52 protein-coding genes and 1 pseudogene (1 of these 53 running past the window's edge) are annotated in these 56456 nt (G+C 71.8%); 29 read left to right on the forward strand and 24 right to left on the reverse strand.

Annotated elements, in window-relative coordinates; translation table 11 throughout:
• Positions 1-1130: 1130 nt before the first annotated feature.
• Together ACIBI5_RS45700 and ACIBI5_RS45705 are read right to left on the reverse strand one after the other, a co-directional pair.
• Positions 1131-1811 (reverse strand): cache domain-containing protein, encoded by a 681-nt coding sequence (locus ACIBI5_RS45700; protein ID WP_397256750.1) that lies wholly within the window; start codon positions 1809-1811, stop codon positions 1131-1133.
• Entirely contained in the window at positions 1792-2559 is a 768-nt protein-coding gene (locus ACIBI5_RS45705) for a FadR/GntR family transcriptional regulator (protein WP_397256752.1), read from the reverse strand. The genes ACIBI5_RS45700 and ACIBI5_RS45705 overlap by 20 nt, the downstream gene beginning before the upstream one ends.
• Before the next feature lie 74 nt (positions 2560-2633).
• Here ACIBI5_RS45705 and ACIBI5_RS45710 point away from each other — a divergent pair, with 74 nt between their 5' ends.
• The 5 genes from ACIBI5_RS45710 to ACIBI5_RS45730 are packed head-to-tail and all read left to right on the forward strand — an operon-like array spanning position 2634 to position 8117.
• Positions 2634-3833 carry a (Fe-S)-binding protein gene (locus ACIBI5_RS45710; protein ID WP_397256754.1) on the forward strand — a complete coding sequence of 400 codons (1200 nt, stop codon included), beginning with the start codon at positions 2634-2636 and terminating at the stop codon, positions 3831-3833.
• 34 nt (positions 3834-3867) lie between these two features.
• Positions 3868-5370, forward strand: a complete 1503-nt coding sequence (locus ACIBI5_RS45715; RefSeq protein ID WP_397256756.1) for an FAD-binding oxidoreductase — start codon at positions 3868-3870, stop codon at positions 5368-5370.
• Positions 5367-5621, forward strand: coding sequence for a hypothetical protein (locus ACIBI5_RS45720; RefSeq protein WP_397256758.1), 255 nt, complete (start codon positions 5367-5369; stop codon positions 5619-5621). Before ACIBI5_RS45715 ends, ACIBI5_RS45720 begins: the two co-directional genes overlap by 4 nt.
• A complete protein-coding gene (locus tag ACIBI5_RS45725; RefSeq protein ID WP_397256760.1) occupies positions 5605-7068 on the forward strand; it encodes an APC family permease in 1464 nt (487 codons plus the stop codon). Before ACIBI5_RS45720 ends, ACIBI5_RS45725 begins: the two co-directional genes overlap by 17 nt.
• Positions 7065-8117: an LLM class flavin-dependent oxidoreductase gene (locus tag ACIBI5_RS45730; RefSeq protein ID WP_397256762.1), complete on the forward strand. Its 1053-nt coding sequence runs from the start codon at positions 7065-7067 to the stop codon at positions 8115-8117. The genes ACIBI5_RS45725 and ACIBI5_RS45730 overlap by 4 nt, the downstream gene beginning before the upstream one ends.
• A gap of 52 nt (positions 8118-8169) precedes the next feature.
• Here ACIBI5_RS45730 and ACIBI5_RS45735 read toward each other — a convergent pair whose 3' ends face one another.
• Positions 8170-8757 (reverse strand): TetR/AcrR family transcriptional regulator, encoded by a 588-nt coding sequence (locus ACIBI5_RS45735; protein WP_397256764.1) that lies wholly within the window; start codon positions 8755-8757, stop codon positions 8170-8172.
• 71 nt (positions 8758-8828) lie between these two features.
• Between ACIBI5_RS45735 and ACIBI5_RS45740 the strand changes: the two genes are divergently transcribed.
• A complete protein-coding gene (locus ACIBI5_RS45740; protein ID WP_397256766.1) occupies positions 8829-9701 on the forward strand; it encodes an NAD(P)H-binding protein in 873 nt (290 codons plus the stop codon).
• Here the strand turns inward: ACIBI5_RS45740 and ACIBI5_RS45745 are convergent.
• Positions 9670-10191, reverse strand: coding sequence for a GNAT family N-acetyltransferase (locus tag ACIBI5_RS45745; RefSeq protein ID WP_397256768.1), 522 nt, complete (start codon positions 10189-10191; stop codon positions 9670-9672). The two genes, ACIBI5_RS45740 and ACIBI5_RS45745, sit on opposite strands and share 32 nt — an antisense overlap.
• A gap of 45 nt (positions 10192-10236) precedes the next feature.
• On the opposite strand from ACIBI5_RS45745, the gene fxlM reads away from it, so the two are divergent.
• Together fxlM and ACIBI5_RS45755 are read left to right on the forward strand one after the other, a co-directional pair.
• Positions 10237-11406 (forward strand): methyltransferase, FxLD system, encoded by a 1170-nt coding sequence (gene fxlM / locus ACIBI5_RS45750; RefSeq protein WP_397256770.1) that lies wholly within the window; start codon positions 10237-10239, stop codon positions 11404-11406.
• Positions 11407-11511: 105 nt separating this feature from the next.
• A complete protein-coding gene (locus ACIBI5_RS45755; RefSeq protein WP_184963581.1) occupies positions 11512-11799 on the forward strand; it encodes an iron-sulfur cluster biosynthesis family protein in 288 nt (95 codons plus the stop codon).
• Between the two features lie 40 nt (positions 11800-11839).
• On the opposite strand, the gene ACIBI5_RS45760 is transcribed toward ACIBI5_RS45755, so the two are convergent.
• Positions 11840-12817, reverse strand: coding sequence for an acetylxylan esterase (locus tag ACIBI5_RS45760; RefSeq protein WP_397256772.1), 978 nt, complete (start codon positions 12815-12817; stop codon positions 11840-11842).
• Positions 12818-12925: 108 nt separating this feature from the next.
• On the opposite strand from ACIBI5_RS45760, the gene ACIBI5_RS45765 reads away from it, so the two are divergent.
• The 7 genes from ACIBI5_RS45765 to ACIBI5_RS45795 all read left to right on the forward strand — a co-directional run bounded on the left by ACIBI5_RS45765 (position 12926) and on the right by ACIBI5_RS45795 (position 18922).
• Complete coding sequence (locus ACIBI5_RS45765) at positions 12926-14152, forward strand: alpha/beta fold hydrolase (protein WP_397256774.1); 1227 nt, start codon at positions 12926-12928, stop codon at positions 14150-14152.
• 33 nt (positions 14153-14185) lie between these two features.
• Positions 14186-14776 carry a DsbA family protein gene (locus tag ACIBI5_RS45770; RefSeq protein WP_397256776.1) on the forward strand — a complete coding sequence of 197 codons (591 nt, stop codon included), beginning with the start codon at positions 14186-14188 and terminating at the stop codon, positions 14774-14776.
• Between the two features lie 226 nt (positions 14777-15002).
• Positions 15003-15365, forward strand: coding sequence for an ArsR/SmtB family transcription factor (locus tag ACIBI5_RS45775; protein WP_397256778.1), 363 nt, complete (start codon positions 15003-15005; stop codon positions 15363-15365).
• Complete coding sequence (locus ACIBI5_RS45780; RefSeq protein ID WP_397256780.1) at positions 15362-15976, forward strand: SRPBCC family protein; 615 nt, start codon at positions 15362-15364, stop codon at positions 15974-15976. The genes ACIBI5_RS45775 and ACIBI5_RS45780 overlap by 4 nt, the downstream gene beginning before the upstream one ends.
• A 114-nt stretch (positions 15977-16090) precedes the next feature.
• Positions 16091-17200 (forward strand): alkaline phosphatase PhoX, encoded by a 1110-nt coding sequence (locus ACIBI5_RS45785; RefSeq protein ID WP_397256782.1) that lies wholly within the window; start codon positions 16091-16093, stop codon positions 17198-17200.
• Positions 17201-17210: 10 nt separating this feature from the next.
• A complete protein-coding gene (locus ACIBI5_RS45790) occupies positions 17211-18056 on the forward strand; it encodes an SGNH/GDSL hydrolase family protein (RefSeq protein WP_397256784.1) in 846 nt (281 codons plus the stop codon).
• A complete protein-coding gene (locus ACIBI5_RS45795) occupies positions 18053-18922 on the forward strand; it encodes a bile acid:sodium symporter family protein (protein ID WP_397256786.1) in 870 nt (289 codons plus the stop codon). The genes ACIBI5_RS45790 and ACIBI5_RS45795 overlap by 4 nt, the downstream gene beginning before the upstream one ends.
• Here ACIBI5_RS45795 and ACIBI5_RS45800 read toward each other — a convergent pair.
• Both ACIBI5_RS45800 and ACIBI5_RS45805 read right to left on the reverse strand, forming a co-directional pair.
• Entirely contained in the window at positions 18882-20090 is a 1209-nt protein-coding gene (locus ACIBI5_RS45800) for a PucR family transcriptional regulator (protein ID WP_397256787.1), read from the reverse strand. The two genes, ACIBI5_RS45795 and ACIBI5_RS45800, sit on opposite strands and share 41 nt — an antisense overlap.
• A 60-nt stretch (positions 20091-20150) precedes the next feature.
• On the reverse strand, positions 20151-24038 hold the full coding sequence (locus ACIBI5_RS45805) for a hypothetical protein (protein WP_397256789.1): 3888 nt from the start codon (positions 24036-24038) through the stop codon (positions 20151-20153).
• A gap of 186 nt (positions 24039-24224) precedes the next feature.
• Between ACIBI5_RS45805 and ACIBI5_RS45810 the strand changes: the two genes are divergently transcribed.
• A complete protein-coding gene (locus ACIBI5_RS45810; RefSeq protein WP_397256791.1) occupies positions 24225-27263 on the forward strand; it encodes a chondroitinase family polysaccharide lyase in 3039 nt (1012 codons plus the stop codon).
• A 19-nt stretch (positions 27264-27282) separates the two neighbouring features.
• Here ACIBI5_RS45810 and ACIBI5_RS45815 read toward each other — a convergent pair whose 3' ends face one another.
• On the reverse strand, positions 27283-28047 hold the full coding sequence (locus tag ACIBI5_RS45815) for an SDR family NAD(P)-dependent oxidoreductase (RefSeq protein ID WP_397256793.1): 765 nt from the start codon (positions 28045-28047) through the stop codon (positions 27283-27285).
• A 51-nt stretch (positions 28048-28098) separates the two neighbouring features.
• Positions 28099-28560, reverse strand: a complete 462-nt coding sequence (locus ACIBI5_RS45820; protein ID WP_397256795.1) for a ricin-type beta-trefoil lectin domain protein — start codon at positions 28558-28560, stop codon at positions 28099-28101.
• 102 nt (positions 28561-28662) lie between these two features.
• Here ACIBI5_RS45820 and ACIBI5_RS45825 point away from each other — a divergent pair, with 102 nt between their 5' ends.
• Positions 28663-29076 (forward strand): peptidase inhibitor family I36 protein, encoded by a 414-nt coding sequence (locus tag ACIBI5_RS45825; RefSeq protein ID WP_397256797.1) that lies wholly within the window; start codon positions 28663-28665, stop codon positions 29074-29076.
• 59 nt (positions 29077-29135) lie between these two features.
• Here the strand turns inward: ACIBI5_RS45825 and ACIBI5_RS45830 are convergent, their stop codons facing one another.
• The 8 genes from ACIBI5_RS45830 to ACIBI5_RS45865 form a co-directional block, all read right to left on the reverse strand.
• Positions 29136-30560, reverse strand: a complete 1425-nt coding sequence (locus ACIBI5_RS45830; RefSeq protein WP_397256799.1) for an aldehyde dehydrogenase family protein — start codon at positions 30558-30560, stop codon at positions 29136-29138.
• On the reverse strand, positions 30557-31570 hold the full coding sequence (locus ACIBI5_RS45835; protein ID WP_397256801.1) for a P1 family peptidase: 1014 nt from the start codon (positions 31568-31570) through the stop codon (positions 30557-30559). Before ACIBI5_RS45835 ends, ACIBI5_RS45830 begins: the two co-directional genes overlap by 4 nt.
• Positions 31571-31682: 112 nt before the next feature.
• A complete protein-coding gene (locus ACIBI5_RS45840) occupies positions 31683-32861 on the reverse strand; it encodes a M20 family metallopeptidase (protein WP_397256803.1) in 1179 nt (392 codons plus the stop codon).
• The gene (locus ACIBI5_RS45845; protein ID WP_397256805.1) at positions 32858-33652 is read right to left on the reverse strand and encodes an ATP-binding cassette domain-containing protein; all 795 of its coding nucleotides are present in this window, start codon (positions 33650-33652) and stop codon (positions 32858-32860) included. Before ACIBI5_RS45845 ends, ACIBI5_RS45840 begins: the two co-directional genes overlap by 4 nt.
• Complete coding sequence (locus tag ACIBI5_RS45850) at positions 33621-34553, reverse strand: ABC transporter ATP-binding protein (protein ID WP_397256807.1); 933 nt, start codon at positions 34551-34553, stop codon at positions 33621-33623. Before ACIBI5_RS45850 ends, ACIBI5_RS45845 begins: the two co-directional genes overlap by 32 nt.
• The gene (locus tag ACIBI5_RS45855) at positions 34550-35368 is read right to left on the reverse strand and encodes an ABC transporter permease (protein WP_397256809.1); all 819 of its coding nucleotides are present in this window, start codon (positions 35366-35368) and stop codon (positions 34550-34552) included. The genes ACIBI5_RS45850 and ACIBI5_RS45855 overlap by 4 nt, the downstream gene beginning before the upstream one ends.
• A gap of 8 nt (positions 35369-35376) precedes the next feature.
• On the reverse strand, positions 35377-36324 hold the full coding sequence (locus tag ACIBI5_RS45860) for an ABC transporter permease (RefSeq protein ID WP_397256811.1): 948 nt from the start codon (positions 36322-36324) through the stop codon (positions 35377-35379).
• Complete coding sequence (locus tag ACIBI5_RS45865; RefSeq protein WP_397256813.1) at positions 36321-37808, reverse strand: ABC transporter substrate-binding protein; 1488 nt, start codon at positions 37806-37808, stop codon at positions 36321-36323. The genes ACIBI5_RS45860 and ACIBI5_RS45865 overlap by 4 nt, the downstream gene beginning before the upstream one ends.
• A gap of 114 nt (positions 37809-37922) precedes the next feature.
• Between ACIBI5_RS45865 and ACIBI5_RS45870 the strand changes: the two genes are divergently transcribed.
• Both ACIBI5_RS45870 and ACIBI5_RS45875 read left to right on the forward strand, forming a co-directional pair.
• Positions 37923-38651, forward strand: coding sequence for a FadR/GntR family transcriptional regulator (locus tag ACIBI5_RS45870; protein ID WP_397256815.1), 729 nt, complete (start codon positions 37923-37925; stop codon positions 38649-38651).
• Positions 38652-38683: 32 nt separating this feature from the next.
• A complete protein-coding gene (locus tag ACIBI5_RS45875; protein ID WP_184963621.1) occupies positions 38684-39637 on the forward strand; it encodes an adenylate/guanylate cyclase domain-containing protein in 954 nt (317 codons plus the stop codon).
• On the opposite strand, the gene ACIBI5_RS45880 is transcribed toward ACIBI5_RS45875, so the two are convergent.
• The gene (locus ACIBI5_RS45880; protein ID WP_397256817.1) at positions 39621-40118 is read right to left on the reverse strand and encodes an SAM-dependent methyltransferase; all 498 of its coding nucleotides are present in this window, start codon (positions 40116-40118) and stop codon (positions 39621-39623) included. The two genes, ACIBI5_RS45875 and ACIBI5_RS45880, sit on opposite strands and share 17 nt — an antisense overlap.
• A gap of 84 nt (positions 40119-40202) precedes the next feature.
• Between ACIBI5_RS45880 and ACIBI5_RS45885 the strand changes: the two genes are divergently transcribed.
• From ACIBI5_RS45885 to ACIBI5_RS45895, 3 genes are read left to right on the forward strand one after another with little or no spacing between them, the layout of a single operon-like run.
• Positions 40203-40691, forward strand: coding sequence for a SigE family RNA polymerase sigma factor (locus ACIBI5_RS45885; protein ID WP_397256819.1), 489 nt, complete (start codon positions 40203-40205; stop codon positions 40689-40691).
• Positions 40688-41680, forward strand: coding sequence for a hypothetical protein (locus ACIBI5_RS45890; RefSeq protein WP_397256821.1), 993 nt, complete (start codon positions 40688-40690; stop codon positions 41678-41680). The genes ACIBI5_RS45885 and ACIBI5_RS45890 overlap by 4 nt, the downstream gene beginning before the upstream one ends.
• 34 nt (positions 41681-41714) lie before the next feature.
• Complete coding sequence (locus tag ACIBI5_RS45895; protein WP_397256823.1) at positions 41715-42683, forward strand: LLM class flavin-dependent oxidoreductase; 969 nt, start codon at positions 41715-41717, stop codon at positions 42681-42683.
• A 46-nt stretch (positions 42684-42729) separates the two neighbouring features.
• Here ACIBI5_RS45895 and ACIBI5_RS45900 read toward each other — a convergent pair whose 3' ends face one another.
• Entirely contained in the window at positions 42730-42963 is a 234-nt protein-coding gene (locus tag ACIBI5_RS45900) for a hypothetical protein (RefSeq protein ID WP_184963631.1), read from the reverse strand.
• A 348-nt stretch (positions 42964-43311) separates the two neighbouring features.
• Here ACIBI5_RS45900 and ACIBI5_RS45905 point away from each other — a divergent pair, with 348 nt between their 5' ends.
• From ACIBI5_RS45905 to ACIBI5_RS45925, 5 genes are all read left to right on the forward strand, one after another.
• A complete protein-coding gene (locus ACIBI5_RS45905; RefSeq protein ID WP_397256825.1) occupies positions 43312-44385 on the forward strand; it encodes a hypothetical protein in 1074 nt (357 codons plus the stop codon).
• On the forward strand, positions 44382-46070 hold the full coding sequence (locus ACIBI5_RS45910; protein ID WP_397256827.1) for a GNAT family N-acetyltransferase: 1689 nt from the start codon (positions 44382-44384) through the stop codon (positions 46068-46070). The genes ACIBI5_RS45905 and ACIBI5_RS45910 overlap by 4 nt, the downstream gene beginning before the upstream one ends.
• 27 nt (positions 46071-46097) lie before the next feature.
• Complete coding sequence (locus ACIBI5_RS45915; RefSeq protein ID WP_397256829.1) at positions 46098-47189, forward strand: hypothetical protein; 1092 nt, start codon at positions 46098-46100, stop codon at positions 47187-47189.
• 107 nt (positions 47190-47296) lie between these two features.
• Positions 47297-48478: a S8 family peptidase gene (locus ACIBI5_RS45920; protein WP_397256831.1), complete on the forward strand. Its 1182-nt coding sequence runs from the start codon at positions 47297-47299 to the stop codon at positions 48476-48478.
• Between the two features lie 20 nt (positions 48479-48498).
• The gene (locus ACIBI5_RS45925; RefSeq protein ID WP_397256833.1) at positions 48499-49887 is read left to right on the forward strand and encodes a tetratricopeptide repeat protein; all 1389 of its coding nucleotides are present in this window, start codon (positions 48499-48501) and stop codon (positions 49885-49887) included.
• A gap of 2 nt (positions 49888-49889) precedes the next feature.
• On the opposite strand, the gene ACIBI5_RS45930 is transcribed toward ACIBI5_RS45925, so the two are convergent.
• The 4 genes and pseudogenes from ACIBI5_RS45930 to ACIBI5_RS45945 all read right to left on the reverse strand — a co-directional run.
• Positions 49890-51230: an alpha-L-fucosidase gene (locus ACIBI5_RS45930; protein ID WP_397256835.1), complete on the reverse strand. Its 1341-nt coding sequence runs from the start codon at positions 51228-51230 to the stop codon at positions 49890-49892.
• A gap of 11 nt (positions 51231-51241) precedes the next feature.
• Entirely contained in the window at positions 51242-52075 is an 834-nt protein-coding gene (locus ACIBI5_RS45935) for a carbohydrate ABC transporter permease (protein WP_397256837.1), read from the reverse strand.
• A complete protein-coding gene (locus tag ACIBI5_RS45940) occupies positions 52065-52901 on the reverse strand; it encodes a carbohydrate ABC transporter permease (RefSeq protein WP_379617868.1) in 837 nt (278 codons plus the stop codon). Before ACIBI5_RS45940 ends, ACIBI5_RS45935 begins: the two co-directional genes overlap by 11 nt.
• 290 nt (positions 52902-53191) lie before the next feature.
• Positions 53192-54244 (reverse strand): annotated as a pseudogene (locus tag ACIBI5_RS45945) (ABC transporter substrate-binding protein); the annotation flags it as partial.
• On the opposite strand from ACIBI5_RS45945, the gene ACIBI5_RS45950 reads away from it, so the two are divergent.
• The gene (locus tag ACIBI5_RS45950; protein WP_397256839.1) at positions 54244-55359 is read left to right on the forward strand and encodes an ROK family protein; all 1116 of its coding nucleotides are present in this window, start codon (positions 54244-54246) and stop codon (positions 55357-55359) included. The pseudogene ACIBI5_RS45945 and the gene ACIBI5_RS45950 overlap by 1 nt on opposite strands.
• 44 nt (positions 55360-55403) lie before the next feature.
• On the opposite strand, the gene ACIBI5_RS45955 is transcribed toward ACIBI5_RS45950, so the two are convergent.
• Positions 55404-55808: a hypothetical protein gene (locus ACIBI5_RS45955; RefSeq protein WP_397256841.1), complete on the reverse strand. Its 405-nt coding sequence runs from the start codon at positions 55806-55808 to the stop codon at positions 55404-55406.
• 337 nt (positions 55809-56145) lie between these two features.
• On the opposite strand from ACIBI5_RS45955, the gene ACIBI5_RS45960 reads away from it, so the two are divergent.
• Positions 56146-56456: the 5' end (the start) of a hypothetical protein gene (locus ACIBI5_RS45960; RefSeq protein WP_397257045.1), read on the forward strand. The gene runs 3301 nt beyond the window's last position; the window shows 311 of its 3612 coding nt (coding positions 1-311); its start codon is at positions 56146-56148; its stop codon lies off the right edge, out of view.

Here is a 56456-nt window from a genome sequence, read left to right on the forward strand (position 1 = left end):
CCACCGGGCTTCGACCCCGTCCTCTACCGGCTGCGCCACGCTGTGGAATGTGGCATCAACCAGCTTAAGCACAACCGTGGCATGGCTACCCGCTATGACAAACTCGCCGTCCGCTTCGAGGCCACCGTCACCATCGCCGCCATCAACCAATGGCTCCGCGACTTATGAAACACGCCTTAGTTGTCTGATGCAACAGGGAGCGCTTCTGGCAGCGCAACAGCGCCGTACGGCAAGTGCCATCGTGCCGTGTACGCGTGGCATCCCAGAACCACACCTTCAGCACTGGGGAAGCATCGCGCAAGCCGCGCGCCGTAGGCGCGCACAGCCATGGCGCCCGAGCGAAGCGAGGACCGCTGACCAGGGTGGGCTTCAGCTGCCCAACCACCCAGACGGGCAACGGGTGGGACCTCAAAAGGACGCCCGACCGGAGGGAGGACCTTCAGGGGTCGAGCTTCAGCTCGACTGAAAGAACGCCTGGAACCTCTACGCGCGAAGCGCGCCCAGGTGGAAGACCTTGCCTGTGGAAGTTGCGCCCTAGCCGCCGGTCCTGAGCACGAACCGCCCGGCCCGTCGCCCGGCGGACGCGCGTCTGCCCATGCCTACCGCCTCGGTGACCCTTCGCCAGGTGATCCGCCGCGCCCTGGCTTCGAAGGCGGTGCCGGGCGTCCGGGGTCTGATGGCGGAATTGTGGATATATGCCGCGTTTCACGATTCTCGCGGGAATTGAGCGCATTCACCACGCCCATCAGAAAGCCACTTTATTGGGGTGGATTAATCCTCACCCGAGAGGCATTCAAACCCGCCTAGATGGCATTACCATCTCCCTTGAGTGTGCTCTTATCCTGAAGGGAGGTGGAAAATGGGACGTCACGGTCGCCCGTCGAGATATAAGGACATTCTCGCCATCGGCCGGATCACCTGGTCTACGGCCCGAGCGGTCGTCTGGATCGTCTGGGTGATCCATTCCCTCTAGCGGTGGTCGGGCCTCCTGTCGGCCGAGCGGTGCACACGTCTGCAGGCAGGAGGCCCTTCCAACGGCAATGGTACGCAGCGGCGGTAAAACCCGAAAACCGCTAACGTTTATTTTTTTATGTACCGGAGCGATAATCTCCCTCCAGGTGTAATCTCTGCTACCCCGCGTGCGTGATCGTCTCCAGGGACATCAGCCGCCAGGGCAGGCTGGGCAGAGGGTCGCCGCCGGTCACCGGCAGCAGCGACCCGGACGGGCGGCGCGGGGAGTTGGCGGCCACGACACGGCCTTCCGCGTTGACCAGGGCCACCTCGGCCGAGCAGGCGCTCAGCACGCCGAGCAGCAGTTCCTCGAAGCGGGCCGCTCGCACGTCGGCGCCGACCACACCGAGGAAGCGCCGCTCGACCTCGACGGGCGTGGTGAGCGTGAGCATGTAGGTGTCGGTGCCGCCGTAGTCGACGTACGGGCCGACGACGTGGCGGCGGCGGGTGCGCTCGGGCACCGCGAACCACTCGGCGGCGGTGTAGTCGTAGAAGTCGAGGCTGTCGGGGTTGAGATCGACGTCGAGGAAGGTCGGGTCGGGCGCCTGCCACCACTCCAGCCAGCGCGGCCGGTCGGCCAGCACTCCGGGGGCCAGGATGAGCCCGGCTCCGGCCAGCACGTCCGGTGAACGGCGCAGGCAGCCGAAGATCTGCGGCCGGATCGCGACCAGGTCGGAGGTGGACAGTTCCGGCCGGTAGCAGGCGACGGCGGCCGTCCTGATCTCCTCCAGGGAGCTGAAGATGTCTTCGATGATCGTGTGAACCCGGTCGGCCACCCGGTCAACGCGTGGATCCTCCATCGTCACCTCCCGCTGTCGCGACGAGCCGCCAATGGAACTCCATCAGACGCTGGACGCCCTTGTCGATGTGCGCTTCGGTGAGGCGTCTGGCGCTCTCGGCGTCGCGGGCGGCGACGGCGTCGATGACCGCGGTGTGGCTGTGCACGACCTCGGCGGGGTCGACGGCCTCGCCGTACGGGAGCCAGAGCAGTTCGCCCGCCTCGGCCTGGATGTCGATCTCGGCGCGGGTGAGCCGGACGGACTGGGCGGCGGCGGCGAGTTCGATGTGGAAGCGGCCGTCGGCGCGGCGGCGCTCGCCCATCGTGGTGGCCTTCTCCAGCTTGACGACGACCTGGCGCAGGCGCTGGACGTTCTCCCCTGAGGCGCGCAGCGCGGCCAGGCGGGCGGCGGTTCCGGCGATGGCGGCGCGGTAGTCGCCGATCTCGCGGAGTTCGGAGCTGCTCAGCTCGCGCAGGCGCTGGCGCAGGCGGGCGGCGGACGGATCGGCGGGGCCGCGGACGAACGTGCCGCCGCCCCTGCCCCGCCGCGTCTCGACCAGGCCGCGCTCGCGCAGGGCGGCCAGGGCGGCGCGCAGGGTGACGGTGGAGACGTTGAGCGCTCCGGCCAGCTCCAGCTCCGAGGGGAGCTGGTCGCCGTCGGCGACGAGGCCGAGGGCGATGGCCTCGGCCAGGCGGCGCACGACGACCTCCACGCGGCCCGATCCGTCGTCGAGCGGGGCGAAGACGGCCGACACCGGCAGCTGGGTCACGAGCACCAGCATATTGCCTTTTGAAATATGAACTCATAGTTTTAAGCGCAACCCCGAATCGTTGGGAGGCCCCCGTGCCCGACGCCGACAAGAGGTTCCCCGACAAGAGGTTTGCGGAAGAGTGGCGTGACGCCGCCTACAACTGCTTCTCCTCCGGCCACAAGTTCTGCCGCGAGGTCTGCCCGGTCATGCAGGTCACGCGGAACGAGTCCTGGAGCCCCACCGCCTTCCACGCCAACGTGGTCGCGATGGAGAAGGGCGAGCTGGAGATCTCCGACGTGGCGGCGGACTACGTCAACTGCACCGGCTGCGGAGCCTGCGAGCTGCGCTGCCCCAACTCCCTGTTCACCGGCGACTTCTACCGCTTCCGCACCCGGACCGTCGACCTGGTCAAGGCGGCGCGGGCGCTGGCCGTCTCGCAGGACGTCCACCAGGACGCCTGGCGACGCTGGAACACCGAGACCGACGAGCGCTCCCACGAGCCCGTCACCGAGGCCGCCGGGCAGGAGCGCGTGCGCGACTGGGCCGAGGGCCTGGAGCTGGCCATCGGCGGGGAGACGATCCTGTTCGTCGACTGCGAGGCCGCCTTCCACCGGACGAGCGTGCCGCGCGCCGTGGCCCGCATGCTCAACCTGGCCGGATACAAGTTCGGGCTGATGAACGAGCAGTGGTGCTGCGGCGGACCGGCCGCCGAGATGGGCTACGAGGAGCAGGCCAGACGCTTCGCCCGCCACAACCTCGACGACTGGCGGGCCTCGGGCGTGCGGCGGGTGCTGGTGCTCGACCCGCACGACTACATCACCTTCACCGAGGACTACCCCACGTACTTCGGCGACGACTACGACATCGAGATCGTGCTGGTCGTGGAACTGCTCGCGGAGCTGGTCCGGGAGGGACGGCTCACGCCACACGTCCCCGTCGAACGCAGCGTCACCTACCACGACCCCTGCCGCCTCAACAAGCGCAAGGGCGTCTGGCGGGAGCCGCGTGAGCTGCTACGGGCGATCCCCGGGCTGAGCTTCACCGACGTGGACCGGGTCACCCAATGGTCGTACTGCTCGGGCGCGGGCGGCGGGCTGCCGATCGAGAAGCCGGAGCTGACCGCGCGGATCAGCGCGAGCCGCATCGACAAGGCCGCCGAGCTGGGGGTGGACACGCTGGTGAGCGCCTGCCCGTGGTCGGAGCGGCCGCTGTCGGAGGCGGGCAGGGCCCGCTCGATCGACGTGGTGGACCTGTTCGAGCTGCTCGCGCTCTCCCTGGGGGTGGCGCCGTGATCACCCTCTTTCCGGTACGGCGGGCGGTGCCGTCATGACCGTCACCGCGCTCAGCGACCCTGTGCTCGGCGAGCTGCGCCAGATCCTCGGCGACGGGCATGTGCTCACCGGGAAGGCCGACCGGCTGAACCGGGCTCGCGTGCCGGCGCCGTTCCCCGTGCACCGCTGGGCGGAGCGGCTGCCCGACCTGGTCGTCCTGCCCGGCAGCACCGAGGAGGTGGCCGAGGTGCTCAAGCTGGCCAGCCGCCTGCGGATCCCGGTGGTGCCGCGCGACGGCGGCACCGGGCTGACGGACGGGGCGGTGCCACTGCGGGGCGGCATCCTCGTGGACGTGAAGCGGATCAACCACATCAAGGATCTTGATCTGGACAACCGCACCTGCACGGTCGGCACCGGCATCAACGCCCTCAAGCTCAACGAACGGCTGGCCGTCCACGATCTGATCTATCCGGATGACCCGGCCTCCTACCCGTGCTCACTGGTGGGCGGCCGGATCGGCACGAGCGGCTGGTCGCTCATCGGCTCCCGCTACGGGCACACGCGCGACCTGGTCCTGAGCTTCGACCACGTGCTGCCGAGCGGACAGGTCATCCACGTAGGGGATGGCATAGGCCGAAAAATCACGAAATCGTCGAGCGGCTACCAGCTCAAACACCTTTTCATGGGCCATCAGGGCACGCTCGGCATCGCCACCGAGGCGACGCTCAAGCTCTTCCCCAAGCCGGAGGCCGAGTTCTCCCCCTTCTGGGCCTTCGCGGACTACGCCGACGCCTACCGCTGCGTCGGCCTGCTGGCCCGCGCCGGGGTGGCCACGTTCGCCGGAGCGGTGCTGTTCGACGAGTGGAAGGTCGCCTACCTGCGCCGCGACGACGAGGCCTACATCCCGCAGCCGTCGTCGGTGAAGGCCCTGGTCTGCGCCGCCCTGTACGGCTACGCCGACGAGGTGGAAGCGGGCGGCAGGCGGCTCATGCGCATCGCCCGCGACGCCGGCGCCCGCTACCTGGGCGACGAGATCTCCCAGGGCGACTGGGCGGCCCGCCACGACCGCTACGCCACCCCGCTGCACGGCCGCACGAAGTCCGGCCAGGTGGCGCCGATGAGCTGGCACTGCGAGGACGCCTCGATCAACTACACCAACCTCCCCTCGGTCCGCCTGGCCTGGCACGAGATCGCCGACCGGCTGCGGCGCGAGAGCGACGTCTTCGACGACTGGGGCATGTTCGCCTACACCAACGGCGCGACCGGCGCCGACTACCTGACCGAGATCGACATCGGCATCTGGGAGCAGCGCCTGGACGACCGGGCGTGGGCGGCCTGGGTACGCGCCAAGCGGGACCTGGCGGCGGTGGCCCTGGCCCACGGCGGGTCGATCAGCGCCTGCCACGGCTCGTGCCGCGAGGGCGAGGTGGACCTGGTGCCGCAGGAGCTCGGCGGCGGTTTCGAGGTGATGCTCCAGATCAAGCGGGCGCTGGACCCCAACAACATCATGAACCCGGGCAAGTACCTGCTCGACCAGGCATACGGAGCACCATCATGACATATCGCCGGTCGGATGAAATGTCGCCACCGCCTGCCGTACCGGCGACCGATGTGGCGATCACCCGGTTCGAGCACGTCTACGAGGTCGCGCCGGAGCTGATGACCGAGCACGTCCTCCAGCAGGAGTTCCCCAACTGGGACACCCTGCGGCTGGTCCACTCCCGGGCCGGCCACCTGGCCTGGATGCACCGCCACTTCGCGCACACGGTGGTATCGGGCGAGGAGCTGCTCCATGAGCTCGACGGATGACCGGCGCCTGGCCGACCTCGGCTACACCTCGGAGTTCCGCAGGGAGATGAGCCTGTGGGCGAACTTCTCGCTCGGGTTCACCTATCTCTCCCCCGTCGTCGGGATCTACACGCTCTTCGCCACCTCGCTGGCGGCGGGCGGGCCGCCGATGATCTGGAGCCTGGTGCTCGTGGGCGCCGGGCAGTTCCTCGTGGCGCTGGTCTTCGGGGAGATCGTCTCGCAGTACCCGCTGACCGGCGGCATCTACCCGTGGGCACGGCGGCTGTGGGGGCGGCGGTGGGCCTGGATGACCGGATGGGTCTACCTCGTGGCGCTCCTGGTGACGATCGCCAGCGTGGCCTACGGGGCGGGGCCGTACCTGTCGGCCTTCCTCGGCGTCGGGGTGAGCACCTGGAACACGATCCTGGGCGCGGTGGTGATCATCGGCGTGGCGCTGGCGATCAACCTGGCCGGGACGCGGGCGCTGGCGGTCGCGGCCATCGTGGGATTCGCGGCGGAACTGGCCGGGGCGCTGGCCGTGGGCGGCTGGCTGCTGCTGACGCAGCGCCATCACGGGCTGGGGGTGCTGTTCGACACGTTCGGGGCGGGCAGCGGGTCCGGATATTTCACGGCTTTCCTGGCCGCCGGGCTGATCGGGATCTTCCAGTACTACGGGTTCGAGGCCTGCGGTGACGTCGCGGAGGAGGTGCCCGACCCCACCCGGCGCATCCCCAAGGCCATGCGCATGACCATCTACGTGGGCGGCGCCGCGGCCACCTTCGTCTGCCTGGCGCTGCTGCTGGCCGTGCCGGACTTCGCCGCGGTGATCGGCGGCACGAGCACGGACCCGGTGACCGGCGTGCTCACCGCCGCGTTCGGCGAGGGCGGGCTGCGGGTGGTGCTCGGCGTGGTGCTGCTGTCGTTCCTGTCGTGCGCGCTCAGCCTTCAGGCCGCCGCCGGCCGCCTGCTCTACTCCTACGCCCGCGACGACATGATCGCCGGCAGCCGGATCTTCAAGCGCTTCTCCCCCGTCCGCCACATCCCGCCCTACGCGCTGCTGGTGGCGGCCGTCGTGCCCGCGCTCGTGGTGCTCGGCTCCGTCATCTCCGCCGACGCGCTGGTGAAGATCATTTCATTCGCGGTCCTCGGCATCTACCTGGGCTTCCAGATGGTCGTCCTCGCCGCGCTGCGGGCGCGGCTGCGCGGCTGGCGTCCGTCCGGGCCCTTCACGCTGGGCGCCGCCGGGCTCGCGGTCAACATCGCGGCCCTGGTGTACGGCGCGCTGGCCATCCTCAACATGGTCTGGCCACGCACACCCGGGGCGCCCTGGTACGACGACTACCTCGTGCTGCTGTCCGGCGTGGCGGTCGTCGCCGCCGGGCTGGTCTATCTGGTGGCCGCCCGGCCGTACGAGCACGGCGCCGCCCCCGCCGGCGACGCCATCCCCCAGAAGGCAGGTTCCCCATGAAGTTCAGCTACGTGATGCTCCCCGACTACCCGCTGACCGACTCCCTGCGTTCGATCAAGCTCGCCGACGACCTGGGCTTCCACGCCTGCTACGCGGCCGACGAGACCTGGCACAAGGATCTGTGGCTGCTGTTCGCCGCCGCCGCCGGGCAGACCTCGCGCATCCGGTTCGGGCCGAGCGTCTCCTCGGTCGTGCTGCGCGAGCCGTCCCTCATCGCCCAGGCCGCCGCCACGCTCGACGAGCTCAGCGACGGGCGCGCCGAAGTGGTGCTGAGCTGCGGAAACTTCGGGCTCCTCGCCCAGTACGGCATCGACTGGACCGTCTCCAAGCCCCTGTCGCGGGTCAAGGAGGCGGCCCACGTGGTCCGCACCCTGCTCGACACCGGCGCCATCACCCACCAGGGCGAGTTCTTCACCTACAACGGCCTGTTCACCTTCGCCCGGCCGGTGCAGGAGCGGGTGCCGGTCAAGTTCGGCGCCATGCGCGGCCCGCGCTCCTTCCAGGCGGCGGGCGAGTTGTCCGACGGCGTCCACCACGCCCTCAGCTACACCCGCGAGGCCTACGACTACCTGGTCGAGCAGTTCGGCGCCGGCGCCGCGAAGGCGGGCAAGGACCCGTCCACGCTGGACATCGGCGCCTGGGTCGTCTTCGCCACCGGCCCCGACTCGGCCGTCGCCAAGGAGGCCGCCCGCAGCATGGTCGGCCTGTACGCCTCGTCGATGCCGGCCGAGCAACTGGAGCGCAACGGCGTCAACCCCAACGCGATGAAGCCCGTGGTGGAGGCGCTCGGCGCCGGGGACCTGGCCCGCGCCATCGAGCTCACCACCCCGGAGATCGGCGAGCGCCTGTCCATCGCCGGGACGCCCGAGGAGTGCGTGGCCAAGATCAAGCGGGAGATCGAGCCGGCCGGGGTCAACCACATGATCCTCGCGGTGACCGACGCGACGCTGGTCAAGCAGTTCATGGGCCGCGACCTGCCGGACGTGGCCGACGTGGACACCCAGCTCCGGCTGATCCACGACCGGATCATGCCCGCCTTCGAGAGCTGAGGCCGGCGCCCCGCCGTACCGTGGAGGGCAGGGTACGGCGGGGCCTCCAGGGCTACAGGGAGTCCAGCCAGGCCAGCAGTCGCGCGCCTTCGCGGTCCATGACGGCGGGTTCGCGCAGGGCGTTGGCCAGGAGCGACATGCCCTGGTAGGCGCCGACGAGCGTGAGGGCGAGGCCGTCCGGCTCAGGCAGGCCGAGCTCGCGGAACCGGTGTTCCGCCCAGTCGAGCAGCAGCCGGATCACCCGCCCCGCCTCGGCGTCGAGCCCGCCCTCCGCGCGCTTGTCGAGCTCGGCGGCGAGGGTGCCGGTGGGGCAGCCGTAGCGGGCGGCGAGCTCGCGCTGGCTCACCCAGGCCTCGACCAGCCCTTTGAGCCGGGCCCGCGGATCGGGCAGCTCGTCCAGGCGGCCGGTGAGCTCGCCCAGCCGCCTGGCGTGCTCCGACAGCGCGGCGGCGACGAGTTCGTCCTTGGTCTTGAAGTAGTAGTACACGTTGCCCACGGGGACGTCGGCGGCGCGGGCGATGTCGGCGATCGTGGTCCGCTCGGCGCCCTGCCGGTGCACGACCTCGGCGGCGGCGCTCATGAGCCGCTGCCGCTTGGCGCCGGCCGCCCGCACCCGCGTGGAACCTTTCGAGTCAGTCACCTGACTCACTATAGCGGCGAGCCTGTGCTACGGTTCTTTTCAGTCAGCCAACTAACTCACTGGAGAACCTCATGTTCGTTGTCACGGGAGCCACCGGGAACGTCGGCCGCGCGCTGGTACGCACGCTGCGCGAGTCGGGTGCGGAGGTCACCGCCGTCGCCCGCCGGATCACCGCCGCCGACGCGCCCCAGGGTGTCCGCACGGTCGCCGCCGACCTGACCGACCCGGCCACGCTCGGCCCGGCGCTGCGGGGCGCGCGGGCGGCGTTCCTCCTGGCGCCGCCGGTGCTCGCGCCGGAGGCCGACGCCGCGGTGATGGCGGCGGTCAAGGCGGCGGGCGTAGACCGGATCGTGGTCCTGACCTCGCAGTCGGCCGCCACCCGGCCCGAGTCGCCCGGCCACGGCCTGCGGATGCGGCACTTCGAGGACCAGGCCATGGCCCTTGGCCTCGGCTGGACGGTGATCAGGCCCGGCGGCTTCGCCTCCAACGCCTATGCCTGGGCCGAGACGGTGCGCGCGCGGCGGGAGGTCTTCGCGCCGTTCGCCGACGTGCCACTGCCCGTCGTCCATCCGGACGACATCGCCGAGGTGGGGGCCGCCGCGCTGCGCGACGCGGCCCACGACGGCCGGACGTACGTGCTGACCGGGCCGGAGCTGATCACGCCCCGTCAGATGGCCGCGGCCCTGGGCGACGCGCTGGGCGAGGAGCTGGCCTTCACCGAGCTGACCCGCGCCGAGGCCAGGGCCCGCATGCTCGCGTTCATGCCCGAGGCGGTGGCCGACGGCACGCTGGACATCCTCGGCGAGCCGACGGCCGAGGAGCAGAAGGTCAGCCCGGACGTCGAACGGGTGCTCGGCCGGGCGCCGCGCTCCTTCGCCACCTGGGCCCGGCAGAACGCCGCCGCGTTCGGGCTCAGCGCAGCTCGCCCTCCAGCAGCCCCATGACGACCTGGTCGTGCCACTTTCCGTCGCGCCGGAACGACTCGCGCCGGCGCCCCTCCTCGACGAAGCCCACCTTCTCGTAGACGCGCCGGGCCGCGGTGTTCTCGGCGACGACGGTCAGGCCGATCCGGTGCAGGCGCATCTTCTGGAAGCCGTAGCGGCAGATCACCCGCATCGCGTCGGTCGCGTAACCCTGCCCCCAGGTGTCCTTCTCGCCCAGGTAGATGTCCAGGGTGGCGTTGCCGGTCTCGGGTTCGGCGCCGCGCAGCGCGCAGATGCCGACCGTCCGCCCGTCCAGGTCGTCGATCATCAGGGTGAGGCTCTCGTAGGAGTCGGGCTTGCGCTCCTCAAGCTGCCGGGTCAGCGCGGCAAGCGAGGGCGGGTACGGGTCCTCCAGCCAGCGCATCACCTCGGGATCGGTGTGCCAGCGCAGCAGGAAGACGGCATCCGACGGTTCGATGGCGCGCATGCGCACGCGGTCTCCGGTAAGCACGAGCGCATTCCTAGCAGAAGGGGCGACAGGCGTGATAATCAAGCCATGAGGCAGGCGCGGGAGGCCATGGTCCGGCAGTTGCTGCAGCATGTGGAGATGAGCGAGCGGGTGGCCGGGGTCCTGCGCACGGTGCCGCGGCACCTGTTCCTGCCGGAGGTGGACCCGCGTGAGGCCTACCGCGACGAGCCCATCGTCACCAAGCGCGACGAGAACGGCCTGCCGATCAGCTCCTCCTCCCAGCCCGCCATCATGGCCACGATGCTCGACCAGCTCGGCGTGCAGCCCGGCCACCGGGTGCTGGAGATCGGCGCGGGCACCGGCTACAACGCCGCCCTGCTGTGGTCGCTGACCGCGCCGGGCGGCCAGGTGATCACCGTCGACATCGACGACGATCTGGTACGGCGGGCCCGCGACCACCTGGCCGGGGCCGGATTCCCCGAGGTCCGCGTGGAGTGCGCGGACGGGGCGGCCGGCTTCCCCGGCGGCGCGCCGTACGACCGGATCATCGCGACCGTCGGCGTCTGGGACCTCGCGCCCGCGTGGGCGGCGCAGCTCGCGCCGGACGGGCGGCTGGTCGCCCCGCTCGACCTGCGCGGGGTGCAGGTCTGCGCGGCGTTCGAGCGCGCGCCGGGCCACTGGAGCAGCGTCTCGGTGGTGCCGGCCGGGTTCATGCGGATGCGCGGGGCCGCGGCGGGACCGGAGCGGCTGTGGCAGGTGGCCGACGGGCTCACGTTGTTCCTGCCCCAGCCGCGCGAGGTGGGCGACGTGGCGCGCACCCTGGCGGCGGAGCCCGTCGCCGAGGTGAGCACCGGCGTGCGCGCCGGGATGGGCGAGGTGAGCGTCGGGCTGAGCCTCTGGCTGGCGATCCGCGATCCCCGCTGGTGCACGCTCTACGGCGACTCCAAGCTGCTGCCGTCCGCGCCGGTCGCCCACGGGGGCGTCAGGATGACCTCGGGCCTGGCCGTGGACGGCGGGCTGGCGGTGCTCACCGACGAGCTGGCCGCGCTCGGCTTCGGGCCGCGCGGGCCCGAGCTCGCCGACGGCCTGGCCGCGCACGTCGCCGCCTGGCAGGAGGCGGGCCGCCCCGCCGCGGACGGCCTGCGCGTCGAGGCCTGGGACCTGCCGTCGGCCGCCGCGCCGCCCGCCGGCCGCCTGGTGATCGACAAGCGCGACACCCGGTTGCTGATCTCCTACGGGGCCGCTGAGCGGCCGTGATCCCGGAAGTCACAACCCGCAAAGAATTTTCGTCAGGATGATTGGGCCGCGCGATAACGGGAAGGGCAGGCAACTCATGCACGCCGAGAACGAGGAGGAGCCGTCGTGCTCACCCTGACACCTACCGCAGCCCAGGCCATCCGGGATCTCACCGCGACCACGCCGGAGCCGGCGCAGAGCGGCGTCCGCATCTCGTCGAAGGGCGAGAGCGCGGGATCGCTGACCCTGACGCTGGCCTCGGCGCCCGAGCCGCTGGACGAGGTGGTCGAGACCGAGGGCGCCCGCGTCTACCTCGACCCGGTGGCCGCGAGTGTCCTGGAGGACAAGTCCCTGGACGCGGGCGCCGACGACCAGGGCGGCGTCTCCTTCGTCGTGATGGAGAAGCCCGCCTGATCCGCGGGCGGGGCCCCGCCCGCCGGGGCCCCGCCCGTCCTCAGGACGTGAAGAGCTTGGACAGGTAGCGCACCTGCTCCTCGCGCTGGAAGCCGCCGCCGCCCTCGTGCTGGTTCCAGGGCCAGACGGTGATCTCCTTGGGGCCCTGCCAGTGGTTGTAGGCGGCGAAGACGGTGGACGGCGGGCAGACGTCGTCCATGAGCGCCACCGAGTACAGGGCCGGAGCGTTCCCCCGGGCGGCGAAGTTGAGTCCGTCGAAGTAGGAGAGCGTGCGGAAGACCTGGTCGGCGTTGCCGCGCAGGCTGGCCAGATAGCGGACGATCTCCTGGTACGGGTCGCGGCCGGTGATCTCCAGGGCGCGCCGGAAGTGGGTCAGGAACGGCACGTCGATCAGGGCCCCGGCCACGTCGTCGCGCAGCCCGGTGACCGCCTGCGCGATGCCGCCGCCCTGGCTGCCGCCGGAGGCCACGACGCGGGCGCCGTCCACGAGAGGGTGGGCGAGCGCCACGTCGACGGCGCGGACGGCGTCGGTGAAGACGCGGCGGTAGTAGTAGTCGTCCGGGTCGAGGATGCCACGGGTCATCATGCCGGGCGCCTGCGCGGAGGCGCCGCCGCGCGGGTCGGGCGTGGCGCCCGGACTTCCGAGGCTGGCGCCGCCCTGGCCACGGGTCTCCACGACGAACACCGCGTAGCCCGCGTTCGGCCACAGGAGATGGTCGTGGGGGAAACCGCGCCCGCCGCTGTAGCCGATGTAGTGCATGACGCACGGCAGCGGCCCCTCGGCGCCGCGCGGCACGATGAACCAGCCGTTGATCCGGTCCCCGCCCCAGCCGGAGAACTGGACGTCGAACACCTCCACCCCGGCGAGCGGGAGGTCATAGGGCGTGTAGACGGGATCGGCGGGGAAGGCGCGGGCCTCCTCCAGGGTCCGGGTCCAGAAGCCGGTGAAGTCGGCGGGCTCGTCGCGCTCGGGGCGGTAGTCGCGCAGGCGTTCCAGCGGCAGGTCGAACAGCGGCATGGGGGGTCACCAAACCTCTCGTAGAGTTTCCCGATATTTCACCGCATTCACCCCGGAAACCGCTATCCCACCCACCACAGCGGCCGCGAGTCGGTAGTTTCGGCTGGTGTGAGGCGCTTGTTACGCGTGGCGGGACGGCTGGTCTGCGGGCTGGCCGTGCTGCTGCTGTCACCGGTCCTCGGCCTGGCCACGCTGGCCGGGATGGCGACGGTGATGGCCGGGCCGCAGGTGTTCAGCGTCACGGGCCTGGCCGTCTTCGCCTCGGTGTTCTACCTCGGGCTGCTGCTGTGCGTGCCGCGACCGGCGCACAGATGGGCGCGGTGGGTGCGGGCGGTGGCGCTGCTCGCGGTGGAGGCGGTGGTCGTCTGGCACGTCTGCGCGCAGGTGCTGACCGAGCCGCCGGGCACGCCGCCGCCCGCCGCCCGGGTGGAGGGCCAGCGGGAGTGGGAGCTGCCGACCGGCTCACGGCTGGCGTACGTGCGGGTGGCGGCCGGGAAGGCGGACGCGGCGCCGGTGGTCGTGCTGCAGGGACGCGGCGACCTGGCCGGGGACGCCGCGTTCTTCGGGCGGCTGGCGGGCGGCGGGCGCGAGGTCTACGTCTACGACGCGCTCGGCACCGGGCGCTCGGAGCGTCTGCTCGACCCTCGCGGGTACGGCCTGCCGCGCGACGTCTCCGACCTGGAGGCGATCCGCGAGGAGCTGGGCGCCGAGCGCCTCGTGCTGGTGGGCCACGGCGAGGGCGCCCGGCTGGCAGCGGCCTATCTGGGCGCCTTCCCCGGCCGGGTGGAGCGCGTGGTCTTCTCCTCCCCCGCCCCACTGCGTCCCGCGCCGACCGTGCTGGGCTTCCCGGCCCCCGGCGAGTCGCTGCGGATGGCGGACGTCGACGCCCGCATGCTGGTCACCCACGCGCTGCTGCGCGTGGAGCCCAGGGCCGCGCTCTCCTTCGCGGGCGACGGCGAGCTGGACGCCCGCCTGGACCGCGCCCGCGCGCTGACCGCCGCCTCCCACCACTGCCCCGGAGTCAAGCCCGCGGCGCGGCCACACGGATCGGGCGGGTCGGGCGGGTACGCGAGCCTGGCGCCGCGCGACGTCGAGCCGCCGGGCGCGAGCGGCGTTCCGGTGCTGATGGTCAAGGGGTCGTGCGACTTCCAGCCGTGGTCGTCGATCCGGGACTATCCGCCGGGCGGGCTGGTCTACGTCGAGGGCGCCGGGCACGCGGTCTACGCCGATCGGCCGGGGCCGTACCTGAAGGCGCTGCGTTCCTTCCTGGCCGGGCGGCGGACGGGTACGCCCGCCGGTGACCGGCCGCCGCCCGGCTACCTCGGCCCGGCTTGAACTCAACCGCACTTGAGGTTGCAGGATGCCGTCATGAAACTTGAGATCTACGCCGACATCCTTTGCCCCTGGTGCTACATCGGCAAGCGCCGCCTGTCCCGGGCGCTGGAGGGGCCGGCCGATCCGCCGGAGATCGTGTGGCGTAGCTTCGAGCTCGACCCCGGGGCGGGCCGTACTCCCGGGCCCACGGCCGAGGAGGCGTTGCGGGAGTGGTGGGGCGAGCGCGCCGCGTCCCGTGCCGAGCTGATCAGGACGACCGGCGCGGCCGACGGGCTGGAGCTCAACCTGCACCTGGCCAGGCCGGTGAGCACCTTCGACGCCCATCGGCTCTGGAAGCTCGGCCAGGATCACGGCAGGGGCGAGGAGATGGTGGAGCGCCTGCTGCGCGCCTACCACACCGAGGGCGCGAACGTCGCCGACCCCGGCGTGCTGGACGCGCTGCGCGAGGAGGTGCTGCCCGGCGTGCCCCTGCCCGGCGGCGCCTACGCCGAGGAGGTGCGCGACGACGAGCGCCGGGCCGCCGCCCAGGGGGTCACCGGCGTGCCGTCCCTGGTGATCGACGGCGCCCGGCCGGTCTCCGGCGTGCAGCCGCCCGAGGCGATCAGGCGGCTGCTGACCGGCTGAACGGCAAAAGTGCCCGTCGCGGCGAAAGCCCACGGGCTCTGCCGGTCGAGCCGACGTGGATCGGCGACCGGGCAGCCATCGGACGGCGACGAGACACGGTTCCGTCCGGGTCGTGTGGTAGGTGGGGAGGTGATCGACGGTACGCGGCGGACGGGCGCGGCGCCACCGAATTAACCCGCTTATATAAGAGTTGACTAATATAAGCGGGTGCTGCGATAGTGGGGCCGTGCACGCATTCGACGTCCTCGGCGACCCGGTCAGGCGCCGGATCCTGGAGCTGCTCGCCGGCGGCGAGCAGACCTCCGGCTCGCTGACCGCCGTCATCCAGGCGGAGTTCGGCATCTCGCAACCGGCCGTGTCCCAGCATCTGCGGGTGCTGCGGGAGTCGGGGTTCGCGACAGTGCGGGCAGAAGGCGTGCGGCGGCTCTACGCCGTCAACGCCGCCCCCCTGCAGGAGGTCGACGTGTGGTTGCAGCCGTTTCGCAGGTTCTGGGCCCAGCACCTCGACGCCCTGGCCACCGAACTCGCCCGCGGCAAGCGGGAGCGCCGCAAGACCGCGGAAGAAACCGACGAGAAGAGAGAATCATGATCGACATCGCCGCCCACATCAACGCCACCCGCCGCGACGTCACCCGCGACGAGGAGAGCGTGTCCGTCATCATGGGCCGCACCTACGACGCCGCCGTGGACGACGTCTGGGAGGCCCTGACCGACCCCGACCGCATCAAGCGCTGGCTCATGCCGATCAGCGGCGACCTGCGCGTCGGCGGAACGTTCCAGCTGGAGGGCAACGCGGGAGGCGAGATCCTGGAGTGCGAGCCGCCCGCCCGCTACAAGGTCACCTTCGGCGACGCCACCAGCGTCATCGAGGTACGGCTCAGCCCCGCGGGCGACGAGCGCACCGACCTGGTCCTGGAGCACACCGTCCCGCTGGCCATGGCCCAGAGCGGCGCCGGCGCGTTCACCGTCGGCCCCGGCTGGGACGGCGCCCTGCTCGGCCTCGCCCTGTTCCTGGCCGGGGAGGTCAAGGAGAGCGACGACCCGGTCGAGGCGGCGAACTCCGAGGAGGCTCAGCGCTACTCCCTCGCGTCGGTGCTGGCCTGGGAGACGGCCATCACGGCGTCCGGCACGGCCACCCCGGAAGAGGTCGCGGCGGGCAAGGAGATGTCGATGGGGTTCTTCGCGCCCGGCGTCGACTGACCAGGCGGCCTTCACCGGCGTCAAGGGCCTTTGTGATGGGTCACAGGAAACCCGCCCCAGGTTTGCCGCCCCACCCAATTCACAGATCCGCGAGCCCGCCTCATGGTGTGTGCCATGCAGCGACGCACGTTCCTCCTCGCCGTCTCCGCCGCCGCCTTCTCCGGATCACTCTGGCAACAAGCCGCCCACGCCTCCGCGGGGCTGAGTCCTTACGGCCCGCTGGGCCCGCCCGACGCCAACGGCATGGCGCTGCCCGCCGGGTTCGCCGGCCGGATCATCGCCCGCTCCGGCCAGACCGTCGGCGGCGCCCGATGGCATCCCGCGCCCGACGGCGGCGCCTGCTTCCCCGACGCCACCGGCTGGATCTACGTCTCCAACTCCGAGATCCCGCTCGCCGGCGGCGCCTCGGCCATCAAGTTCCGAGCCGACGGGTCGGTGGAGCGCGCCTACCGCATCCTGTCCGGCACCAACCTCAACTGCGCCGGCGGGGCCACGCCGTGGAACACGTGGCTGTCGTGTGAAGAGATCTTCCGCGGCAGGGTCTACGAGACCGACCCGTACGGCGTGCGCTCCGCCCAGCCGCGCAACGCCATGGGCCGCTTCAAGCACGAGGCGGCCGCCTGCGACCCCGACCACGGGGTCATCTACCTGACCGAAGACGAGTCGGACGGCTGCTTCTACCGGTTCGTCCCCAACACCTGGGGCGACCTGTCGAGCGGCCGTCTCGACGTGCTCTGCGCCGGGCCGGCCTGGAAGCGGGTGCCCGATCCCGGCCCTGCCGTACTGGAGCGTCAGACCAGGCACCAGGTGAGCGACGCCCTGCACTTCAACGGCGGCGAAGGCTGCCACTACGCGGGCGGCGTCTGCTATTTCACCGCCAAGGGCGACCGCAAGGTGTGGTTCTACGACGCCGGCCGTAACGTGCTCGGCACCGTCTACGAAGGCGGCGGCTCGCTCGACGGCATCGACAACATCACCGGCAGCAGCGCCGGAGACCTGTACGTCGCCGAGGACGGCGGCAACATGGAGATCAACGTCATCACGCCCGACCGGGTCGTGGCCCCGATCATGCGCCTGGACGGCCAGTCGCGCTCGGAGATCACCGGCCCCGCCTTCTCCCCGGACGGCAGCCGCCTGTACTTCTCCTCCCAGCGCGGCACCAGCGGCGAGACGGCGGGCACGGGCGGCATCACCTACGAAGTCACCGGTCCGTTCCGACGCTAGGGAGCGCACGATGATCCGTCGATTACTCACCCTGTGCACGGCCGCCGCCCTCGTCCTCACCGTGGCGCCGCCCGCGCACGCGGCCGCCGAGGTGTACGTGGCGCTCGGCGACTCGGCCGCCTCCGGCCCGCTCATCCCGAACCAGATCCTGCCCCAGCTCGGCTGTTTCCGCTCCGACCGCAACTACGCCCACCTGTCATCGCGCGATCTCGGCGGCTCCCTGCGTGACGTCACGTGCTCCGGCGCCGATATCCAGGACATGTACGAGTCGCAGCGCACCGACCTGGGCAGCGTGCCGCCCCAGCTCGACGCCGTCGGCCCGGACGCCACCCTGGTCACGGTCCAGATCGGCGCCAACGACCTCGACCTGACCGGCTTCATCGAGGACTGCCTGAGCCTGCTGCCCGGCGACCCCTGCCACGACGAGTACCAGGACAACGGCCGCGACCGCTTCCGCGACGGCACCGACGCCCTGCGCCCCCGCCTCGACCAGCTGATCCGCGACATCCGCGCCCGCGCTCCCCAAGCCCGGATCTTCGTCGTAGGCTACGGCACCTACGCCCCCAGGAACGGCTGCTGGCCCCGGGTCCCGGTGCTGGCCGTCGACGCCAACTACATCCGCGCCACCATCGCCTACTTCAACCAGGCCCTCCGGGAGCAGGCGGCGGCACAGGGAGTCGGTTTCGTCGACTTCCAGACACCGAGTGAGGGCCACGATCCCTGCAAGTCATCCAGCGTCCGCTGGATCGAGCCCTACGTCCCCGCGTCGGCGGCCACGCCGTTCCATCCGAACGCCCTCGGCATGCGGAACTTCGCGGCCATCGTCACCCGTACAGTCAGGACCCCGCTTCTATGAGCCTTGCCAGCGTCTTCCTGCCCATCGCCCTGGCCATCATCATGCTCGGCCTGGGGCTCGGCCTGACCGTGGCGGACTTCCGCCGCGTGCTGGCCTATCCGAAGGCGAGCGTGATCGCGCTCGTGTGCCAGATCCTCCTGCTCCCGGCCCTGTGCCTCGGCCTGGTGCTGCTGTTCGACCTGCCGCCCGTGCTGGCGGTGGGCATGATGCTGCTGGCCGCTTCCCCCGGCGGGACGACCGCCAATCTCTACAGCCATCTGTTCGGCGGCGACGTCGCGCTCAACGTGACGCTGACCGCCATCAACTCGGTGCTCGCGGTGTTCACGATGCCGCTGGTGACGAACCTGGCCATCGGCTACTTCGGCGCGGAATCGGGCGCGCTGGGCCTGCAGTTCGACAAGAGCCTGCAGGTCTTCGCGCTGGTGCTGGTGCCGGTGGCGATCGGCATGCTCGTGCGGGCGCGGTTCAGCGCGTTCGCCGAGCGCATGCACAAGCCCGTCAAGATCGCCTCGGCGATCATCCTCTTCCTGGTCGTCGTCGGCGTGGTCCTGCAGGAGCGCGCCAACATCGGCGGCTACATCCGCGACGTCGGGCTCATCACCCTGGTCTTCAGCGTGCTCAGCCTGGCGATCGGCTACTGGGCGCCGCGCCTGTTCAAGGTGGGGCGTGAGCAGGCGATCGCGTCCTGCATGGAGATCGGCATCCACAACGCCACCCTGTCGATCACGGTGGCGATGGGGCTGCTGGCCATCCCGCAGATGGCCGTCCCCTCGGCCACCTACGGGGTGATCATGTTCTTCACCGCGGCCGCGGCGGGCTTCCTGCTCAGGCGGCGGAGTCCGGCAGAGGTCCCGGCCGGTTCGTGACGCGCCGGGCGGCCAGCGCCGCCCCGATGCTCTGCAGCTGCGCCGGGTCCACCGGGTCGAGACCGGTCAGGGTGACCGCCCGGCGCAGCCGGTAGTCGACGGTGTTGGGGTGCACGTGCAGCCGCTCGGCGGTGCGCCTGCGGTCCAGGCCGGTCTCCAGGTAGACGGTGAGCGTCTGCAGGAGGTCGGGGTTGTCGGTGAGCGGGTCGAGCAGGGTGGCCAGCCCGCTCATCGCCTCGCTCGGCCGGGTCAGCTGGTATTCCAGCAGCACGTCGGCCAGCCGGTAGAGCCCGGCCGGGTGGTGGAAGAGGTGGACCACGTCGAGCACCTCCTGCGCCAGCCGCGCCGCCGCGGCCACGCCCTCGGGCGCGGCGACCTCGGCCGCCGCCCGCACCTCGACCCCGGCCGCCTGCGCCATCGCCGCGACCAGCGCGGCCGCGGCGCACCAGTCGAGGTCGGGCACCAGGATGAGCCCGCCGGCGGGTTCGAGCAATGACAGCACCGGCTCGGCCGCGTGCTTCTGGACGGCGTCGCGCACGCGGTGCAGCTTGCGCCGCCCGGCCACCGCGCCGAACCGCTCGTCGGGATGGGCGCCGAGCGTCACCGCCAGCACCAGGTAGCGGGCGGCCAGCCGGATGCCGGCCCCTGCCTGGGTCTCGCCGCTGAGCAGCGCGGTGATGGCGGCGTGCCGGGCGTGCTGGTCCTGGCTCACCATGCTCTCGCGTTCCTGCTGGTAGGCGGCGCAGACGGCGGTGGTCACCGCCTCGGTGTAGCCGAGCATTATCCGGCCGGCGGCCAGCGCGTCGGACACCTCCTCCGGCCGCGCGTCGGTCGTCACCAGGTCCCAGATGCGGCCGGCGCCGAGGTGGTAGGCGGCCAGGATGGCCTCCAGCGGCACCCCTTCCTGGGCCCGGCGGGCGGCCGAGGCGCAGGACGGCTCCAGTTCCTCCGGCCTGGGCAGGCGCCGCTCGCGAAACAGCCTGGACACCAGGCGCAGGTTCTCCTCGGTGATGCGGAAGATGTCGTCGCTGAGCTCTTCCGCGGGTAACTCGCGGTAGAAGGGGATCTCGGCCACGAAGCCGGAGACGAGCTCGCGCGCCAGCCGTACCTTCTGCTTGTCCAGGAGCACGTGCACGGCCCGTCCGGCCACGCGCAGCGGCTCGCTCATCGGTCAGCTCCCGCGACTCAGCGACACATCCCCCTCTAGTAAGTCAGATACCGGCATTCCTCAGCCACACTTCCCGGCTTTCACCCCGGCCACCTGCCAGTCCGCGCCCGGGAACGGCGACATGAAATGGGTGAGCAGGTCCACCGCGTAGTCGGGCGCGCGGCCGCCGGGGTCGAGCAGGGAGACCATCTGCGGGCCGTCGGCGCCGCGCAGCGTGATGGCGTTGGCGCCGCCCGCGGCGAAGCCCGGCTTGGCGTCCAGGGTCAGGCAGGCCAGCTGGACCCCGGCGGTGCTGATGCGCTGCTTGGCGCCGATGCGGCGCATGCGCTGGTCGTAGCGGCGCAGCGCCAGGTCGCCGGTCGGGACGAGGCGCACGCTCTCCTTGAACAGGTCCTCGCCGATCTTCCGGCTCAGCCTGACGTCCAGCCGTACGTCCGGGCGCAGGTCGACGCCGTCGGCCCGCAGGTCCAGGCGGGCGTACTGGCCCTCGAAGCCCGGCGTCACGTACCCGAGCGCGGGCGGCGCCTTGAGCCCGAACGGGACCTTCCCCGGCCGGATCTTCAGCCACGACAGGCCCCTGACGCCCAGCGACAGGTCGTCGACCGTGCTGCGCCCCAGCCCGAAGGCGCCGCCGACGTGGTAGCTGAGGAACCCGGCCGCGTGCGGCACCTCCTTGCTGACGGCGATCCGCTGCGGCGCCACGGCCTCGACGGTGAGCCCGGCACGCACCTTCAGCAGCCCGGTCGGCTTCGGCCGCGACACCAGGTCGAGCGACTGGTCCGGGTTCAGCCGGACGGTCGTGTCCGCCGCCAGATCCTTGACGGACAGCGACACGTCACCCAGCTTCCCGCTCGGATCGGCCAGCCCGCGCTCCACCCCGATGAAGCCGTCCAGCGTCCCCGCGTCCGCCTTGTAGGTGACCGCGGGAACCTTGAGCCCGGCGGCCGACGCGTCGGCGTCCACGGAGAAGGACTTCGGCACGTCGCCCAGCCGCAGCTCGCCGCTGCCCTTGCCCTTGACCGTCACCTTGGCCGCGAGCCGCCGCACGGCCGCGGAGTTCCGCACGCGGACACGGGTCTGCGCCCCATAGGTCCCCTGTACGGCCACCGCCGCGGGCACCGGATCGATCGACAGGCTCCCCCTGAGGTCACCCGACTCGGCCCGCAGGTCGAGCGAGCCCAGCGTGGCCGCGGGCTCGATCCGGTAGGCCGCGTTGCCCGCCTCGAACGGGCCCAGGTCCAGCTTCGTGATCCGCTCCGGCAGGCCGCGCAGGGTGGCCGACGCCGTGACCTGGGCCAGGGCGGTGCTGTGGAGGTAGAGGCGCAGGGTGCGGCTCTTGGGACGGTACCCGGAGAAGGCGAACGTCTTGGCGGCGGTGTCCACGGTGACCTGCTCGGGCAGCCCGGTCAGGTCCAGATGCGCCCGCACCCCGAAGCACCCCTTGCCCGGCACGCAGAACGCCCCGTCCCCGGTGGCGCCGGCGGCGGTCAGGGAGAGCCCGTCCTTGAGCACGGGGGCGGGGCGGAGGGCGCGCAGGGCGGCGGACTTGCCGAGCCAGACCTGGCCCTTCACGTCCAGGCGGGTGCCCGCGTAGGTGATCTTGCCGCCGCCCGCCGAGACCGCCAGCCGGCCGGGGAACGGGCCCACGGTGCCCAGGGCGCCGTAGCGGAGGTCGGCCACGGACAGGTCGGCGTCCAGGGCCAGGGTCTGGGGCGCGCCGCGCACCTCGGCGGCGAAGCCCTCGCCCGAGGGGGCGAACGTGGCCGTCCGCAGTCCCTTGATCCGCACGCTGGCGTCCAGGTCGCCGGTGGCCTGGTCGTAGTGGGCGGCCAGGTGGGGTCCCGAGGGCGCCTGCGCGCCGTCGTGGTTGGTGATCGCCAGGGCGGCCTCGCCGACGGGGCCGCTGGTGCCGTCGAAGCGGTAGCCGTCCGGGCCCCAGGACGCCTCGAACCGGGCGGGCATGTCCTTGACCTCGGCGGCGGCGCGGAAGTCCCGTCCGCCCACCGCGGCCCTGGCGCTCGCGGAGACGGATCGGACGGAGGCGTCGGCGTCCCAGGTGAGGGACGTGGGGCCGGCCGTCAGCGTCACCCGCTTGCGCAGCCCGGCGACCGCCGCGCGCAGTTCGGCTCCGCCCTTCGCGCCCTGGTCCGGGGACAGGGTCTTGGTGACGTGCGCCCGGTTGGCGTACAGGGTGATGCCGCGCAGGCTGGAGGCGGTGCCGACCTCGACCTTCGATCGTTCGCCCAGCTCCCACGTGGCCTTCACCCGGTCCCGGATGCCGCGCGCGGTCCCCTCGACGGTCGGGCCGGTCTTCACGTTCGTGTACGCGGCCCGCAGCGTCTCGATGACGCCTTTCGCGGTGTATTCGGCGGTCCGCGCGGCGGGGTCGAGGGCGACGTCCACCTCGGCGGGCGTGTTGGAGATCTCCAGGCGGGCCAGGTGGGTGCCGTCGATGCTCGCGGCGCCGGTGAAGGAGTTGCCGCCCGCTCCGGTCTTCAGGTGGGCACGGGGGGCGGCGCCGTAGGTGACGTCGAAGCCGGACAGGCCGCTCATCAGGGCCGACACCCCGACGGCGGCGCCGTTCTTGATCATGGTGACGTGGCCGCCGCGCGGGGTGGCGATCGCGCCCTCGTTGCGCTGCAGCAGGACCTCGAAGCGGCCGAGCGCCGAGCTGGAGGTGTGGGTGACGCGGTGGGCGGCGAGGTCGTGCTGGAGTGTGACGCTCGCGGGCAGCCCGCGCAGCGCCGCCTTCAGCACGGTCTTGTCGGCGGCGCGGTCGAAGTAGGTGATCGTCGCCGAGCGGGCCCGCGGCGTGCCGGAGGCGACGGACAGGCGCTGCTTGCCGTAGCGGGCGGTGAAGGTGGGCGGCACGCGGTCGACGGCGATCTCGGCCAGGCGGGCCAGGCGGCCGTCGCGGTAGGCGTAGGTGCGCAGTTCGGCGCGGCCGATGGCGGCGCCGGAGCGGAAGCGCGCCTCGGTGGCGGCGCCCCTGGCGAGCTCGACGGTGGTGCGGGAGCGCAGCTCGTCCAGGACCACCTGGGTGGTCTGGCCGCCGCTGACGGCCAGCGCCTCCAGCTTGGCCGGGGCCGAGCTGGTCACCTCCAGGCGCGGGCGGTCGAGCCGCGCGGTGGCGGTGAAGCGGGTGGCGGCGGGCGTCTGGGTGAGGCGGACCGCGCTCTTGCCGGGCAACCCGGCGATGGTGGCGACGCGGTCGCCGGGCTCGGTGCGCTTGACGCTCGCCCTGACGCTCTTGCCGTCCAGGTCGACGCTGAACGTGCCCTGGTCGGCGCGCGAGAGGTCGCCGGAGAAGCCGATGGCCACGCGGCCGTCGTACTCCGCCCAGACCGTCGCCTCCAGCGGCTCCTCGCCGAGCCGCCGCGTCGTGAAGCCGAGCCCGACCGTGCCCTCGGCGCCGGCGGTGGGCACCAGGTTCGCGGCCAGGTCGGGCGCGCCGTCGCCGGTGACGTCGGCGACCACGGGCTTGACCAGCGGCTGCGTGGCCGAGCAGGCGATCTCGGCGGTCTTCACGCACAGCCGGTAGGTGAGCAGCGGGACGCCCTTGAGCGGATCGAGCCCGTCGAACAGCTTCGTGACCGAGGCGAGCGGGCGCGACAGCGTGAGCGTCCCGGCCTGGCGGGTGTCCGGGATCAGATCCGGTACGGCATGGCGGCGCCGGTCGGCGGCGGCGCTGAGCTCGTCGATGAGCGCGGGCCCGGCAGGTGTGGTCACCTCGGGGGCCGCCGGTCCCACGGGCCGTCCGGGAACCGCCGCGACGGCCGGGGACGGCTGCCGCTTCACGGCGTTCCCGCCCGCGTCCTGAGGCGGGACCACCTCGGGCACCGGCGTGATCACCGGTTTGACCTGCGCGGAAGCCGGAGGCGGAACCGGTACGACGACCAGCGCGCAGACGGCCAGGAACGCGGTAGTGGTGTGGACACGCCACGACATCGAAGAGCTATCCCCCGGAAACGGTTCTCATCATCCCATCAGAAACATAAGTAACGAGCCGACCACAGGTCCCAACTCACCGTCAATTCGTCCCCGACTTGGGGTCCCAACTACCCGGCCACGCGGCGGCAGAATGTGCCGCCGCCAGGGCTTTACGTGAAGAAAAATTTCGCATTGGATACGCGCATGGCACCCGAGATCACCCGCCGATCCGCCATCGCGGCCGGTGCGGCAAGCGCCTTACTCCTCCCCCACCTCCCCGCCGCCGCCCGGACGGGCACCGGGCTCCAGGATCTGGAACAGCGCGCCCTGGCCATGGACCCGCCGGTGTTCCTGCTGGAGACGGCGGTACCGCCGCAGCTGTCCGGAGCCGGGCTCAGCCTGTCGGGCGAGGTGGCGGTCTGCGGCACACGTTCCCTGCGCTGGGAGCACGGCAGCCGGGACGTGATCACGGTCAGCGCCCCGCTGCGCTGGCGGCCCGACCCCTACCGGCTCGGCGACGACCAGGCCTGGCAGGGGCTCGTGGACGCCTTCTGCGTCTGGATCCACAACACGGAACCGGCCGACGACGTGGTGCGCTTCGAGTTCGGGCGGGGGGCGCGCACCGACGTCTGGTTCGAGTTCCGGCTCGGGTTCACCGGCTGGCGTACCGCCTGGCTGCGCCACGCCTACGACATGCGCGGCCGCCCGCACCCGGACATGGACACGCTGCGGATCGTCGCGCCCCGGCGCAGCGGGGTGCTGCACCTCGACCAGCTCATGCTCAACGTACCGCTGCGCCCGGACGCGCCCTGCCGCGACCACCAGCTGCCGGAGATCGCCCCCGAGGGCGACGAGTACGACAACCAGCACTGGCAGGCGCTCTACCGCTTCGACCAGCTGCTGAAGACGAAAAAGCCGGACATGTCGCCGCCGTCCGCCGCCGAGACCGCCGACCTCCACGCCCTGCGCGCCCGCTACCTCGACGAGTACCTGGTCGCCCCGGTCACCGTCGACGTGCCCGGCCTGACCGCCCAGGCCGCCGCCCTGCTCGGCCGGCCCGTCCACGCCTACCAGGCGCAGATCTACCCGGCCGAGATCGCCGCCGAGCTGAAGGCGTTCGTCAACCCGGCGACCCTGCGCGCCGTCACCGACCTGCTGCGCGCCGTCGCCCTGGCCCACCACGCCAGCCCGCCCGACCGCCCCGCCCTCGCCGCCCTGTACGTCAAGCTGCTGCGCCACCTGCGCGAGCAGGGCTGGACCCGGGGCAGCTGCCAGGGCACCATCCACCACCTCGGCTACGACGTGCGCGGCTACTACGACTCCGCCTACCTCATGCGCGACGCCCTGCGCGAGGCCGGGCTGCTGGAGGAGATCCGCGCCGACCTCGACTGGCTGACCGGGCTCGGCCGGATGTTTCGCGGCTTCGGCTTCCGGATGGCCCGCGGCAGCATGATGGACCTCTACAACACGACCGTGCGCGGCATGCTCGCCACCATCCTGCTGCGCGACGGCGACACCGAACAGGTCGCCTACCTCCGCGTCCTGCGCGACTGGCTCAGCGCCACCCTCCTGCCCAGCGACGGCATCCAGGACGGCATCAAGGTCGACGGCACCGCCTTCCACCACGTCGGCTTCTTCCCCGACTACGTGCGCGACGGCTTCGCGGGCCTGGCGCCCATCGTCTACCTGCTGCACGGCGGCGTTTTCCGCCTGTCCGCGCAGGCGTACGGCTGGCTCAAGAAGGCCCTGCTGGCCCAGCGCGTCCACGCGGGCAGGACCCAGTGGCCCATCTCGTGCAGCGGCCGCAACCCCAGCGGGCTGACGGCGTTGTCGGTGGTGCCCTTCCAGTGGCTGGCCCAGGTGGACGACGAGATCGGCGCCGCGTTCCTGCGGTTGCTGCCGGCCGTACCGACGCCGCAGCAGAAGGCGATCGCCGAACGGCTGGCCGCGCGCGGCGTCAAGCCCGAGGCGGCGCCCACGGGAACGTGGGCGCTCAACTACGCCGCGCTGGCCGTGCACCGGCGCGAGGAGTGGCAGGTGACGGTACGCGGCCACAACCGCTACCTGTGGAGCACCGAGATCTACGTCGGCGCGAACTGGTACGGCCGCTACAACACCTACGGCCAGATCCAGGTGGTGAACAAGGGCACCAACCTCGCCAGCGGCTACGCGCACAACGGCTACGACTGGAACCGCCGCCCCGGCACCACCACGATCCACAGGTCCTGGGACGACCTCAAGGGCGACCTGACCGGCGCGATCGAGGAGATGCTCCTCACCGACGCCCGCTTCGCGGGGGCGCACAGCATCGACGACCGCGACGGGATGTTCGCGATGGACCTGCGCGAGCATCCGAAGTACGAGGGCTCGCACCGGGCCAGGAAGTCCGTCTTCCTGTTCGGCGACCGGATCGTGGCGATCGGCACCGGCATCGGCAACGACGAGGCCCGCGACGAGACCGAGACCACGCTCTTCCAGACCACCCGCACCACCGGCGCCCTGCTCGTGGACGGGGCCGAGGTTCCCTGGGGCCACGACGCCCGCGACCTGTCGCCGCGCTGGCTGCTGGACGACAAGGGGGTGGGCTACTACCTCGCCCCCGGCCAGCGGGTCGCGCTCACGCGCACCACCCAGTCCTCCCGGCACAACGCCACCGAGGCGCCGACCAGCGGTGACTTCTCCACCGCCTGGATCAGGCACGGCACCGCGCCCAGGGGCGCCCGCTACGAGTACGCGATGGTCGTCGACACCACCGCCGGGCGCATGGCCGCCTTCGCCGCCGAGATGGCCGATCCTGGGCGCGCGCCGTACACCGTGCACCGGGCGGACGAGGGCGCCCACATCGTGACGGACCGCGCGAGCGGCATCACCGGGTACGCGTTGTTCGAGCGGCTGACGGCCGGGGAGGGGCTGGTGCGCGCGGTCGACACACCGTCCATGCTGCTGACCAGGCAGGAGGCGGATGGCCTCGTGCTCGCCGTGTGCGACCCCGACCTGCGGTTGTACGGCGGCATCGACCCCGACCAGTACGAGCGGGGCCGCTACGTCGGCCACTACAGCCCGTGGTCGCGCCGCTGGCTGGACGATCCGAGCCATCCGCACCTGCTGCGGGTGACGCTGTCGGGCCGCTGGCGCGCCTCCGGCGGGCAGCCGTGCCGCGTGCGGCCGGCGGGAGCGCGCACGGTGGTCGAGTTCGAGACCGTGCACGGGCGGCCGCTGCAGGCCCGGCTGGAACGGGTCTGACCGGAGCGGGTCCGAGGGTTCAGGTGGGCGGGTCGAAGCGGCCGTCGACGGCGGTCCAGCCGCCGTCCACGTACAGGACGGAGCCGGTGACGAAGCTCGCGGCGTCACCGGCCAGGTAGACGACGGCGCCGGCCATCTCCTCGGGGCGGGCCCAGCGGCCCAGGGCCGACTTGGCGGCGTAGGCGTCGTACCAGGCCGGGTTCTCCTTGATCTGGCGGGTCAGCGGGGTCTCGACCACGCCGGGCGCGACCGCGTTGACCCGTACCCCCGAGGACCCGAACTCGGCCGCCGCGGTGCGCAGAAGCTGCACGAGCCCGGCTTTCGTGGCCGAGTAGACGCCCTGGCCGGGTTCGGTGACCGCGGCGCGGATGGAGGCGAAGCCGATGATCGAGCCGCGCCCGCGCTCCACCATGCCGGCGCCGAAGGCCCGCACCACCTCGAAGGAGGCGCGCAGGTTGAGGTCCACCACGCGGGCGAACTCCTCACCGGAGTAGTCGAGCAGCCGCTTGCGCACGTTGGTGGCGGCGGTGAAGACGAGCACGTCGGCGGGCGCCCGGGCGGCCAGCGTCCACACGGCCGCGGCGTCGAGCACGTCCACCTCGTACGCGCTCGCGCCGCACAGCTCGGCGGTCCGCTCGGCGGCCGGCAGGTCCCGGTCCGCGCAGACGACCTCGGCGCCCTGGGCGGCCAGGGCCAGCGCCGACTCCCTGCCGATCCCGCTGCCGGCGCCGATCACGACCGCCCGCCGTCCGTCCAGGCGGAACAACCTCTCGTAGCTCGTCATGGTCAGCACTCTAGTGACTGGTCCGACCAGTGCACCAGGTGACCCGGTCCGCTAGTCCATGGACCAGCGGACGACGACCCATTCGGCGGCGGTGGTCGAGCAGGGGCCGGGGTAGACGTGGCCCTTGTAGTTGCTCGCCAGGCACATGCCGTTCTTCCAGGAGATCCGCAGGTGCTCGCCGTCCATGCCCTGGCGGACGCGGGTGAAGGCGAGCCGGTCTGCCTTGCCGCAGCGCCGTACCAGGACTCTGCGGTCGTCCTGGGGCCCGGTCGGCGAGGACAGGCAGGTCGTGCGGTTGGCGAGCTGGGAGCGTGCGGTGCGCTTCCACAGCGTGTACCGGGAGCGGGGGTCACAGTCGCCGGTGGCGGCGACCGTCTTGCCGGTCGAGACCTGGGTGCCCCAGGTCAGGCAGAGTCCGGAGTCGCGGTTGCGGAACAGGCGGGGGCCGGGCGCGCCGCCGGCGGGGACGAGGGTGGCCGTCAGGGCCACGGCTAAGACCGCGTGAGTGATCATGCGCCAGCCTAGACAGGAATTCCTTACCCGCCGCAAGATCCCTCTTCACCGCCAAGATCGCAGCCTGTAGGGTCGAAGGAAAGTTTCAGGTATGGAGGGACAGTGGGCAAGAAGCTTCACCTGTTGGCGCTCCCGATCGCGGCCGTGGCCATGGCCGCCCTGACCAGCACCCCCGCCCAGGCGGCCGACGGTTACGACCGCTGCCGCGACGGCTACTACTGCATGTTCTCCGGGCTCGACGGCACCGGCGACATCATCGAGATCCAGAGCGACACCCCCAGCCTCGCCGCCCTCGGCATGGGCAGCAGGGGCAAGTCCGACTGGAACCGCACCGACTCGTGGATCCACCTCTACTCCGAGGACGGCTACGGCGGCTGCTCCGCGGTCACCCGGCCCCGCGACAAGGGGAACTTCTTCAGCACCTTCCGCGACTTCTTCAACTCCGTCAGGTTCGACGGACCCAACGGGCCCTCCTGCTTCGGCCTGGCCCGCACCTCCCCCGACTCCCACGGCTAGAACACGGCTGGAACGCGGCTGGAGCCGTGCGGGCCGGGGTTCTCCCCCGGCCCGCACGGTCAGGGGCGGATGATCGCCATCCGGGTGACGGTGAACTCCTCGATCGCGAAGCGCGGGCCCTCCCGGCCGATGCCGGAGTCCTTGACGCCGCCGTAGGGCATGTTGTCCGCGCGGAAGCCCGGCACCTCGTTGACCACGACGCCGCCCGCCTCGATCCGGTCGATCGCGGCGAACGCCGTGGCCAGGGAGGTGGTGAAGACGGAGGCGTGCAGCCCGTAGCGTGAGCGGTTGACGGTGGCGAAGGCCTCGTCCAGGTCCGCCACCGCGCGTACGCACACCACGGGGCCGAAGATCTCCTCCTCCCAGGCGGCCACCCCATCGGGAACGTCGGCCAGCAGCGTCGGCACGATCTCCCGGCCCGCGCGCCGCCCGCCGGTCACCAGGCTCGCGCCCGCGTCCACGGCCGCCCGCACCCACTCCAGCACGCGCGCCGTCGAACGCTCGTCGATCAGCGGCGCCACCCGCGTCTCCGGCTCGCGGGGGTCGCCGGTGACCACGTTCTTCATGCGTTCGGCCAGCAGGGGCAGGAACCGGTCCCTGACCCGCTCCTCGACGAGCACCCGCTGCACCGAGATGCACGCCTGCCCCGAGGCGTAGTAGCCGCCGCGCACCACCGCGTCCGCCGCCGCCTCCAGATCGGCGTCGGCCGCCACCACCAGGGCGGCGTTGGAGCCGAGTTCGAGCACGACCTTGGTCGGTGCGGCGTTGCGGGCGATGGCGTGCCCGGCCGCCGCCGAGCCGGTGAAGGAGACCGCGCCGATCCTGCGGTCCTCGACGAGCGTACGGCCGACCTCGACGTCACCCGTGACCAGCTGAACCGCGGCCGCGGGCAGCGCGCCGGTCTCCCGCAGCAGGTGGACCAGCCAGAGCGTGGCCAGCGGGGTGGCGGGCGCCGGTTTGACGATCACCGGGCAGCCCGCCGCGACCGCCGGGGCGATCTTGTGGGCGGCCAGGAGCAGCGGATAGTTGAAGCCGGTGATGCCGACCACGACGCCGATCGGCCGCCGGGTCCAGAACCCCGTGAGCCCCTCGCCGGAGGGCAGCAGGTCCAGCGGGACGGTCTCGCCGTGCAGCCTGGCCACCTCCTCGGCGGCGGTGGCCAGCGTGACGATCGTCCGCGCCACCTCGACCCGGCAGTCGACCAGTGGCTTGCCGGTCTCCAGCACGAGCAGCCGCTCGAACTCCGCGCGCCGCGCCACCAGCGCGTCGTGCGCGCCCGTCAACGCGGTACGGCGGGCGTGCGAGGGCATCCGGGCCATGGCGGGCGCCACGGCCAGCGCCTCCTCCACCGCGCGCGCGGCCAGCTCGGCCGTGCCCAGCGGCGCGGCGGCCACCACGCTGCCGTCGTAGGGGAAGACGATCTCGGTGGTGTCCCGGACGGGCGCCCAGCCCGCCCCCACCGGCAGTCCGCTCGGCCAGTTCATGGTCGTTCCTCCTGCGCGAGCCGGGCACTGGGAAAGACGTCGAGGTAGGCGGGCGCCTCCGGGCGGCCGGTGGCGGCCAGGACGGCGTGGGCCACGGCGCGGCTGAAGACGTCGGCCCCGGCGGCCAGGACGTCCTGCAGCTCCGCGCTCGACGGTTCTGATCGGACGACGGTGGACAGGCCGAAGATGGTGTCGCCGTCGACCATGGTGTGGGCGGGGCGGATCGCGCGGGCCAGCCCGTCGTGGGCCACTCCGGCGAGCTTGCCGCACTGCGCCTTCGACAGCGCGGTGTCGGTGGCCACGACGCCGATGGTGGTGTTGAAGCTGGTGACCTTCACCGGCCGCCAGGCCTCCGCCTCCCGCGCGGACGGCGGCCCGAGGCCGCCGAACTCGCCGGGCAGGCCGTAGCGGGCGCCCGCCAGCAGGCCGCCGGAGGGGTCGAGGACCGATCCGGCCGCGTTCACCACGGCCAGGGCCGCCACGGTGACGCCGGAGCCGAGGACGGCGCTGGCGGTGCCGACGCCACCGGCCAGCCCGCCGGCCACCGCGCCGGTGCCCGCGCCGATGGAGCCGTTGCGCGCCTCCTCCGCCGAGGCGGCGTCGTAGGCGGCGGCGCCCAGCTCCGCGGCGGGGGTGGCGCGGAAGCGGCCGCCCCGGCCCAGGTCGTAGATGACGGCGGAGGGGACGATCGGGACGACGCCGCCCTCCACCGGGAAGCCGGTCCCGGCGTCGGCCAGGCGGTCCATGACGCCGCAGGCCGCGCTGAGCCCGTACGCGCTGCCGCCGGTCAGGACGACGGCGTGGACCCGCTCGACCAGGTTGCGGGGGTCGAGCAGCTCGGTCTCGCGGGTGCCGGGGGCGGCGCCGCGCACGTCCACCCCGGCCACCGCGCCCTCGACCGGCGGCAGGATCACGGTGGTCCCGGTGCGATAACCGCCGCCGACGCGCTGCGCGTGCCCGACCCGGATGCCCGGAACGTCGGTGAGCGCGTTGAGCGGCCCCGGCTTCACGCCACCCCCCAGGCGAGCCCCGGCTTCACGCGAGTCTCCCAGGCGAGCCCCGGCTTCACGCGGGTCTCCCAGGCGAGCCCCGGCTTCACGCGGGTCTCCCAGGTGAGCGGCTTCACGCGGTTTCCCGGGTCAGGAAGCGGCGGGCGGCCTCGGCGAACACACGGGCGCACCGGACGATCTCCGCCACCTCGACGAACTCGTCGGCCTGGTGGGCGATCCACTTGCCGCCGGGGCCGTACACCACCGAGGGGACGCCGCCCCAGTGGGTCAGGACGGTGCCGTCGGTGGAGCCGGGCACGCCGCCGTAGACCGGCTCCTGCCCGGTGACGGCGCGGTGGGCCGCGGCGAGGGCGGCCACGACGGGGTCGTCCACGGGGACCTCGACCGCGGGCCGGTCCACCAGGATGGCGACCTCCGCGGCGATCCCGGTGAACGCGGCCAGCTCACCGACCCGGGCGGCGATCTCGGCGTGCGACATGCCCGGCAGGGTCCGTACGTCCACGAAGACCGCGGCCGCCACCGGGATGACGTTGACCTGCTCCTCGCTGCCCGCGCGGGCCACGGTGGGCGTGACGTACACCTGGCCGAGGTGCTCGTGCTCCGGGAAACGTTTCTGCAGTTCGTCCTGGTAGGCCCCGAGGGCGACGATGAGCGCGCCGGCGGCCGGGATCGGGTTGCGTCCGTGCTGGGGCATCGCGCCGTGCGCCATCTTACCGGTGAAGTCCACCCGCAGGCGCAGCGCGCCCTTGGCCACGGCGCAGATCTCGCCTGCCTCGGGCTCGGCCACGATCGCCCCGTCCACGTCGGCGGCCAGGCCGGAGTCCACGAAGTGGTGGACGCCGAGCATCAGCCCCTCCTCGTCGGCCAGCGCGCACACCTTCACCCGGCCCGGGAACGGTCCAGCGAGCTGCAGCGCGCGTACCGCGTAGAGGGTGGCGGCCAGGCCGGACTTCATGTCGGCGCTGCCGCGCCCCCACAGCCGGCCGTCGCGGATCTCGCCGCCGAACGGGTCGACGGTCCATTCGGCCAGGTCGCCCTCGGTCACCACGTCGGTGTGGCCCTCGAACATGAGCGTCGGTCCGGGCAGCCCGCCCTCGACCACGGCGACCACGTTGGGGCGGCCGGGCGCGGCCTCGGAGATCTGCGGCTCCCAGCCCCACGAGCGCATCTTCGCGGCGACGAGTTCGGCGGCGGGCAGCTCGTTGCGCCCGCGCGCCGGGTCGTTGGTGCTGGGCACGCGTACCAGCGCCTGGGTGAACTCCACCACGCCCGCAGAGTCGATCTCGATCACAGAAGTCCCTCCAAGGTGGGTACGGCCTGCAACAACGTGCGTGTGTAGGGGTGCTTGGGCCCGGCCCAGATCTCGTCCACGGCCCCGCTCTCCACGATCTCCCCCTCGCTCATCACCGCGACGCTCTCGCAGACGTGCCTGACCACGGACAGGTCGTGGGAGACGAAGACCAGCGTGAGGCCGTGCGCGTCGATGAGGTCGGCGAGCAGGTTGAGGATCTGGCCGCGTACCGAGACGTCGAGCGCGCTGACCGCCTCGTCGGCGACCAGCACCTTCGGGGCGGGCGCGAGCGCGCGGGCGATGGCGACGCGCTGGCGCTGGCCGCCGGAGAACTGGTGCGGGTAGCGCTCGGCCGCACCGGCGGGGAGCCCGACCTCCTCCAGCAGTTCGGCGACCCGGGCGCCGACCGGCAGTCCCTGCGCGACCAGCGGCTCGGCGACGATGTCGTGGACCCGCATGCGGGGGTCGAGGGAGCTCATCGGGTCCTGGAAGACGATCTGCAGGTCGTTGCGCAGGAAGCGCAGGTCGCGGCGGCCCACGATCTCCTGCCCGGCGAACCTGATCGAGCCGCTGGTGGGCCGGTCGAGCCCGCACAGCAGCCGCAGCAGCGTCGACTTGCCGGAACCGGACTCGCCGACGATCCCGTAGCGCTCGCCGCGGGCGACGCTCAGCGAGACGCCCTTCAGCGCGTGCACGGCCTCGCCCGGCCTGGTGAGCGAGGTCCGCGGGCGGCGGTAGACGCGGGTGAGGTCGCGGGCCTCAATCACCGGGGTGCCAGCAGGCATAGCCATGGGCCTCTCCTGTCAACGCCGGTTCGGTCTCGCACCGAGGGTCGGCGTAGGGGCAGCGGTTGCGGAAGACGCAGCCTTCGGGGAACGCCCCGGCCGACGGCACGCTGCCCTTGATCGTGGGCAGCCGGGTGCCGCGCGGGGTCAGGCGGGAGGCGTCGAGCAGGCCCTCGGTGTAGCGGTGGCGGGGGCGGGTGAAGACCTCGCGCATGGGGCCGGACTCGACGACGCGGCCGCCGTACATGACCAGGACGCGCTCGCACATCGCCGCCACCACGGCCAGGTCGTGGGTGATGAACAGCAGCGCCGGGGCCACCTCGGCGATCAGGTCCAGCATCTGCTTCTGCACCGTCACGTCCAGCGCGGTGGTCGGCTCGTCGCAGATGAGCAGGTCGGGCTCGTTGGCGAGGGCGATGGCCAGCATGACGCGCTGGCGCTGGCCGCCGGAGAGCTGGTGGGGGTAGGCGCGGGCGATCTGGGCGGGGTGCGGGAGCCGTACCCGGTCCAGGAGGTCGAGCGTGCGGGCGCGGGCGGCCGCGCGGTCGCGGCCGTGCAGCGTCATCACCTCCGCCACCTGCGCGCCGACCCGCATGAGCGGGTTGAGCGCGGTCATCGGCTCCTGGAAGACCATCGACACGGTACGGCCGCGCAGCCCCTTGAGCCGCTTCTCCGGCACGCCGAGCAGCCGGTGCCCGCCCAGGACCGCGGTGCCGGAGGCGCTGACGCCTTCCGGGAGCAGTCCCATGAGCGACAGCGCGGTGAGCGACTTGCCCGAGCCCGACTCGCCGATGAGCCCGACCCGCTCGCCTGGCGCGATGTCGAAGGAGACCTCCCGCACGAGTTCGAGGTCCCCGGCGCGCACGGAGAGCCGCTCAACGCTCAGCAGTTTCACTGGGTCGCTCACCGCTCCCTGATCCTCCTCAGCTTCGGGTCGAGGTAGTCGCGCAGGCCGTCGCCGAGGAGGTTGAAGCCGAGGACGGCCAGCGCGATCGCCAGGCCCGGCCACAGGGCCAGGCGGGGCGTGGAGAAGAGGAGTTCCTGCGACTCCTGGAGCATGCGCCCCCACGACGGGGTCGGCGGGCGGGTGCCGAAGCCGAGGAACGACAGGGCCGCCTCGGCCAGGATCGCGATGGCGAACGACACCGACGCCTGCACGATCAGCATCGAGGCGATGTTCGGCAGCACGTGCCGCCCGGCGATCGCCATCCGGCCACGCCCGGCGGCCCGCGCGGCCAGGATGTAGTCGGTGACCATGACCTGCATGGTCGCGGCGCGGGCGACGCGGGCGAAGGCGGGCACGGTGGCCACGCCGATGGCGATCATCGCGGTGAGCGTGCCGGCCCCGTAGACGGCGCCGAGCATGACCGCGAGCAGCAGCGCGGGGAAGGCGAAGACGAGGTCGTTGACCCGCATGACCAGCTCCGACAGCCAGCCGCGCGGGGTCATCCCGGCGACCATGCCGAGCGGGGTGCCGATCAGCGCGGCGATGCCGACGGCCACGATGCCGACGTACAGGGTGGTGCGGGCGCCGACCATGAGCTGGCTGAAGGTGTCGCGGCCGAACTTGTCGGCGCCGAGCAGGTGGCCGCCGCCGGGCTCCCGGAGCTTCTTGGCGGCGTCGACCAGGGTCGGGTCGTGGGGCGTCCACACGAACGAGACGAGCGCGGCGAGCACCACGAGGGCGACCAGCGTGCCGCCGACGATCAGCCCGGCGTTCATCCTGCCCCTCATCGTGCGCCTCGCAGCCGGGGGTCGAGGACGGCGTAGGCCAGATCGACGACGAAGTTGATGAGCAGCACCGCGACCACGAGCACCATGACCACGCCCTGGACGAGCAGGAGGTCGCGGCCGGCCACGCCGTTCAGGAGCAGGTCGCCGAGACCGGGGATGACGAAGACGCGCTCGACGACCACGGCGCCGATCAGCAGCGTCGCCAGCTGGAGGCCGAGCACGGTGACGACGGGGATGGAGGCGTTGCGCAGGCCGTGCCGCCACAAGGCGCCCATACGGCCGCGGCCCTTGGCTCGGGCGGTGCGCAGGTAGTCCTCGCGCATGACGTCGAGCACCGACGAGCGGACGTAGCGGGTCAGGACGGCGCCCTGCACCAGGCCCAGCGACAACCATGGCAGCAGCAGGCCGAGCAGCCATCGCGTGGGATCCTCCGCCATGGGCACGTAGCCGCCCGAGGGCAGCGCCTGGGCCTTCACCGCGAAGACGAACACCAGCAGGATGCCGGCCAGGAACGCCGGGATGGCGATGCCGACCTGGCTGAAGGCGCTGATCGCGGCGCCGAGCGGGTTGCGGTGGTGCACGGCGGCGAAGGTGCCGGCCGGGACCGCCACCAGCAGCGCGATGACCATGCCGCCGGTCACGAGCACCGCGGTGACCGCCAGCCGCTCGCCGATCTGCGGGCCGATGGGCGAGCTGGTCACGTAGGAGGTGCCGAAGTCGCCGGTGACCAGGCCGCCGAACCAGTCGAGGAACTGGGTGACGGGCGGCCGGTCGGTGCCGTACTGCTCGCGCAGCTCGGCCACGGCCTGCGGGGTGGCGTTGACGCCGAGCGCGATCTCGGCCGGGTCTCCGGGCAGCAGCGCCATGAAGGCGAAGACGACCACGCCGGCGACGGCGGTGCTCGCCAGGAGCACCGCCAGCCGCTTGACCAGGTAGACGATCACTGCTTGGCGAGTCCGGTGAAGTCGAAGGACTCGGCGATGGCGTTCTTCGGCAGTCCGGTGACGCCCTTCTTCGCGACGATGAGGTTCGGGAAGAGGAAGAGCCAGTCGGCGGCGGCGTCGTCGGACAGCAGCTTGGCCGCCTGCTTGAGCTTGTCGCTCTGCTCCTGCTCGGTGCCCTTGTCGGCCTCGGCGAGCAGCTTGCCGAACTCGGGATTGTCGTAGCGGAAGTAGTACGACTTGTCGGCGAAGATGCCCATGTCACGGGGTTCGACGTGGTTGATGATGGACAGGTGGTAGTCGCCCTGCTTGAACACCACGTCCAGCCAGCGGGCCGGGAACTCCAGCGGCTCGATGTCGGCGGTGATGCCCACCTGCGCGAGCTGCGACTTGACCACCTGGGCGGCGGCCACCGCGTACGGCAGGTTGGGGATGCGCATCTTGACGTTGTGGGTCTTGCCGCCGAGCAGTTCCTTGGCCTTGTTCACGTCGTACGGGTAGTCGCCGGTGCGGTCCTCGTACCACGGGTCCGTGGGCGGGACCATGGTCCCGATGAGCTGGCCTCTTCCGGCCCAGGCGGTGTCCAGGAGCGCCTTGTGGTCGATGGCGTGGCGTACGGCCTGCCGTACCTTCTTGTCGTTGAACGGCGGGCGGCCGTTGTTGAGGGAGAGCACGACCTCCCCGTTGGTGGTGCCCTCGACCGTCTGGAACCGGTTGGGATCGGCGAACTGCTGCAGCGACTCGGGGGCCTGGACGCTGGAGATGACGTCGATGCCGCCGGTCAGCAGCGCGTTGTTCATCGCCGTGGCGTCCTTGAAGTACTTCAGCGTGACGCCGGGGATGGCGGGCTTGGTGCCCCAGTACGTGCCGTTGGCGGTGAGCTGGATGGAGTCGCCGCGCTTCCAGCTGCCGAGCTGGTAGGGGCCGGTGCCGACGGGCTTGTTGGCGAGGTCGGCGACGCCCGTCCTGCTGAACATGGCGCCGAGGCGGGTGGCCAGCGCGTAGAGGAAGCCGTTGCTCGGCTGCTTGAGCGTGACGACGGCGGTGGTGTCGTCCTTCTTCTCCACCTTGTCGATGACGTCGAGCTGGGCCTTGATCTTCAGCTTCCAGTCGGATTTCACGCGGTCGAAGGAGAAGACGACGTCGTCGGCGGTGAAGGGGGCGCCGCCGGTGAAGGTGACGCCCTTGCGCAGGGTGAAGGTGTAGGTCTTGCGGTCCGGGGAGATCTCCCACTTCTCCGCGAGGAGGGGGACGATCTTGCCGTCCTGGTCGAGCTTGACCAGACCCTCGTAGACGTTGACCAGCAGGGCCTGCGGGATCGCGGCGCCCTCGGTCGCGGTGAAGTCGAGGTTGGCCGGTTCCGCCACGAACCCGACCGACAGCGACTCCTGCTTCGCCGCCGTGTTCCCCCCCGTCTGGCCGCCGCCTCCGCAGGCAGTGGCCAGCAGGAGACCGCCGGCGGCGATCATGGTCCCGATTCGCCTCATGTTCAACAGCCTCCTGGCTAGTGCACTGGTCGGACCAGTAGGCTACGCACACTGCCAGTCCTCAACTGCTCGGGTCAAGGGGGCTCTTCCATGGGCGGACCGCGGTTTGAACCGGTGCGCACCGTCCGCGCGTACGAGCGCGTCGTCGAGCAGATCGAGGAGGCCGTCGAGACCGGCACGCTCACCCCGGGACACCGGCTGCCCAGCGAGCGGGACCTGATGGCGCAGTTCTCCGTCAGCCGCTCGACCGTGCGCGAGGCGCTGCGCGTGCTGCAGGCCCGCGGGCTGGTCCGCTCCCGGCCCGGGGACCCCAACGGGGCCGAGGTGCTGCCGTTCACCCCGGCCGCGCTCCACAAGTCGATGACCACGCTGGCCCGGGTGGACCAGCTGTCGCTGGGCGAGCTGGTCGGGTTCCGCATGACGCTCGACTCCGCGGCCAACCTGCTGGCCGCGCGGCTGCGTACCGAGGCGCAGCTGGCGGAGATGGACGCGGCGATCACCGCGATGCGGGCCGCCGCCGAGACCGGCTACGACGCGTTCAGCGCGGCCGACGTCGCCTTCCACGACGCCGTGACCAGAGCCAGCGGCAACAAGCTCATCCAGATCTGCACCGACGTGGTGCGCTCCATCGTGCTGAACCTGATCGAGGAGAAGATCGCCGCCGCGCCCGACCAGGACGGGCTGATGCGCCAGAGCATCGGCCACCACGAGGAGGTCCTGGCCGCGGTGCGGGCGGGCGACGGACCGCTGGCGGCCCGCCTGTCGCGGCAGACCATGTACGACTACTACGTCGGCTATGTGCCCGCCGCGGAACGCGCCGCCCTGCGCGCGCTCCTGGACTGACCAGCGGCCCGGCAGGGTGTTAGGTTGCAGCCGTGACGAGTGAGGACGGGCTGACGGAGGCGTTCCTCCGCGAGCACCGTCGTTACACCAGCCACCAGGTCGCCGAGATGGCCGGGGTGCCCGTCTATCGTGCGCGCAAGTTCTGGCGCGCGCTCGGCTTCGCCAACGTCGCCGACGACGCGGTCGAGTTCACCGACTCCGACGTCGAGGCCCTGCGCACGCTGCTCGGCATGGTGAGCAGGGGCCTGTATGACGAGGGCCACGTGCTGCTCATGGCCCGTTCGCTGGGCCGGGCGACCGCGCGGCTGGCCGAGTCGCAGGCCGAGCTGGGCGCCGAGGAACTCGACCAGGCGGGCGTCCCGCTGGCCGACCGGCCCCGGGCGTGGACGCGCCGCGCCCGGCGGGTGGTGCCCGACCTGGAGAAACTGCTGGTCTACGCCTGGCGCAGGCAGCTCGCCGCCGCGGCCGGCCGCATGGTCGAGCAGGAGAAGACCGCGGTACGCCTGGCGGTGGGCTTCGCCGACCTCGTCGGGTTCACCCGGCTGAGCAGGCAGATCTCCGAGATCGAGCTGGCCGCGCTGGTCGACGAGTTCGAGGGCAGGTCGGCCGACGTGGTCACCTCGACCGGCGGCCGGGTGATCAAGACGCTGGGCGACTCGGTGCTGTTCGTCTCGGGCAAGGCGCACGACGCCGCGGAGATCGCGCTGCGGCTGCTGGCCGCCCACGCCAAGGTACGCGGCATGCCGGAGCTGCGCGTGGGCCTGGCGGTGGGGCCGGTCATCGGCCGCATGGGCGACGTGTTCGGCACCACGGTCAACCTCGCCAGCAGGCTGACCGCCCTGGCGCACCCCGGGACGATCCTCGCCGACCCGGACATCGCCGAGGAGCTGACCGGCGACCGCGCCTTCCGGCTGGTCCCGGTCGACCGGCTCACGGTGCGCGGGCTGGGCGAGCTGGTGCCGTTCACCGTCAAGCGGGCGCTGTGACCTCGCCCTTCACGCACAGCAGGTCGCCCTCGCGCATCGTCGTGACGTAGAAGCCGCCCGCGGCCAGCGCGCCGCCCACCTTCTCCGCCAGTTCCTCCGCGCGTCCCGGCGGCTCGTAGAAGACGTAGAGCGCGCCCCGCCCGGTGAGGGCGTTCCCGATGAGGCCGAGCTCGCCTGCCGGTGAGCGGGTCCAGAAGAGGTTGACGTTGACCGCGAACACCTTGTCGTAGCCGCCGTCGCCGATGCCGTCCTCGAGCGCCCCGAGGCGGAAGACGGCCAGGCCGGCGTCGAGGTGGCGCCGGTTGCGCCGCTCGGCCGCCTTGATCGCGGTCGCGGAGCGGTCGAGCGCGGTCACCCGCGCGCCCCGGTCGCAGAGCAGCTCGGCGGCCACGCCGCGGCCGCACCCGATCTCGAGGATCCGCTCCCCCGGGCGCACGTCGAGGGTGTCCACCGCCCATGTCAGCCGTGCCGGAACCGCCATGAACTCCATCCTGCCCCAGGGCAACCGGGCCCGCCGCCCGATGCGTCAGTACGGTCGACAGGCGACGACCCGAGAGGCCATCAGGTGGCAGACAGATCGTTATTTCATGATTTCGTGGCCGCGCGCTCGGACCACCTCCTCCGCACCGCCTACCTGCTGACCCACGACTGGGCGCTGGCCGAGGACCTGCTGCAGGAGGCGCTGGCCAAGGCGTGGTTCGCCTGGCCGAGGGTGGAGGAGCCGGAGCCGTACGTGCGCCGCGTCATCGTCACCACCTTCACCTCCTGGTGGCGGCGGCGCTGGCGGCGCGAGCTGCCCAGCCACGACCTGCCCGAGACCGCGCACCCCGACGCCACCGGCGGCTTCGACGAGCACGACTCGCTGTGGCGGGCGATCGGGCGGCTGCCGGCCAGGCAGCGGGCGGTGATCGTGCTGCGCTTCTACGAGGACCTGCCGGTCGCCGAGACGGCCCGGGCCCTCGGCTGCGAACCGGGCACGGTCAAGAGCCAGACGGCCAAGGCCCTGGCCAAGTTGCGGGTGGACGAATCGATCGTGAAGGAGTTGCAGCGATGACCGTGCAGGACCTGCGCAAGGTGCTGCGGGAGCGCGGTGCCGCCGCGCCCCCGCCCAACCCGGCCCGCCGTACCCAGGTCGAGGCCCGCATCCGCCGCAGGCGGCTGCGCAGGACCGCGGTGGCGGGCGGCGCGATCGCGGCCGCCGTCGTGCTCGCGGCCACCCTTCTCCCGGGTACGGCGCAACCGCCCGACCAGACGGCGGCCACCAAGCCCACGCTGCCCGGCACCTTCGTCGCCGCCGACGGCACCGAGTACCGCAAGGTGGCCGCCACGACCGTGGTCACCCCGGGCAAGAAGAAGGTCACCGTGACCGTCCCGCTGACCGGCAACCCCATCGACCTGGCCGCCAGTTGCACGGGCGCGGTCCGGGGGAGCATCACGCCGTCGGTCGCCGCCGCCGGCCTGCCCCCGCAGCACGACCTGGTGGCCTGCTCCAAGGAGATGCAGGTGCTCGGCCTCCAGGTCCCGAAGGGCACCGGCAAGGCCGAGGTCGTCATCGATCCCGTGGTCGCCGGCAAGGGCTGCGTCCAGACGAAGAAGAACGGGCCGTGTGACCAGCCGAAGATCGAGCGGAGCGTCTGGTCGCTCGCCTTCTACGAGTGGATCCCGCCCGCGCGTCCGGTGATCCCCGAAGAGCCGCGCGCCCTGCCCGGACGACTGGGCGAGATGAAGCTGAGAAAGACCGAGTCGGGAACCTGGCCGGAGCAGGACACCGTCACCTTCCGCACGAGCGGCGCGATCGGCCTGGAGAAGATCTGCACCGGCGATCTGGCCTCACGGCTCAGGTTCAGCGTGTCCGTCAACGGCAAGGACCCCGGCGTCAACGGCAGCTGCGCCGTCTGGAAGCAGGGTGACTTCCCCTGGGCGATGGGGCTGCACACGCTGCCGAAGGGCAAGACCTCGACCGTCACGCTCAAGCTGCACATGGACGGCGGCTCCCACCCCAACCGGCCCGTCCGCTGGTCGGTGGGCGTGTACGGCAAGTAGGAAATCTTTCCGGCCGTCAGGTGTTACAGCAAGGGTGACTCGTTACTCGATCCTCGACCGCTCGCTCGTCCGCGCCGGACAGGAACCGGCGCGGGCGCTGCGGGACACCATCGAGTTCGCCCGGCAGGCGGAGGAGCTGGGCTACCACCGTTTCTGGGTCTCCGAGCACCACAGCGTGCCCGGAGTGGCCGGTTCCGCGCCGACCGTGCTGGCCGCCGCCGTCGCGGCGGCGACCTCGCGCATCAGGGTCGGCACCGGCGGCGTCATGCTGCCCAACCACCGGCCGCTGGTCGTGGCCGAGCAGTTCGGCGTGCTGGAGTCGCTGTATCCGGGGCGCGTCGACATGGGGCTCGGCCGTTCCGTGGGGTTCACCGGCGGCATCCGCAGGGCGCTGGGGCACGGCCTGGCCGACGCCGGCGACTTCGGCGAGCGACTGGAGGAACTGCTCGGCTTCTTCACCGGCAAGCAGCAGGTCCATCCCGGCGTGCACGCGCAGCCGGCGGAGGGGCTGCGGCCGGAGGTGTTCGTGCTGGCGATGGGGGCCGGCGCCGACCTCGCCGCCGAGCACGGACTGCCCATGGTGATCGGGAACGGCGCGCGGATGACGGAGGCGGCCGGGCGTTACCGGGCCGCGTTCCGGGCGTCGGAGTGGGCGGCGCGGCCGTACGTGATGGTGGCGGCGAACGTGGCGGTCGGCGAGACGGCGGCAGCGGCGGCGTACCTGCAGGTGCCGGAGGCCTGGGCGACGGCGGTGTCACGGACGCGCGGCGCGTTCCCGCCCCTTGCCCCGGCGGCGGAGATCCTCGCCTCGGAGATGAGCGAGCGGGAGCGGGGGTATCTGGAGGAGGCGCGGGCCGGGCAGATCCACGGGACGGCCGGGGAGGTGGCGCTGGCCCTCGACGACCTGGTGGAGCGGTCGGGGGCCGATGAGGTGCTGGTCACGATGAACACCTACGACCTGGACGAGCGTCTCGACTCCTATACGAGGCTGGCGCGCCTGTAGGCGTCACCCGAGATGGGCGCTGCGGGGTCGCGCCCATCTCCTTGGTTCACGGCCCGAGGGCCAGGGCTACCTGCGCGAGGAGCACCACGGCCAGCGCGCCCAGCGCGACGGCGGCGATGAGGACGAGAACGATGCGCAGGAGGAAGGAGACTGCCTTCGCCACCTGGCGGACGGCGAAGAGCATCGCCCAGACGGACGCTATCGCGAGGAGTGAGAGCAGACCGCGGGCCGCTGCCACTCCCTCTGGGCTGGCGGTGGTGAGGAGGATTACGGTTGTCATGGAGTTCCCCGGTGGTTGACGCGCCGATGGGGCCTTACGAGTGCGGGCACTCCTGGAGATCGTCTGCCCCGGCCCGGGAGTGCCTGCGTGATCGCAGGGGGTGCTGTGCCCGCGTCCGACCGATGCGGGGCGGTGCGCGTGACGTGTTCATGGTTAACCTTTACCTAATCTTCACTTCTTCTCCTGAAGGAAGAATTCCCCTGCTGACGGCGCGAAAAACCTGCGCGTGCGGGGTCGATGGCTCTACGATGACGCGCACGCCAGTGAACTGCCCAAACGAACTACTCGCATCTGGACGCCAGTAGATGTTTACTTGGAGACTGAAGTTCAGATGAAGGGTGTTTCCTGATGGAACCGATGGACGACGCCGTCCGGGTTCTGGCGCAACGGCTGAAGTCGCTCCGCACCCGGCGCTGGCCGGAGGTGAAGATCACGCAGCCGATGCTGGGCGAGGCCCTGGCCAAGGGCGGACGGCCGCTCAGCTCCGGGCTGATCAGCTCCTGGGAGTCGGGCACGACGCCGAAGACGCCTCCGCTGGCGCGCCTGGACGACTACGCCACCCTGTTCTGCACCCCGCGTTCGATCAAGGACGGCGCGCTGCGCCTGCTGCCGGTCTCCGAGCTGACCGCCGAGGAGCTCGCCGAGCGCGGGCGTATCCGGGCCGACCTGCTCAGCCTGCGCAACGACGCGGTGCACGAGCCGGCCGGCGCGACCGCCAACCCGTGGGACTTCCGCGACGAGCGGCCGATCACCATCATCTGCGGCAGCCTGCCGGCCGACCTGACCGCGAGCCTGAGCAAGTACGTCGACCCCGACGATCCCGACTACATGGACCTCTACACCTACGCCGACATCGACGCCCTGTTCGAGCTCCACGGCCACCTGCGCGCGCTCAACCCGGCCAGCACGGTCCGCCGCCGCAGGGTCGACACCGTCTCGCCGACCGAGGACTTCGCCGGGCACGTCGTGCTGCTCGGCGGCGTCGACTTCAACCCGCGCACCGCCGACGTGCTGGCCGACCCCGCGATGCCGGTCAAGCAGGTGGCCGAGTGGGACGCGGGCCGCGTCTACTTCGAGGTCGGCGAGGAGCACTACCCGCCGACGCTGGAGCGGGGGGCCGACGGGCGGGAGATCCTGCTCGAGGACGTGGCCCACTTCTACCGCGGCCCCAACCCGCTCTACCAGAGCGGCACGCTGACCATGTGCAACGGCATGTTCGGGCGCGGCACCCTCGGCGCGGTGCGCGCGCTGACCGATCCGGCCCTGGCCGAGGCCAACAGCGAGTACCTCAACACCCGCTTCGCCGGGCAGGAGAGCTTCAGCCTGATCACCCGGGTCCTCGTCATGGGCGGCGCCGTGCTCACCCCCGACTGGCGCCTGTCCGGCAACGTGCTCCACGAGTGGCCGGAGGACGCGGGGTGAGCCGTCACCACCACGGCTCACACCGGCACCTCCTGGCGTCTCCCCCGCGGCCCGCCGGGACCGCGCGGGTCGATGCGATCATCGTGCCGACCGTGCGGCCGCCGGCGTATCTGCGGGACGCGGCGGCGGTGGCGGAGCGGCTCGGCTGCCCGCTGGTCACGTTGTCGAGCGGGCGCTACACCTCGGCGGCGCGGACCATGCGCGGGCTGGGCGAGATGGGCGTGGAACTGGTCGCCATCGAGCTGTCGCGGCACAAGCCGCTGCCCTCGCCCTTCCACGGCCCGGAGTTCCTGCGTTCCACCCCGCTCGACTGCCGCGCCGACACCGCCGCCAAGCGCAACGTCGGCATGGCGCTGGCCACCATGACCGGCTGGGAGAATGTCGTCTTCCTGGACGACGACGTCGTGGTGCCCGATCCGGCCGACCTGTCCGTGGCGGCCGCGCTGCTGGGCTCCTTCGACCGGGTGGCGCTGACGCTCGGCGGCTTTGCCGACAACTCGGTGGTGTGCCACGCCTACCGCGACAACGGCGGCGCCGACCAGGCCGCCTTCGCCGGGGCGGGCGCGATGGCCGTGGCGGCGGCCAAGGCTCCGGCCTACTACCCGGCCGTCTACAACGAGGACTGGTTCGATCTGCTCGGCGACGACGGCGCGCTCCGGCCCACGGCGAGCGTCGGCGCCGCGCTGCAGCGGGAGTACGACCCCTACGGCACGCCGGAGCGGGCCAGGCGCGAGGAGTTCGGCGACGTGCTCGGCGAGGGCCTGATGTGGCTGCTCGACTCGGGCATCTCCTGGCAGGCCGCGGACGTGGACCACTGGCGGGAGGTGCTGCGCCGGCGCCGCAGGCTCGTCGAGGACCTCCTGCACAGGGAGCGCAGGACGGCGGCGCGGGCCGCGCTCCTGGCCGCCCGCGAGCAGCTCAAGAACATCAAGGCGCGCGCCTGCCACCGCTTCGTGGAGGACTGGGCCGACGCCAGGAAAAGCTGGCAGGCCCACCTCGGCACGCTGCCGACCGGGCTGACGACGGCGCGGGCGTGCGAGCGGTTGCGGGAGCGCCATCCGGAGCTGACCGTGCACCACCACGAGCGGCGTCCGGCCGCCTACAAGCTCGGCGGCCCTCCCGGTACGGCCGCGCCGTACGCGGTCCGCATCCCCCGTCCCGAGGGCGGGCTGGTCAGGTTCGAGCCGCTCACCGAGGCCGGCGTCCCCGCCCTCGTGGACTCCTTCGGGCAGCGGCCCTACTTCGAGCGCGCCCTGGCCAGGCAGGAGAGCGGCCACGGCATCCTGCTGATCGCCTGGGACCGGAAGCGGGCCGTGGGGACCGTCTACATCTGGCTGGACAAGGCGGAGGAGAAGCGGCTGCGGCGCAGACTTCCGGGTACGCCCTTGCTCATGCACCTCGACCTGTTGCCCGAATACCGCGACACCGGGTTCGGCACCATGCTCGTCTACGTGGCCGAGCAGAAGCTCATCGAACGCGGCCACTCCACCGTCGCGCTCGGCGTCGATCCGGACAACCAGCAGGCGTACCGGCTGTATCTGCGCCTGGGTTACCGCAAGTGGAAGCACTCCCCGCTGCCGACGACCGAAGAGATCCTCCACGAGGACGGGACAAGCGAGCGCAAACCAGACAGATGTCACATTCTCTTCAAGACTCTTTCTCCGTTCCCGTCATCATTGCGATGATGGGAGCTTCGTGGGAAAGAGGCTTCTTTGTCACCTGATCATCACGGCTCACATCGCAAGCTGCTCTCCTCCCCAACCGCTCCCGCGCGTACGGGGCGGATCGACGCCATCGTCATCCCGACGGCGCGCCCGCCCGCCTTCCTCGACCACGCCGCCGACCTGGGCCGCCGGCTCGGCTGCCCCGTGGTCGCCCTGTGCAGCGGCGCCCGCACCGGCGCCGCCCCGGTACGCCGCCGCCTGCCCTGGGTGATCGCCGCCGACTTCCCCGGACCGGAACAGCGCCGGCTGCCCGACTTCGCCACCTCCCGTGTCCTGCCCCACTCCTTCCAGCGCTCCGGCGACCTGGCGGCCAAGCGGAACGCGGGGCTGCTGCTGGCCAGGATGATGGGCTGGCGCAACCTCGCCTTCCTCGACGACGACATCGTGGTCTCCTCCCCCGGCGACCTGCGCTCGGCCGCCGCCCTGCTGGACGAGCACGGCGCGGTGGCGCTGTCGGTCTCCGGCTACCCGGACAACTCGGTGGTCTGCCACGCCTACCGCGACGTCGGCGGCGACCAGGACACCTTCGTCGGCAGCGGCGCGCTGGTCGTGGACACCGCGCGGGCGCGATCCTTCTTTCCCGACGTGTACAACGAGGACTGGTTCTTCGTCCTCGAAGTGCCCCGGCTGGGGGTGACGGGCCAGATGTGGCAGGCGCCGTACGATCCTTACGAGAGCCCCGAGCGCGCCCGCGACGAGGAGTTCGGGGACGTGCTGGCCGAGGGCATCTTCTGGCTCCTGGACGACCGGCGTCCGGTGAGCGAGGCGGACCTGGAGCACTGGCGGACGTTCCTGCGCAGGCGCAGAAGCTTCATCGAGCACATCCACGCCCGCCTGGACCAGGCCGACGCGGCCAAGCGGGCGCCCATGGAGGAGTCGCTGCGCGCGGCGCTCGGCCGACTGACCCGCATCACGCCGGAGCTGTGCGTGCGCTACCTGGACGCCTGGCGCGAGGACCTGCGGGTGTGGCGCGAACACCTGCGGGACCTGCGCCCGGCCGGATCGGTGGAGGAGGCACTCGGCTCCCTGGGCGTGACCAGCCTGGTCACCGACCTGAGCACCCGCGTGACGTCGAGGTAGGCGGAAAACCGGCGCGACCCCCCTGACGAGGGCTGAGTAGGGGCTACTCATGCCGCTACCGCCGTCCTCGCCCAGGCTGTGCCCATACCTTCGGAAAGGCGGAAGTGATGGGCGACAGATACACGGTGCTGCGCGACCTGACCCGGACGTTCACCGCGGGTCCGCTGGAGGCGCGGCGGACCGGTGGCGGGCCCGGTGAGCCGCATCTGGAGACGCTCGACCTCAGCAAGCGGGAGGCCCGCGCGCTGGCGGCGGAACCGGGTGTGGCGGCTCTGGCCCCGACGATGCCGATCGGCCTGCCGATCGACGTGGACGGCGACGAGCCGCCCGCCCCCACCGATGTCACGTGGGGTGTCGCGGCGGTCGGGGCGCCGGGCTCCAGCAGGACCGGCGAGGGGTCGCTGGTCGCGGTGCTGGACTCGGGCATCGACGCGGGGCACACGGCGTTCGCGGGGATGGAGTTCGTGCAGAAGGACTTCACCGGCGACGGGAACGGCGACAAACGCGGCCACGGTACGCACGTGGCGGGCACCGTGTTCGGACGGCCGGTGGAGGGCATCAGGATCGGCGTCGCCCCGGGCATCGGGAAGGCGCTCATCGGGAAGGTCATCAGGGACTCCGGGGGCGGGACCACGGACGCGCTGCTCGAGGCCATTCTGTGGGCGGCGCGGGAGGGCGCGGACGTGATCACGATGTCGGTGTCGTTCGCGTTCACCAAGGCCGTCGAGGAGGACGTGGCCGAGGGGCTGCCGGTCTTCCTGGCCACGGCGCGGGCGCTGGAGGCCTACCGGGCCAACCTGCGGTTGTTCGACTCGCTGATGCGGATGCTGGCCGAGCGTTCGGCCGTGGACAAGGGCACGCTGGTCATCGCGGCCTCCGGCAACTCGAGCATGCGGGAGGTGAACCCGGCGTTCGAGGTGGGGGCCGAGCTGCCGTCGGCGGCCGACGGAGTGCTGGCCGTGGGCGCGTTGCAGAGGGTGGACGGGCTGCTGGACGTGACCCGGTTCTCCAACACCTTCGCCGACGTGTGCGCGCCGGGCAAGGACGTGTTCTCGGCCCGGCTGGGCGGCGGGCTGTCGGCCAAGAACGGGACCAGCATGGCGGCTCCGCACGTGGCGGGGGTCGCGGCGCTGTGGTGGGAGGAACTGCGTGACGCGCTGCCGCCCGCCTCCGTCGCGCGCGCCTCGATGGTCGCCAACCGGCTGCTGGCCGCGGCCACCGGCGCGGGGTTCGTGCCGGACGCCGACCTCGCCGACATCGGCGCGGGCCTGGCGCTCTGCCCGCCGTAATACCCACTAGTTTAGGGGACATGACCACGGATCAGCATGGACTGGCGACGACGGGCTCCGGCGCCGCCGTCCGGCACTACGACCAGGCCGTCGACGCGCTGCTCCACTTCCAGATCGAGGTGGACGGGCACGCGGCGGCCGCCGTCGAGGCGGAGCCCGGGTTCGCGATGGGCCACGTGCTCCAGGCCTACCTCGGGCTGCTCACCACCGAGGCGGACGACGCCAGGGCGGCCCGCGAGCGCTTCGCGTCCTTCCGCGCGCGGGCCGGAGAGGGCCTCCTGCTCCCCCGCGAGCGGGCCCACGTGGAGGCGGTGCAGGCCCTGCTGGACGGCGACTTCCGCACCTGCGGGGCCCGGCTGCAGGCGATCACCGAGGCGCACCCGCGCGACGCGCTCGCCCTGGCCGCCGGTCATCAGGTCGACTTCTTCACCGGCGACGCCCGCTCGCTGCGCGACCGGATCGGCGGCGCGCTGACCGGCTGGTCGGAGGACGACCGGCACTACGGGCACGTGCTGGGCATGTACGCCTTCGGACTGGAGGAAGCGGGCCACTACGACCGCTCGGAGGAGGTGGGCCTGCGCGCGGTCGAGCTCAACGCCCGCGACGTCTGGGGCATCCACGCGGTCGTGCACACCTACGAGATGCAGGGCCGCTTCGGCCAGGGCGTGCGCTACATGGACGCCCGGCTGGACGACTGGTCCACCGGCACGTTCTTCAACGTGCACAACTGGTGGCACTACTCCCTGTACGCGCTGGAGGCAGGAGACACCGGGCGGGCCCTGGAGATCTACGACGCCGTGCTCGCCGGCGGCCAGGGCGCGATGGAGCTGCTGGACGCGGCGGCGCTGCTGTGGCGCCTCTACCTCGAAGGCGACGTACGGCACGAGCGCTGGCAGGCCCTCGCCGACGCCTGGACGCCCAAGGCCGGCGAGGCCTTCTACGCCTTCAACGACATGCACGCCGTCATGGCCTACACTGGCTCGGGCCGCTATCGGGAGGCTGACCAGCTGATCGCCGACCGGCAGCGCTACCTCGCCGAGCCGCGCCCGGGGGTCACCAACCAGGAGATGACCGCCCGGGTGGGCCTGCCGGTCTGCCGGGCGATCGCCGCCTTCGGCCGCGGCGCGTACGAGACGGTGGTGGACCTGCTGTATCCGATCCGGCACCGGATCAACGAGTTCGGCGGCAGCCACGCGCAGCGTGACGCCGTGCAGAAGACCCTGCTGGAGGCGGCGCTGCGCGGCGGCCGCAGGGACGTGGCCAGGGTGCTGCTGAGCGAGCGCATCGGGGTGCGTCCGTGCAGCCCGTTCAACTGGCTCAAGCAGGGCGCGCTGGCCGAGCAGCTCGGCGAGCGCGCCGCCGCGGCCGCCGCCCGCCTCAAGGCCGAGCAGCTGGTACGGCAGGCCTGACGTCAGGGCGCCCGCACGGTGAGAACGGCCGCCGGCAACCCCCGCAAACCCCCAGGGATCTCGATATTTCCGGATGAGTCCACCTTGACCGGCCCCTCCCCCCACGACCCCGTGGCCCGCGCCGTCTCCACCAGGTCCCCGGCCAGGGTGAGCACCCCGGCCCCCGGGTCCAGGACGATCACGTTGAGCGTGCCATCGGGCCGCAGCGTGTAGCGCACCGGCTGACCGGCCGGTTCGGCGTGCCGTACCCAAGGACGGGTGCCGTAGACCGCGGCCCCGAAGACCCGAAGCCACTCCCCCAGGAACCGCAGCCGCTCCACCTGATCCCCCGGCAGCGACCCGTCGGCGTGCGGCCCGATGTTGAGCAGCAGGTTGCCGTTCTTGGAGACGGTGTCGGCCAGCAGGTGCACGAGTTCCTCGCGCCCGAGCAGGTGCCGCTCGTCCTCGGCCCGGTTGTAGCCGAACGACTGGCCCAGCCCGCGCGTCGCCTCCCACACCCACGGCGAGGTGCGCGACTCCGACTGGTACTCGCGCGTGCGGTAGCCGAGGTGCGCCACCCCCCACCGGTCGTTGACCACGCCGTCGGGCACGCGCGCGTAGTAGCGCTCGAAAAGCTCGCTCAGCCCGTACGGCCCGCCCGCCTTGGCCGAGTCAGGCCAGTCGATGTCGTTCCACAGCAGGTCGGGGGCGTGCCGCTCGACCAGCTCCGCCACCTGCTCGAAGGAGTGGCGGGCGAAGGCCTCGTCGTTGCGCCGCAGCGTGAACAGGTCGGTGAGCGAGCGGATCGGCGGGAAGTGGGAGACGTGCCAGTCGAGCGCGCCGGAGTAGTAGAAGCCGAGCCGCAGCCCGGCGGCCCTGGCCTGCTCGGCCATGGCGGCCATGAGGTCGCGGCGCGGGCCGCGGCGGGCGCTGTTGAACGGGGTGGTGGCGGTGTCCCACAGGCAGAAGCCGTCGTGGTGCTTGGCCGTGGGCACGACGTAGCGGGCGCCGCACTCGGCGAACAGGCGCATCCATCCGGCCGGGTCGAACGCCTCCGTGGTCCAGACGTCGGCGAGGTCCTCGTAGGAGACGCCCACGCCGTACCTGCGCTCGTGGAAGTCCTGCGCGGGCGAGCCGGGGATGCGGACGGTGTTGGCGTACCACTCGGCGTACTGGTGGTGGCTGTATTCGAGTTCCGCCGGCACGTTCTGCCCCGGCAGCCGGGGGCTGGCCCATCCGGGCACCGAATACAGGCCCCAGTGGACGAACACCCCGAACTTGGCGTCCCTGAACCACGCGGGAACCTCCCGCGACGGGTAGGTGACGCCCAGGTCGGGCCCGACACGGCGGTCGAACTGCAGCAAGACCGATCCTTTCAGCGGCCGGCCAGGCCGGCGGTGGCGATGCCCTTGACCAGGTGCTTCTGCAGGGCGATGAGCAGCAGCAGGGTCGGCAGGATGGAGACGATGGAGGCGGCCATGACCAGGTGCCACTGGTTGCCGTTCTGCCCGAAGAACAGCTGCAGGCCGAGCGGGACCGTGCCCCGCGCGCTCACGTCGTTGATCATGATGAGCGGCCAGAGGAAGCTGTTCCAGTAGTTGATGAAGGTGAAGACGGCGAGCACGCCGAGCGCCGGCCGGGCCATCGGCAGCATGATCTGGGTGAAGATGCGGAGCTCTCCGGCGCTGTCGATGCGGGCGGCCTCCTGCATCTCGCGCGGCACCGAGCGGAAGAACTGGCGCAGCAGGAACGTGCCGAACGCGGTGAACGCCCACGGGAAGATCAGCGCCTGGTAGGTGTCCACCCAGCCGAGCGACTGCATGAGGATGAACATGGGCACGACCAGCACTTCCTGCGGCACCATCAGCGTGGCAAGGAAGATCAGGAAGACGCCGTCGCGCCCGCGCCAGCGCAGCGCGGCGAAGGCGTAGGCCGACAGCGCCGAGGCGGTCAGCACCACGAGCGTGCCGACGCCGGCGACCAGCACCCCGTTGAGGATGTAGCGCTGGAAGGGCACGTAGGTGAAGACGTCGGCGAAGTTCTGCCAGCGGATCGAGGAGCCCACGAGCGAGCCGGGGTCGGAGAAGGTCTCCCCGGCCGGCTTCAGCGCGGTGGCGACCGCGAAGATCAGCGGGTAGAGGAAGGCCAGCGTGACCGCGGCCAGCAGGGCGTGCGAGACGGCGCTCTTCAGGGGGCTCTTAACTCTCATAGTGCACCCACCGCTTCTGGCCGAGGAACTGCACGAACGTGACGGCCAGGATGATCGCGAACAGCACCCACGCCGCCGCGGCGGCCAGGCCCAGGTCACGCGACTGGAAGCCGGCCTGGTAGACGTTCATGACGAGGGTCTCGGTGGCGTTGCCGGGACCGCCGGCCGTGAGGATGTACGGCTGCGTGAACACCTGCAGCGCGGTGATCACCGTCATCGTGGTGGCGAAGAACAGCGCGGGCGAGATCAGCGGCAGCTGCACGCTCACCAGGCGGCGCAGGCCGGTGGCTCCGTCCAGCGAGGCCGCCTCCAGCACCGGCTTGGGCATCTCGTTGATCGCCGCCGAGAACACGATCATGTTGTAGCCGAAGCCCTGCCACACGCTCATCGCGACCACCGACAGCAGCGCCGTACGGCCGTCGGCCAGCAGGTTCGGCTCGGTCCCGACGAGCTGGAAGAGCAGCTTGAAGATGACCGCGTTGGCCACCATCGGGGTGATCGCCGGGATGAAGAACAGCACCCGCCACAGGTTCTGCCAGCGCGAGTTGCTGATCCAGAAGGCCAGGCCGAGCGCGAGGAGGATGTTCAGCGGCACGTACAGGCCGGTGAAGACGAACGTGTTCCGCAACGCGGCCAGGAAGTCGGGGTCCTCGCCGAACAGGTAGCGGAAGTTGTCGAGCCCGATGAACTCGCTGCCGCCCAGCATCGGCCAGTCGAAGAAGCTCATGACCACGGCCATGCCGACGGGGAACAGCGTGAACAGCCCGAGGCCGAGCACGCTCGGGGTGGCGAACCCGAGCGCGCTCCACGTCTCCCGTGTCCTCACTGGCCGCGCGCTCCCTGCTGCTGGATGGTGGCCAGGGCGTCCTTGGGCGCCTGGGCCCCGGTGTAGACCTGCAGGAAGTACTGGGCCATGAGCTTGTTGACGTTGTCCCAGTTCTTGGTGGTGAACAGCGGGGTGCCGCCGGCCAGGCCCTCCCTGACCGCGCCCATGGCGGCCTTGACGTCGGCGGCCTTGCCGGCGTCCTGCTTGACCAGGAACTCCTCGTAGCCGGCCTGCTGCTCGGTGCGGGAGGGGAAGCCGCGCCCGACACCGGCGAGGTAGGCCTGGGCGTCCTTGCCGGTCAGCGTCTCGACCGCCTTGATCGCCTCGGCCTTGTAGGGGCAGCTCTTGGCCACGCCGAAGCCGGAGCCGGCGACATAGGTCTTGGAGCCGCCCGGCCCGGCGGGCAGCGGCGCGAGGCCGACGGCGAACTTGGCGTCCTTGATGTGGGAGCCGAGGTTCCAGGAGCCGTCCACGGCCATCATCGCGTTGCCGTTGACGAACTGCGTCTCGCCCCAGCCGCCTTCGGCCGAGGAGGCGGGCACGCTGCCGGCCTTGCTCTTGGCCAGGCCCGCGTACCAGGTGAGGGCGTCGGCCATCGGCTGGCTGTCCAGCTGCAGCTTGACGTCCTGGGTGACCGGCGCGGCCCCGTTGTAGGACAACAGCAGCGACAGCGTGTGCAGGTCGGAGAACGACATGCCGAACCCGGCCATGCCGCCGCTCGACAGGGTCTTCGCGGCCTTCTCGAAGTCGGCGACCGTCCAGCCCGCCTTCGGCTCGGGCAGCCCGGCCTTCGCGAAGGCGTCCTTGTTGTAGTAGACGAGCATCGAGGCCAGGTCGTACGGCAGGGCGAGCTGCTTGCCGCCCATCTTGAGCGCCTCCAGCGAGGCCGGCGCGAACCCTTCGGGAGCGGTCAGCGGCTCCATGAGGTCGGCGTAGGCGCCGAGGCGCAGGCTCTGCATGGAGACGATGCACGCCTGCTTGCCGGCGGCGAACTCCGTCTGGAGCTTGGTGAAGTAGTCGTTGAACGGCGCGGTGCGCAGCGCGATCTTGACCTTGGGGTTCTGCTGCGTGACGAGCTTGGCGAGGTGGTCCAGCTGGGCCTTCTCGTCCTCGCTGCCCGCCCACATCTCCCAGTCGAGGGTGATCGTGCCGTCGTCCTGCTTGGCGCCGCCCGCCGTACCAGATGCACCGCCACCGCCACAGGCGGTGGCTCCGAGGACGAGCGCGAGCCCCGCTGCCAGAAAGCCCTTCATGTGTGGTTTCCTTAATTTCGGCGACGAAATTATTATGGTCGTGGACCCTAGGCTTGGTCGGCCGAGGACGTCAAGGGGCAGGAGGAACATTGCGCGAAGATCTGGTCAGGGCGGAGATCCTGGCCATGCTCGGGCGGGAGCCGCTCAACCGCTCGGAGATCGCGGCCCGCCTTGGGCTCGGTGCGGCCACCGTCACCGAGCACACGCGGAGGCTCATCGACCTAGGCTACCTGCGAGAACTCGCTCCCCAGGTGAGCGGGCGCGGCCGGCCCCGGGTGCCGCTGGAGGTGCTGCCGGACGCCGCGTACACGCTCGGGCTGCGCGTGCACCACACCCACGTGGTGGGCGTGCTCATGCGGCTCAACGGCAGCGAGGTGCGCCGCTTCACCCAGCCCTTCGACCCGCGCCACGAGCCCGTGGAGCAGCTGGCCAAGATGTGCCTGGAGGTGCTCGGCGAGCCGGGCATGGGCGAGCGCGTACGCGGCGTCGGGCTCGCCGTGCCCGGCGTGATCGACCCCGCCAAGGGCGTGGTACGGCTCTCGCCCCACCTCGGCTGGTCGGACCTGGCGCTGCGCCCCCGCCTGGCCGAGCTGCTGCCGGTGCCCGTACTGATCGACAACGACACGCGCGCCAGCACCACGGCGGAACTGCTGTTCGGCACCGGGCGCGACCACGACGACTTCCTCGTGCTGGCCGTCGGCGGCGGCGTCGGCATGGGCATCGTGCTCGGCCGGCGGGTGCACCGGGGACCGGACGGCGTGGCCGGGGAGTTCGGGCACGTGCCCGTCGACCCGTTCGGCCCGCCGTGCGTGTGCGGGCGGCGCGGCTGCGTGGAGACCTACGCCGCGGACTACGCGCTGGCCGCGCGGGCGCTGGAGCGGGGGCTGACCTCACGGGCGGTGGCCGTGGACGAGCTGCACGCGCTCGCGCTGGCCGACACGCCCGGCATCCGCGACCTGATGGCCGAGGCGGGATCCACGCTGGGCAGGGCGGCGGCCGGGATAGTGAACGTGCTGGCGGTGCGGGCCCTCACGGTCATCGGTGAGAGCCATGTGCTGTGGCCCTATCTGGAGCCGGGGTTCCGCCCCGCGGTGGAGGGCGGAGTCCTGTCGGGCCTGGAGATCTCGGTGCGGCCGTGGGACGACAGCGCGCACGCCATCGGCGCGGCCTGCCTGGTGCTCGCCGCCACGGTCGGCGCCCGCTGACCGCGCGGGGGCGGGGCCCCTCCTGGAACCCCGCCCCCTGGCCGCTAGATCCAGAGCGTGCCGGTGTCGTCCGTGCCGGCGTCCGTGCGCACGAAACCCACGTAGCCACCGGAGCCGGTGGGCACGTTGTACCAGCGGTATCCCTTGAGCTCACCGGGGTTGATGGAGAAACCGCCCTCGTCCTGGTGGTTTCCATCGGGTCCCGTGTACGACAGGCCGTGCACCCACTGGCGGCCGACCCCGTCCCTGCGGTCGTACCAGACGGTGATCCACCGCTCCCCGGCATTGATGTCGATGCACACCAGGCTCGGGCCCCAGCCGATGTTGTCGCACTTCGTGGGCAGGGCGGCGGCCGACACCTCGGCCGCGCGGACGGGGGCCGCCTGGGCCGGGGCGGCGAGCCCCAGCAGCGCGGCGAAGGCGACGAGTGCCACCGCGAGTCTCTTCATGATCGTTTCCCCTCGTTTTCCGGATTCGGTGTTCCGGCTTTCGCGGACGCCTCCCTGTATAGGAGTAAAGGGCTTGTTCGGTCTCACACGCTGGACACCGAACATCAACCGCTGAACAATGAATGCCGCTGGCCCATCGACAAGGGGGGCGACGATACCTCGCCAGGAGCGTCCGCTGGGCCCGGCTGACGATGGGTTATCGCGGTTCGCGGCGGATCTGCGGAAACTCAGGGAAAAGGCCGGGACGCCGTCGTACCGGGAACTCGCCGGACGCGCGCATTATTCGGCCAGCACCCTTTCTGAGGCCGCCGGGGGCCGTAAACTTCCGAGTTTGTCGGTGACGCTGGCTTATGTCGCCTCGTGTGGCGGGGACCTCCAGGAATGGCAGGCCCGATGGCATGGGCTGGCCGACGAGCTGACCCCGCAGGAGCCGGCCGACGAGGCGGCGGCGCCGTACCTCGGACTGGCCGCCTTCAGGCAGCAGGACGCCGAGCGCTTCCACGGCCGGGAGCGGCTCGTGGAGCGGGTGCGGACGATGGTGTCGGAGCGGCGGTTCGTCGCGGTGCTCGGGGCGTCCGGATCGGGCAAGTCGTCGCTGCTGCGCGCCGGACTGCTGCCCGCGCTCGCCGGGCGGCCCGCGCTGGTGCT

It is taken from the genome of Nonomuraea sp. NPDC050540 (assembly GCF_044457485.1).
Taxonomy (GTDB): Bacteria; Actinomycetota; Actinomycetes; order Streptosporangiales; family Streptosporangiaceae; genus Nonomuraea.

What these genes read in the sequence shown, in the direction of transcription:
- ACIBI5_RS45715 (WP_397256756.1), top strand. Translation starts at nt 3,868, where the DNA reads ATGACCGTCACCGCGCTCAGCGACCCTGTGCTCGGCGAGCTGCGCCAG.
- ACIBI5_RS45730 (WP_397256762.1), top strand. Translation starts at nt 7,065, where the DNA reads ATGAAGTTCAGCTACGTGATGCTCCCCGACTACCCGCTGACCGACTCC.
- ACIBI5_RS45780 (WP_397256780.1), top strand. Translation starts at nt 15,362, where the DNA reads ATGATCGACATCGCCGCCCACATCAACGCCACCCGCCGCGACGTCACC.
- ACIBI5_RS45820 (WP_397256795.1), bottom strand. Translation starts at nt 28,560, where the DNA reads ATGATCACTCACGCGGTCTTAGCCGTGGCCCTGACGGCCACCCTCGTC.
- ACIBI5_RS45740 (WP_397256766.1), top strand. Translation starts at nt 8,829, where the DNA reads ATGTTCGTTGTCACGGGAGCCACCGGGAACGTCGGCCGCGCGCTGGTA.
- ACIBI5_RS45935 (WP_397256837.1), bottom strand. Translation starts at nt 52,075, where the DNA reads ATGAGAGTTAAGAGCCCCCTGAAGAGCGCCGTCTCGCACGCCCTGCTG.
- ACIBI5_RS45880 (WP_397256817.1), bottom strand. Translation starts at nt 40,118, where the DNA reads ATGGCGGTTCCGGCACGGCTGACATGGGCGGTGGACACCCTCGACGTG.
- ACIBI5_RS45770 (WP_397256776.1), top strand. Translation starts at nt 14,186, where the DNA reads ATGAAACTTGAGATCTACGCCGACATCCTTTGCCCCTGGTGCTACATC.
- ACIBI5_RS45890 (WP_397256821.1), top strand. Translation starts at nt 40,688, where the DNA reads ATGACCGTGCAGGACCTGCGCAAGGTGCTGCGGGAGCGCGGTGCCGCC.
- ACIBI5_RS45830 (WP_397256799.1), bottom strand. Translation starts at nt 30,560, where the DNA reads ATGAACTGGCCGAGCGGACTGCCGGTGGGGGCGGGCTGGGCGCCCGTC.
- ACIBI5_RS45865 (WP_397256813.1), bottom strand. Translation starts at nt 37,808, where the DNA reads ATGAGGCGAATCGGGACCATGATCGCCGCCGGCGGTCTCCTGCTGGCC.
- ACIBI5_RS45785 (WP_397256782.1), top strand. Translation starts at nt 16,091, where the DNA reads ATGCAGCGACGCACGTTCCTCCTCGCCGTCTCCGCCGCCGCCTTCTCC.
- ACIBI5_RS45920 (WP_397256831.1), top strand. Translation starts at nt 47,297, where the DNA reads ATGGGCGACAGATACACGGTGCTGCGCGACCTGACCCGGACGTTCACC.
- ACIBI5_RS45855 (WP_397256809.1), bottom strand. Translation starts at nt 35,368, where the DNA reads ATGAACGCCGGGCTGATCGTCGGCGGCACGCTGGTCGCCCTCGTGGTG.
- ACIBI5_RS45925 (WP_397256833.1), top strand. Translation starts at nt 48,499, where the DNA reads ATGACCACGGATCAGCATGGACTGGCGACGACGGGCTCCGGCGCCGCC.
- ACIBI5_RS45720 (WP_397256758.1), top strand. Translation starts at nt 5,367, where the DNA reads ATGACATATCGCCGGTCGGATGAAATGTCGCCACCGCCTGCCGTACCG.
- ACIBI5_RS45760 (WP_397256772.1), bottom strand. Translation starts at nt 12,817, where the DNA reads ATGCCGCTGTTCGACCTGCCGCTGGAACGCCTGCGCGACTACCGCCCC.
- ACIBI5_RS45805 (WP_397256789.1), bottom strand. Translation starts at nt 24,038, where the DNA reads ATGTCGTGGCGTGTCCACACCACTACCGCGTTCCTGGCCGTCTGCGCG.
- fxlM (WP_397256770.1), top strand. Translation starts at nt 10,237, where the DNA reads ATGAGGCAGGCGCGGGAGGCCATGGTCCGGCAGTTGCTGCAGCATGTG.
- ACIBI5_RS45810 (WP_397256791.1), top strand. Translation starts at nt 24,225, where the DNA reads ATGGCACCCGAGATCACCCGCCGATCCGCCATCGCGGCCGGTGCGGCA.
- ACIBI5_RS45845 (WP_397256805.1), bottom strand. Translation starts at nt 33,652, where the DNA reads ATGGCTATGCCTGCTGGCACCCCGGTGATTGAGGCCCGCGACCTCACC.
- ACIBI5_RS45790 (WP_397256784.1), top strand. Translation starts at nt 17,211, where the DNA reads ATGATCCGTCGATTACTCACCCTGTGCACGGCCGCCGCCCTCGTCCTC.
- ACIBI5_RS45900 (WP_184963631.1), bottom strand. Translation starts at nt 42,963, where the DNA reads ATGACAACCGTAATCCTCCTCACCACCGCCAGCCCAGAGGGAGTGGCA.
- ACIBI5_RS45815 (WP_397256793.1), bottom strand. Translation starts at nt 28,047, where the DNA reads ATGACGAGCTACGAGAGGTTGTTCCGCCTGGACGGACGGCGGGCGGTC.
- ACIBI5_RS45800 (WP_397256787.1), bottom strand. Translation starts at nt 20,090, where the DNA reads ATGAGCGAGCCGCTGCGCGTGGCCGGACGGGCCGTGCACGTGCTCCTG.
- ACIBI5_RS45905 (WP_397256825.1), top strand. Translation starts at nt 43,312, where the DNA reads ATGGAACCGATGGACGACGCCGTCCGGGTTCTGGCGCAACGGCTGAAG.
- ACIBI5_RS45795 (WP_397256786.1), top strand. Translation starts at nt 18,053, where the DNA reads ATGAGCCTTGCCAGCGTCTTCCTGCCCATCGCCCTGGCCATCATCATG.
- ACIBI5_RS45700 (WP_397256750.1), bottom strand. Translation starts at nt 1,811, where the DNA reads ATGGAGGATCCACGCGTTGACCGGGTGGCCGACCGGGTTCACACGATC.
- ACIBI5_RS45725 (WP_397256760.1), top strand. Translation starts at nt 5,605, where the DNA reads ATGAGCTCGACGGATGACCGGCGCCTGGCCGACCTCGGCTACACCTCG.
- ACIBI5_RS45955 (WP_397256841.1), bottom strand. Translation starts at nt 55,808, where the DNA reads ATGAAGAGACTCGCGGTGGCACTCGTCGCCTTCGCCGCGCTGCTGGGG.